Origin of the sequence: Meiothermus sp. Pnk-1 (assembly GCF_003226535.1) — a bacterium.
GTDB lineage: Bacteria > Deinococcota > Deinococci > Deinococcales > Thermaceae > Allomeiothermus.
On record NZ_QKOB01000002.1, the window covers coordinates 223147 to 278857 of the forward strand.

A 55711-nucleotide genomic window follows, 5' to 3' on the forward strand; every position below is an offset into this window, starting at 1 on the left:
TTTCCTGGGCGGCTTTGAGGAATCCGGCATCGTAGAGGTGGCGGCTGACCCCGCTGGCCTGGCCGGGGGGGGTGGCGAGGGGGAAGGCGGTCTGGCCCTCCGGCACCCCGCCCACGATCTCCGCATCGCGGGCAGCGGCGTAGACCTCGCCGTAGGCCCGGTTGTATCCGGCGGCATCGGCATCCTGCTGGATTTTAGCCACGAATGCCCCCTTGAGCCCGTCCAGGTAGCCTCCGTCCTGGCTCGAGGTGTTGTAGGTGAAGGCCGGGTACTGGTTGTACACGCTCTTATAGGCCCCCACCCCGCCCTGCTGGTAGACCGCCTGGGCGTAGGAAACGGCCAGCCCGGTGTAGTAGTTGGGGTCGGTGCTAGAGGCGTTGTAGGGCGGGGCTCCCTGCCCGACCAGGGCGTTGAGGAAGGTCTTGGACGCGGCTATCGAGCTGCTGTTGGCCACGCTCTGCACCATGGCCTGCCGGGTAGCGTCGGTGTCCCAGCCCGCCCCGGCCAGCACCCCCGCGGCGTCGAAACCGTAGGGGCTGGCCAGGGGGTAGATGGCCTCGGCAAAGGCCCTTCGGCCATCGCTCACCCCCTTGGGGTAGTCGTCCTTGATGGATGCGTCCTGGCTCGAGGCGTAGGTGGTGAGGGCGCTGATGGGGGAGTCCCCGCTATAGTCGCGGGCGTAGCGGGTCATCCCGGCCCGCACGATGACCCGGTAGGTGCCGCTCTGGCGGGGGAATTGCAGGGTGCGCGTCTTGGCGCTGCCCCCTGCCGCCCCGTCGGCGGCGGCGATGAGCCCGGCCTCAACCCCGCCCGTAAGGCGCTTGACGAAGAGGCTGATAGACCCCGGCTTGTCGAGGGTCACGGTAGCCACCGAGGTAGCGCTATCCACCGGGGATACGTCCAGGGAGAGCACGGTGGGCTCGAGGGCCTGCACCAGCCCCGCGCGGATGGACAGGGCTTTGTACAGCGCGGTCTGTTGGTAGAGGGTAGCCGATACCGGGATGGCCCCGAACCCCGAAGCCAGGGGGTTGGGCTGGTCGGTGCGCAGGTTGCGCCAGGCCAGGTGGAAGGGGCGCGGGGTGCTCTCGAGCAGCGTCCCCCCGCTGGCGTTCCAGAACATCCCCCGCAGGTAGGTGAAGCCGAGGTAGCCCCGGGTGGCGAGCAGGTCGCTTTCGCTCAGGTTGGGAGTCCACAACGGCATGGTTCCTCCTTAGGGGGTCAGGCGGAAGCACAGGCTGCGCTGATAGTTGGCTCGAGGATCGGAAAAATGCCGGGAAAAGACCAGATCCTCGGAGGTGTCGGGGTTGACGTAGGAACCCCCCGAGGGCACGCTGGCCTCCGAGCGCACCCTGAGGGTAGACAGCGGCAGCGGGCTGCGGTAGGGGCGATCAATCCAGGCCGCAAAGGGGCTGGTCACGTCCGAGGCGAACTCCACCACCGGGTTGATCTGGGACAGATAGTAGCTCCGCTGCCCCGCCATCCACCCCGGCAGGGGGGAGATTTGCCATATCGCCCCCGGCTCCACGCTCGATAGCGCCCGGCTCAACCCGAAGGGCAGCGCCGCTCCGTACAGGCCGTACCCCTGCGCCCCGGTGCTGTTGTTGTCCAGCGCCAGCAGGTCGTAATCGAGGTTATTGGCACCCCCATCGGAGGCGGGGGAGAACGAGACAAACGCCGTGCCCTCGGCAAACACCCCGGTGGAGGCGGTCGGGGTGTCCATGTTGAGGAAGTCCAGGCTCAGCCAGGTCGAGCCGTGCAAGGCGGCGTTGTTCCCCGCCAGGCTCAGGTTGCTGGCATCGAGGTTGAGGACCGTGGACCCGGGCGTCCACCCGCTGCTACCGGAGAGGTCGCGGCAGATCACCGGCCCCAGCAGGCGCACCCCGCTGCTGAGAGGATGCTGGGAGACCGGGAAGCGGTCGCCCATGCCGTGGGGTAACGCCGGGGGCACCAGCAGGTAATAGCCCGGGGCCAGGGAGAGGTTGAAGGACCCCGAAGCGCTGCCGTAGCCGTTGGCATTGTCGCCCACCAGGGGCAGATCGGCCACCTTGCTGCTATACACCAGGCTCGAGCCGGATTTCTGCACCGCGTACAGGGCGAGGGTGTAGGTCGCGGTACCGGGGTAGTACAGGCCGTCTATTCGCACCCCGCTCAGGGTGCGGGCCTGGCCTTCTACCCGCAGCAACCAGCCCACCCGCTCGAGCGCGGTTTCATCGCTAATGGGCGAGGGGTCGGTGAACGGGCGCACCCGCTCCATCCGTTCGGGGATGGTGAGCGGGTTGGTAGGGAAGAGGCTTTTGCTGACCCGATCCGAGGCCAGGGCGATGGTAGTTTTCCCGGACTGGGTAATGCGCAGGAAAAATCCCCGGTAGTCGGCATTGTTGGCCGCGAAGAGGTTGAGCGTCGAGCCATAGCTGTAGTTTTTCAGCACGGCAAAGGTGGGTAGGGTGTCGTTGCACAGCCCGGCGTCGCTCAGCGTATCGTCGCGGTAATAGTTGAAGAGGAAGCTGCTCAGGCGCACCAACCGACGGCTTTGTGGGTTGCTCAGGGAGTTGTCGTATAGCAGCAGCGGGGGCATCAGCAGCACCCGCGGCTGATAGCCGTTTTTGACCGGGATGGGGCGCATACAGGCGTAGGCCGCGCCCGAGCCGTCGAGAAAGAGGAACTCGTGTACCGGCCCGTCGAGGTTGGGGCTCTGCACCCCAAATACGTTCTCGTCCACCAGGTACTCCAGGGCGTCAATCCTGAGCACTACGTTCTGACAGAAGACCAGCGCGGCGGTGGCGATCTGAGCGCTATCGCTAAAGGCTCCCCCTGAGCCGTGGGACCACTTGGTCACGTACTGCTGCCCCACGGTGTAGGTGCTGCCCCAGGCGGAGTCGTTGAGGCTGGCCGCCCGGCCCTGGTTGCTGACGTTGGTGGGGTTGTTGTTGTAGGTAGCCTCCACCACCCTGAAATCGATATCCGAGAAGTTCCCGCTGCTGCCCCCAGCGGGTCGGTAGAGGGGGGTGAAGCGAATGCGAAAGGCTTTCAGGCCGGGCAACCAGAACAACAATGGCCAGCGGTAATAGGTGTTTTTGCTGGGGTAAACCAGGTTTTTGCCGCTGAAATTATCTACCCAGGTACAGCTGGTGAGGTTGGGGATCGAGGCTGGGGCTACCACCGTCCCATCCGGCTTGACCTGAATCGGGGCCGCCGCAGCATCGGCGGCCTGTTGAGCGGTGAAGCGGTAGCCGCCCTGGATGTTGACCTTGCCGGTGCCCCAGCCCAGGGCGTCAAAGGCGGTTTTGACCAGATCGGAGACCTGGCCGATGGTAAAGGGGGGGTTGAGCGCGGTGGAGTATTTCATGGGGACTCCTAGGGTTTGACCAAGAGCAGGTAGGTTTCGGCATATCCGCTGTACTGCGGGGACTTATGGGCCAGGTAGTAGCGGGTGCCGTCGGGGGCCAACCAGCTATCCCCAGGGTTGCCGGGGAAGGCGCCGTTGCGGGCCAGGTAAAGGTTTGCCATCTGGCCGCGGTTGGCCGCCGTCCCATCCGAGCGCACCGCCCACAGCGGAGACAGATTGGGTCGGCCCAGGAAGCGGGTGCCCAGGGCCACCTCGAAGAAGGGCACCGGGGGCTCGCCGGCAGAACCGGAGTTGTTCCAGCCGCAGGGGCCATGAAAGTGGTCCCCCCACCCCGGCCAGTAGGGGACGGCCAGGGGGCCGCTCGAGCAGATTTCATAGCCCACGTACTGGTTGGGCACCATCATCCCCCAGCGGGCAAACTTGCTGCCGTCGTCGGCGGTCGCCGGGGGGTTGAGGAAGTCCCCCACGACTACCGGGGTGGCGTACTGGTTGTTCTGGAAGAAATTGAGGCACAGCCCCTGGGCGTTCCCCACGGCGTCGATGAACAGGTCGGCGGTTTTGTCCAGGTTCAGGCTCGCCACCCCCTGTATCGCGCTGATCCCGAACCAGACGTTGGAAGAAACCGCGTCCTGGGTGTTGTCGTAGGTGGTGCCCGTCCCGGCCTGCCGGGCGTAGCGCAGGTCCACCGTCCCTTGGGGCAGAAACGCGGCATCCCCAGGCACGCTCGCCATCTTCAGGCGTACCTTGTTGGACCCGGTATCGGTCAGCCGCCAGGCCAACAGCTTGCGGTGGCCGGGGCCGGAGAGGCTTGAGGAGTCCGCCTCCAGCAGCCCCCCCACCGCCCCGTGACGCAGCCACACCCCCTGGATAGACCCCACCATCCGGTAGCTGTTGCCGTTGTTGTAGCGGAGCACCCCCCACGCCTCCTGACCGAGGTAGGGGAGATACAGGTGGCTCAGTTCCCATAGCGGGTGGCGCTGATACCAGTCGTTGTTGCGGTAGAGGCGGCGGGTGACGGTTTCGTCGCTGGCGGGGTCGGTGCCCCACATGCGCGTGAAGCGCGGCGCGGTGCCGCTGGTTAGGCTCCAATCGGGCCGCACGTCGATCCGCAAGACCAGCGCGCTGCCCGGCAGGGTCAGGCCGAATAGCGCGGCGTAGTTGCTGTCGTTGATGGTGTCGTCCAGGGCGATGGGCTGGGGCAGGGGATGGTATTTCCAGTAGCGCGGCGGGGCCCAGGGGGTGGCGGCGGAACCTTCCTCGAGTTGAGGGTAGGCCAGGCGCAGGGCGCAGCCGTTGGTCCAGGCGCTCCAGCCCCCCAGGTAGATCACGATGTAGCCGCTGGCGTCGGTGGTGAAGGTGTAGGCCAGGCGGGTCCATCCCCCCACGGGCAGGGCGATGTCGTCGAGGCTGACGTTGACGAGGTTGGACCCCTGAGTCTGGGTGGGATCGGAGAAGCCGTTGCCCGTCCCCACCCGTACCTGCACTGCCCCGCTGCTGAGTTTCTTGGCGTAGAAGCTATAGGTGTAGGTGGTGTTGGGCTTGAGTCGGAAGTAGATCGCATTCCACGAGTCGTTAGAGCCGTGGTTGCCGCTAAGGTCAATGCTGCCGCCCTGATACCAGGCGGGGCGGGTTACTCCGGTGGGGAGGTCGCTGGTCTGACCGACGTTGCGCACCAGCAGCGACCCGGCGGTAAACCGTACCGGCTTCCAGTTGTACATGTGGCCCTCGGTATACACGAACGAGCCGGTGTAGTTGCGGGTCTCTCCCCGGTAGCCCTCGGTGGCAAGCCAGAGATTGTGGTCGCCCCAATCGAGCAGGTTGGGACTGCCGTTATCCAGGTCTGCGCTGGCGGGGAAAAACGAGTTTTGTAGCCCCACCGCCGCGGCGGCTTCGTGCAGCCGGTCTACCAGCACCTCGGCGGGGTCGCCGTAGGTATCGGCGGCGTTCATTTTCCAGGGGGCGGGGACGTATTTGGAGTACTGCGCCATGGCTACCTCGCTACTGCAGGGCTCCGCTCAGGGTGCCTAATACCGCACGATAGCCCATCGGGATCATCTCGTCCCCGGCGGGATCGGTCAGATCCACTTCGCGTATGTCGGGATGGGCGATGGTAAGGGCAGTGATGAGGTTTTCCCGGGAGACTTTTTCTCCGATGCCCAGGTTTTTGATATAGCTTTGTGCGGCGCTCTTGGCGGCCTCGAGCGCGGCGGGGGTGCCCCGCAGGGAAAAGGTCACGTTGACCGCGATGGGCTGCGCGGCCAGCACCCGCAGGTCAATCCCCGCGGGCCGCCCGGCATCGAGGGTGTTGCGCAGATAGGTCAGCATAGCCGGGGTAACGCTCGCGGTGCCGTTGTCTACATACAGATAGACTGTGCCCGCGGGGATCGACGGGTCTACCACCGGATCGAGTACTAGCGCCTGGGTGATGCGCTCTCCGTCGGGGCTTTCTGCCAAGAGCGCGGCGGCCTCGAGCCCGGCCAGGGTTCCCCCCTGCAGCGTAGCGATGTAACGGGCGAAGCGCGCTTGCTGCTGCTCGAGGGTCTCCGCGTCCGATCCCCCGGTGGCGGGCTGGGGGTTGCTGACCCCTTCCAGGCCCGGTAGGGGGCTGCGCGGAACAATGATGGCTCCCGCCGGGCAATTGCCGTTTTCCCCCGGCTCAACCGCGATGGCCGGGATGTCCGCCAACACCTGTCCGGCGGCAATAGCCCCCTCTACCAGGGTTTCGTACTCCACCCCGTCAAACCGCGCTACCCGGAAGCCCTTGGGGATCCGCAGCGGGGCGGGCTGGGGCACCGGGCGCCGAAAGCGGAGCAGGGTCTGGGCCTGGGTGGCCTGGCGCGGCTGAAAGTTGAACGCGGTGAAGGCCGCCCGAGCGATAGCCGCTTCCGCCTGACGATCAAAGCGGTAGGTCAGGTCCTCAACCTGAAAGGCCACCGCTTCGAAGAGCGTGCGCAGCACGCTCCCCGGCTCGGTATCCGGCTCTATTCCGGTACGGCCCCACCACAGCGCCAGCATCTCCCACAGGGATTCATCCAAGCTTTTGAAGGTGTAGGCCTCAGCCATGCGCCCAGGATTACCCGCTCGAGGGGTCAATGGGGGTCACGCGGACATCCAGCCTCACGGCGTTCTCGGCCCCGGTAGCCGCAACGTCGGCCTGCTCCACCCGGCGGTCTTGCAAGAGGGTGGCCTCGGCCTCGAGCCGGATCAGCTCGGTTTCCTGGGCGCCGCCTAGGATCCCCAGGTACTCCCGAAAGCGCGTTCCGTAGGAATCGGGATGGGCAGGTAGCCCGCCTATGCCGGTATTCAGCCGCCGGATGAGGGCGGCTAGCAGATTCTCTTTGCCTACCACCAGGGCCAACGAGCCGCCCTGGGGCACTACGTACCCCCCCTCCAGGCGCAGATCCCGCCCGTAGGCCTCCGCGTCGGCCTCATAGGGGCTAACCGGCGGCGGTTCGGGCGTATCCCCGGGATAAGCGAGCAGATCTCCGGGGCCCATCACCCGCAGGCCGGAAGCCTGGAAGGGGGTGGGGTCATCGGCTATATAGGGGGGATCGAGACGGTTGAGTTCGGCCAATTCCCGCCATTGGCGCACGTCCCCCAACAGCCGGTAGGCCAGCAGCTCGAGCCGGTCGTGGCTTTTGATCTCGTAGTATCTCATAGCGCTATCCGGGCGGCCCAATCCAGGGTCAGCAGGGCCTGGGTTTCTTTGTGGCTATCGATGGACCGCAACCCGCGCAACGCGGCCACCGCCGCCACCCGGAGGGGCCAGTCGTTGGGGCTGCCGCCGCTACCCACCAAGCGCCGGGTGAGGCTAGCCAGGACCTCGAGGTGGGGGCGAACGCTCACCCAGCGGCCATCGGCATAACTGAGCAAGAGGCCCGCCTCGAGCCCCGCAACAACGTCCTGTAGCGGTCCTGGGGGGGCGAACTGCACGAGGGTTTTGAGCTTGGCCTGCAGGTTGGCGTGGGTTTTGAAGCGCGGGCCCTCCGGGGTGAGTTCAACGGATGCTGCCAGGGTTCCGGCGAGACCGTTGAGGATGCCAGCGTAGCCCCCCAGGCTCGCCTGGGTCGCGGCAGACAACTGGCTTTGCAAAGCGGCGCCAAATCCCGAGACGACCCCCGCGGATGCGCGCAAGTTCAGCGAGGCCCGTACGGCGAAGCTGGCCTCAGCGTCCGCGCGAATGGCCCGGGCCGATGCCACAAAAGCTTGGTTATCCCCGGCGGAAAGGGTGAGGTGGGCGGCGTGGTAAGCGTTCCAGTCCATAGCGCCTCCTATGCGCGGCCATCGAGTGGGCAGAGGTTAGCCAGCTCGAGGGCGGCGCTAGCCCCTCCCTGCGGCTTTAGCCGCTCGGCTACGGGGTTGGCGGGGCGGGCCGGGCGATTGATGGGCCGCACCCCGGTCAGCAGCAGCGAAAGCCTGGGGCGGGTGGGCTCCTGCGCGGTCATGCGCTTGGTAGCAGCGGAATCGGGTACTACGATCCAATGCCGGTTCTGGTAAAAATCGCTATAGGCCATCTCGATGAGCGGTTGGCGGTTGCGGGTGCGGCGGGAGCGCTCGTCGAAGTAGTAGGTCAGAAAGGCCCGCAGATCGTCGTGAATCTCCTGGGCGCTATAGGACACCCCGTTGATAGTTCGGCCCCGGTTGCCGAAGGTTACCTCCAGGCGAAAGCGGGGGGTGGAGAGCCCGGCGGTATCCACGATTACCCCGTACTTGCCGGTCTGGGGATGGGGGGGAACCTCGAGCGACTGCACCCGGCCCGGGACTTCCTCGGTGAAGCTCTGCACCCCGATGGGAAATACCCACATCCCCTTGGCCCCCAACCTCGAAGCGGGGCAGGGGTGGAGTCGGCCATCGGGCTCGAGCAGGCGCAGCAATATATCGCCCATGCGCGTAGTGTGAAGTGCGGCTGGGGTAAAAGAACCCCGCCCAAAGGGCGGGGGTGTGGTTGTGGTGGAGTCGGGGGGAGTTGCACCCCCGTCCAAGCTCCCTCCACGCGCGGCGCTATACAGGCTTTGTTTGGCACAGGAGGTTGGTTCGGTGTGGCCTGGCCCTCAGGGGCCCCCGAGTTTTGATCCCCCGGATACTACTCGGGCACTCTCCGGGCGATTCCTCCTAGGCGACCATGCGAAGCATGGGGGGCAAGGAGGGGTATGGGATTACCGAAGGCTTGGCGCTTATCGGTTTGCCCGTTGGTAACGCAGCCACGGGCGCTGCGGCCTGCTCCGCGCGGTTTTGGAAGCCTGTCGAACCTGGACCGACCCCATAGGCCGGGGAAACCCCGGCAAGCGCGTCCACCACCCAGGGCTTGAGCCACCCGAGGAGAGTCCCACAGGACAGGCGATGGTTGCGGGGCTGGGAGTCGAACCCAGCGTCTCGTGGTTATGAGCCACGCGGCTACCCGGTTGCCTTCCCCGCAACGGGCTCGAGCTTGACGCACTCGAGCAGAGGGCCGCTACCCAGGCCCAGCGGTAGACCCTGTTCGGGTGCGGGGATAGAACCCGCGGCGTCCCGTTTCCGAGATACCCCCTCGGCGGGGTAGTGCTAGACCGAACGCGGCGGCGCTAGTTCCACCGCGTGGGGTTATTATCACATAGTTATCAAAACCGTGCAAGCTATTTAGCCTTGACCTTGCTCGAGCCCGACTTGATGGTTCCGCTGAGCACCACCGGGACCGGGTTGGGGACGTTCTGGTTGACCCAAAAGGTCCCTGGGGGCACCGTCACCTCAACCGTATCCCCCAAGCGGGCTACCCCCTGCGAGGCCCCTTCCCCGAGTTCCACCTGGGCCGCCTCGATCACGATTTTGACCGGGTTTTCCTGCAGCTTGATGCGGGCTCCCCCCGCGGCCTCGAGCACGATTGCGCTGTCCGCTCCGGCGTTGCCCGGGGTGGTGATATGGCCGTCACGGTCGCGGCCTTTCTCGTCGTCGTCGAATAGGCGCAGGGTGTGCCCGCGCGGGCTGGAAAGAAAGAAGCTGCCATCCGCGCTGATCCTGACCTCAGCCCCGCTCGAGTGCTTGAGCACGATGTCTACCGGAGGTTCGGCCTGAAAGGGATAATCCACCCGCTGGCTCTCAAACCCGCTGCCCCCCGCCTTCTTGCGGCGCACCTTGCGGGGAGTCTTGGCGGCGCGCAGGCTGGGGTTTCCGGGGGCGCCGTCCTTGCGGGTGGTCACCTTGAGCAGCGTGCCATCGGGCCAAACCGTCTCCTGGGTGCCATCCCCGTGGGTGATCTGGTAGAAGTCGCTGATGTGCTGCCAGACCTCGGCGTAGGGATCCTTGCGCCAAAGCTCCTCGGGGGCGGCGTGGCGTAAGTCGTCGGGGATCGAGCCTAGCCAGAAACCCGACTCCCCGTCGTTTTCGGTGAAGGCCACCAGGCCCCAATCCCCCACCCGGGGGAGGCTATAGCGCCCCGCGCTAGGCCCCGCCCCTGGGGTGAGCATCCGCACCCGGAAGCGGGGGGCCTCATCGGTCCCCCCCATCATCATCAGGTTGGAGAGCAGCACGCTGAGGGTGGCCGCGTAGGGGGCGGTATCGGTGGGGGAGTCCTGGGCGGTGCCGGGGTGGATGGCGATGACCTGGGCTAGGTGGATACCTTTGAGCATAGCCGCAGTGTACTAGTCCCCAGCTAGCAAGAGGGGCTGCTCTGCGATAGGGGTGAGCCGCTCCCGGCTCAGCTCGAGGTAGCGGGGATTGAGTTCGATCCCCAGATAGCGCCTCCCATGCTTGAGCGCGGCCAGTCCGGTGGTTCCTGCCCCACTGAAGGGGTCGAGCACCACGCCCCCCGCTGGACAGCCAGCTAGCACCATCATCTCGGCCAAGCTCAGCGGCATCACCGCAAAATGGGTACCCGAAAAGGGTTGGGAGACCATACTCCACACTGAGCGCCGGTTGCGGAAGATCTTCCCCTCGGATGGCTCGAGGGTGCGCATCCGCTGGGCATAGTCCACCAGCCCGCCTTTGGTGCGATGGTGTTCCTGGCCATCCCGATAGGCCTCGGTGTAACGGTGGTGTCGGTTCCCCGGGGATTGCCCGCTGGCGGGCTCTTGTATAGCCCGCTGGTCAAAGTAATAGCGGGGCTCCTTGGCGAAGAGGAAAATGTACTCGTGCGCTTTGGTGCAGCGGTCGGTAACGCTCTCGGGTAGCGGATTGAGTTTGTGCCAGATGATATCCTGCCGTAGAATCCACCCCGCGTCTTGCAGAGCAAAAGCCACCCGCCAGGGAATGCCCAGCAGGTTTTTGGCTGGCAATGGCCGCGCCCGGGGGGCAATCTGGGGCAGGCTAAGCAAATAGCGGTTGTTACTGCCGATATGGCCGTTGCCCCGCAGGGTGCTTTTGGCGCTTTGGGGGCCAGCGCCGGTGCCGTAGGAATCTCCCAGGTTGAGCCATAGGGTTCCTTGCGGCTTCAGCACCCGCCGCACTTCCTCAAACACGGCGGTCAGCTTGCTCACGTATTCCTCGAGGGTGCCCTCGAGCCCGATCTGCTCATCCACGCGCACCGCCCCACAGCGCGGGCAAACCCCGGCAAACCCTTCTTGTTGATGGCCGGTGTGGGACTTGCCCCCGGCCAGGGTACTGCTGGCCAGGCCGCGCCGCCCGGGGGTGCTGTCTGGCCGATGATCGCACTCGGGGTCGCCCCCCTCCCAGCGGGCGGTACCGTAGTCGCGCAAGCCCCAATAGGGGGGGCTGGTAATGCAGCAGTCCACCGAGTTCGCGGCAAGGCGGGGCAATACCTCGAGCGCATTCCCGAGGATGAGGTGATAGGGTTGGGCCTCCATACGCTTACTATACTACATAGTAATAGATGTTATGGGCTGGGGTCGATGCGGCTGCGGTCGCGGGTTTCCTCGAGCTGCACGTTGGCTACCGGCAACAACAAGTCCTTGAGGGGCTTGATCTCGCTCAACCCCCAGGCGAAAAATGCAGGGGTCTGGTAGGTGGCAACCGGCAAGGCCCGGATTATCCGCAAGGCGGTTTTGCGCACCCCGCCGGGTACGAAGGTGTGCGCTACGGATTCCACATACCCTTCCATCTTGGATTGGTGGTCCCCCAACTGGTTGTAGTAGCGCACTCGGCTCCCCGGCTTGATCCACGGCGCTAAGCGAATGCTGAAATTGGCCCCGGCGTACTCATCCATGCGATTCCACTGCCCGGCGATGCGCCAATTGAGGGAGCGAAAAAACTCCGGCGCCGATTCTTTAGCGGTGTTTTGCCACAGCACGGTCTGCCAGGTCAGGGGGCGGTAGCCGTAGCGTTGATATTTGGGGATGCTCACCACCGGCGGGGAGTAGGTCTTGGCAAACGTTTCCGATACCGATAACGCCGCGGCGTTTACGAAAAAAGCGGTATAGACCTCTTTATCGGAATAATCAGCGGTGTGGTCCTCGCTGCTTTCGAGCAGTAAATACTCCTGGGTTAGGTCGTGCAGGGGCAACCGGGGCCAGTCCCCTAGCGTCCCCCCGCCTCCCGGTAGGGCGTAGGGGAAGGGGCTGGGCCGCAGCATCAGCAGCGGCACGGCTTTATCCTCTCCCCAGGTCACCGGGGTGTTCTTGTAGCCGTCGAGCTGCTTGAACTCCTCGAGGGGGAGGGTGGTGGCATAGAGTTCATGCAGCGGCTTGTCCGAGTAGGCATCGAGGATCCCCCAGGCCGTTCCCTGATAGTTGCCCCAGGTGGCGTAGAAGGCTCCCCGCCCGGCCAGGCTCTTGAGCCGGTAGCCCAGCAATTTGGAGATATCCCCCTGAGGGCGCTTAATCCCAATGACCTCGAAGGCGATCTGTTGTAGGAAGAGGTGGGCGGCCTCGTCGAGCCCCCCCGCCCGGAGCACCCCGGAAAGAAATTGCCGATACACCCCCTCCGCACCTAGCAACGTCTCGAGCCTCCCCCGCATCACCGCGGCCAGGTAGTAGTTGATCGTTTCGTTGCCTAGCCATCCCGCCAAATGCTGGCCGGAGATTACCGTCAATTGCTTGAGGCTGTTCTGGGTCATGGCTTGTTGCTGGCCCAACTCCCGGATAACCCCTACCATGGCCGTGTAATAGCGGGCCCCCCGGTTGGGGTCGGGTTGAGCCAGAAAAGCCACCTCTACGATATCGCCGGTGCGGATGGTTTCTACGAAAGGCGCCTTGCCGTAGCGTAAAGGTAGGGCCAGGCTAAAGATGGGGATACCGTTTACCGGGTGGTTGTCCGAGTACTGCACCAACAGGTCGCTCACGTCGAGGGTTGACCCGTCGGCGCGGTGGATTTTCACGAGGATTTCCGACTGCGTGGCCCGCATCAGAGCCATCGTGTGACGGTTGAGGGGTCGGTGGCCTATGACCATGCTATCTTTGTGGGCGATGACCGTACGCCTTGCGTTGCTCCTTCTCCTGGCTCTTGTGGGATGCAGGACGTCAGCGCGGGCCCCCGACTGGCAGCAGCTCCAGGCCGAGGTAGGGGCCCTGAACTTCTACGACTTCTCCAAGCCCGGGGACCTCGAGTCGGTGTGGGAAACCGCGTATCGGGATGCGCTTCCGCGCATCGCCCGCCATCTGGGCTATCGGACCGAGCCCCAACCGTTGTGGCAAGGGTGCTTGCAGGTGATCTACGAGAGCCCCACCCAGGCTGTTACCAGCGACCCCAAAGGCAAGCTCCAAGCGGCGCTCAAAGCGCGAGGGTTTAAGCAAGACCTGCAAACTGCCCCACTCGCCCCGTTCGATCCGCTCGAGGCAATGTTGATGAGATTAGGCGCGGCTGCTGAGTTTTGGGTCTCTCCCCGCGGTGATCCGGTGAGCCTCCTAATCATGGAACCGCTAGGGAGGGAAGTCACCTATCTGTGCTTGATCGCCTGGCCGGACGGCCAAGGTTGATGGATGGAGGCTCAAACCCCCTCTACCGCCCCCGCCGCTGCCCCTCGTTGAAGGGGCTTAGATGCTCGGCTTTGTATTTGCGTAAGGCATCATTCAACAGATCGGCCAGCGCTCGAGCCTGAGGATTGTCGTCCCCCGGCACGAAAATGGGGATCACCACCTGTTTCTCGGCTACGGTACCGCCGCTCATCCCGGCGTTGATGGCCTCGAGCTGAGGCCGGAACATGCGGGTCGCGGCCTCGTTGACCACGAACTCCCCCCGGTGTACGATCCCCGCCGGGTCGAGCGGATGACCGTCGCCGGTGTATCCGCCGCTGGCGTAGCCCCGGTTGCCCACCGCTTTGAAACCCAGCTTCTGGATGGCCTTGGAGAACTCCTGGGTATTGCGGCTATCTACCCCAACCGCCTCTAAATGCACGTGAACGCCATCCCCCTCATTGCCCTCGTATCCCAGCAAATATCCCTGGGGTAACAGCAGTCCCTCTTTGAGACCGCTGCGGGCCTCGGGGGTGAGGTGGCGCAGGATAAAGGCCTGTCCCTCGGGGGTTTCCAGTTCGAGGTCGATGGTGCCATGCTTTTGCCAGGGCTGATCGCGGATGATTCGCTTGACCTTGGTGCCCCGGGGGAACGGGCTATATACCGGGTCACTCACCCCCGGCTTACCGATGCGCAGGTCCACCCCGTTATGGGGAAGGGTGGCCCAGGAAGGCAGCTTTCCCCCGTGCTGGCGGCGGATTTCGGCCAGGGTACTCTCGGGGTAGGTGCCCCCGGGATCCATGGTGATCTGCGTGGCCCCCATGGCCTCCATGAGGGTTCCCCCGGTGGGCATCTGGTAGTTCTGCAGAGGGGCGTCTCCCATCACCGTGCCCGGTCCGGTGTCCGGGGAGAGTGCTTTGGTTGCCCCGGGGGCAGCAACAGCGGTTGCCACGCGGGCCTCTTCGGGGGTTTTGATCTGCCCCGAAGGCATTGCTGGCGTTTCGGCAATATCCCCCCGCAATATCGCCCGCACCCGTTCGGGGCTGAGCATTCCCAGGCCATCCGCCGCCGCGCGCGACATGTTGTAAAGCCGGTCAAACCCCTCGAGCAGGTGCTGGCGCACCACGAGATCCAGATCCTGCAGGGATGCGGTGAGGGCCTTGATCCGCTCGAGTTCCCCTTCCTGGTAGCGCTGTAACTCAGCGGCCAGCCCTAGCCGCTTGGCCTCGCCGCCTACCGCGCTGTCGGTGGGTGCCTGGGCGGTGAAACGCTTGATCTCGGCATCGCTAGCGCTGCTCAGGAAGGCCCCCACGCTGCCATACCGGCCCTCAATCTCCGCTATCGCCTCCCGCGATAGGCCCATTTGCGAGAAGATCTCGGCCTCGAGGGTGGGGTTGTTTCCCAGCGCGGCTTGCAAGCTGCGCCCCAAGGTACGCAGGATGGCCGGGTTCCCGGTCTGCACCCGCTCTTGCAGCATTCGGGCTGCCGCATAGGGATCGCTTTTGCGCAGGCGCTCGTATTGCCGGGCGGCGCCGCCCTCGAGCCCCACCGCCCCGGCGCTGAGGTTGCCCAGGTTCTGCATCAGGGCGTCCATCACCACCAGGTCCATCCCGCCCGCAGAGGTATTGGCCAGCCCCCCCAGTAACCCGGAGAGCTGCCGCGCTCCGGCCTCGCCCATCAGCCCGCGATTCCCGGTTTCGTTCAGCCGGTCCAGGTATAGGGCCATGGCTGCCGTCGAGGTCAAATCCCCGGTGATGCCGCGGGAGGTCAGGCCCTCGAGATAACGGTTCATCGCGGCAAAGGTCTCGGAGGCGGATACCCCCTCCTTGGTTCCCTCCCGCACCGCGCTAAACAGGATGCGGCTGAGGTATTCCGCCGATCCGGGGCCGGTCACGTCGGCCCGTACCCCGGCCTGCAACAGGCTAGCCACCTGGCCGGGGTCCATCCCGGTGTAACGGGCCAGGCGTAGCCCGGCCAGGGTGTCCCGGAATAACCCCGCCCCCGCCTGGGGAATGCCATACTCGGCGGCAAACTCCCCCGCTTCGCGGGCGTTGTATCCGAGTTGGGCTAGCTCGCGGCGGGTGGAGGCGTAGGCCAACCCCGGTACCCGCCCGGCGTTCAAGAACTCTTCATAGATCAGTCCGTCCTGCCCCATCCGGCGGTTCAGGTTGAGGAAGAACTCTCCCTCATCCCGCCCCGCTCTGGCTAGGTTGGAAGCGGCGCTAAAGGCCAGGTTGCCCAACCCCGCCACCGCGGCCCCTGCCGCCAGGGCGGTGCCAACCGGCCCCAAAAAGCGGGCCACGCTGGAGATGAATCCGCCTAGACCGCCCAGCCCCCCCAGCCCGGTGCCGATGCCGCGTTTGGTGAGCATGTCGATCATGCCTTCCAGGTCGATCCCGCCCGGCCCCGCGCCGGGGGTTTCGGTGGTTTGCTGGGCGTTCTTGAGGGCCTGCCGGTGCTCTTCCAGGGCCTTGGTGTTTTTCTCGATGGCCTCAGTGTTTTTTTCCTGACGGCGCATCTCCTCGAGCACCAGCTCGGCTTCCCTCAGATTCTGGCTGGCCTGCTGAATGCGCCCGGTGCCGATGTTGAGTCGGGTGCGCTCGAGCAGGGTTTCAAATCGCCCGGCCCGGCGGGCGTTGCGGGGGTCGGTGTAACGGGGCTCTTCCAGATCCTCTTCGGGGTCGGGCGATTGAGCGCGGCGGGCGTGGAGCAGCTTGGTCCCTACCCGGTTGATGAGGTGCAGCGGCTCGCCCTCGAGCCTGGCCTGGGCCAGGTAGCGCCCGGCGGCAGAGAAATCCCCGGCCTCCAGGGCTTGGCGGGCCAGGTCCACGCGCATCTGCTGTAGCGTCTGAGAGGACCGCGCGGCCTCCTGGGCAATGGCCTCAAAGCTGCCCCCTAGCCGCTCGCGGGTCGCGGCCTCCTGGGCCTCAGCCACGGCCAGATATTCCTGCACGGCATCCGATACCTCATGGATCTGCCGTGCAGCCTCGGTAGCCCCCTCCGCCTGGAGCAGAGCCTTGATGCGCAGCTCAACGTCCGCCATGGCGCTATGCTAGCCAGCGGCAGGGGTATCGCTATAGCTCCCAGTTGTTCCCGGCCTGGGTCAGCCGCCCGAGGACCCCACGGTAGAGTTCGTGGGCGCGCAAGAACTCGTGCTGGATCAAAGCCTGCTGTACGGAATCCTCCTCGAGGGCCTTGAGTACCAGCCGCTCGAGAGCCTGTAGCCACCACCCGGTGACGTGCTGCACCTCGTGCTCGAGGTAGGAAAGGGCTAGCTCAGGACTCGCTCGCTGGATGGCCGTACGGCTGAAGCGGAGCGTCGCGGTGCGATACTCTTCGCGCATGTCGCACTCCGCTGCTCGCTCGGGGTCGGAGAGTTTGGACGGCGGCACCACCTCAACCTCGAGCCACCACTCCGCAAGATGGTATTTGCGCACCAGATCCGGTAGGTGCTTCTGGGCCAGGGCGATAAAAGCCGCGGGATTCATCCATACCTCGCGGCGCGGAGACCCCTGCCTTCAGGCATGGGGTTGACGAAGTCCCTGCGATAGCAGGGGAGCGCCGCTCCTCCTTTCGCATGATATGTTATACTTTGCTTATGCAGACCCTTACCCTCCGCTGCACTCTCAAGCCCACCCCCGAACAGGCGGCGGCGCTGGAGGCCACGGTGCGGTTGTTTGCCGAGGGCTGCAACCACGCCCTGCGGGTGGCTAAGGAGCACGGGGAGTTCCGTAGGTTCAAGCTGCACCGCCTGGTCTACCGCGACCTCCGGGCGATGGGGCTCTCGGCTAACCTCGCGGTGCAGGCGATTGCCCGTGTGGGCAAAAAGAAAGGGAGCCGGGCCAAGTTCTACCAGCCCACCTCCTGCGCCTTCGACCAGCGCACCCTGTCCTTGCGGGGCGAGGCGGTCTCGCTGACCACCGTCGCGGGTCGGATGCTCATCCCGATGAAGCTGGGCAACTACCAGCGGGGGATGTTGAAGCGGGCCAAGAGTGTGCAGGGCGGGGTGCTGACCAAAGGGCCGAGGGGCAAGTGGTACATCCACCTCTCCCTCCGGGTGGAAACCCCCACCCTGCCCCCAGGTGGCGGGAGGGTGGTGGGTGTTGATTTGGGGCAGAAGGCCCTGGCCACCCTCTCCACCGGGGTGCAGTTTTCCGGAGGTTCCCTGAAGGGGAAACGTCTGCACTACCGGGCGAAGCGGGCCGAGGTCCGATCCAAGCTGGACCGCCCTTCCGAACGCACCAGAGGCGTACAGCGCCTCTGGGAACGGCTTACGGGAAGGGAAGCCCGTTTCGTGAACCACACCCTGCATACCCTGACCAAGCGGATTGTAGACAGCCTCGACCCCGGCGACACCCTCGCCGTCGAGGACCTGAACGGGTTGCGGGGGCGCACTACCCGGCGGGGCAAGGAAGCAAGACACCTGCACCACCTGTGGCCCTACGCCCGCTTCCGCTCCCTGCTGGAGTACAAGGCCGCGCTGAGGGGGGTGCGGGTGGTGGCGGTAGACCCCCGGCACACCAGCCAGGAGTGTCCCCGCTGCGGGCATACCGCCAGGGAGAACCGTAAAAGCCAGGCCCTTTTCCGCTGCACCGCTTGCGGTTTCCAGCACAACGCCGACTGGGTGGCCGCGCACAACATCGCCTTGCGTGCAGGGCCGCAGGGGATCGTCGCCCAAAGAGCAGGCTCGATGGGCATGGGCCGCTGTAAACCGGCCCGGATTCTGAGGGTGTCTTCTCTGCATCGTCTCCTCTCGGAAAGCCCCCGGCTTTAGCCGTGGGGTGGTTTACCCATACCTCGCCTGGCCGCGTGGCCCGTCGTAGCCCCGCCCTCCGGGCAGGGCGTTGTCCCAGGCATCCAGACCCGCAAAGCGCTCGGCCATGGCCCGCTGTTCCTCATCCGCTGCTACCGGGTCCCCCTCGCCGCGGCTGAGGCTTTCCAGGCGCAACACGGCTAACGCCTCAGGCGGACTCAGGCGGCTCTTGCCCAAAAAGGGCACCCCCGCTAGCTTGCTGGCCCGGTAGGTTGGCAGCAGCGCCTTGAGGGTCTTGGGGTCGTGCCAGTGCTGCGCGAAATCGCCCGGCCCACTCCAAATAGCCCACGAATACCGTGAGCACTACATCGGTATCGCCCGCACCGATGCGGCCCGGCTCGAGCACCGGGCGCCCCCCCACGTCGGAGTACCAGCCCTTAGGGGCGGTTTCGATCACGTACTCGAGGGTGGCGATGGCCCGCAGGAAATTGCGCGCCCGGGTGGGGAGCTGGTCGGGATTGATAGGGGTGGCCCGTCCCGCGGCGGCCAGTTCAGCCATGCGGGCCCCGATCATCACCTCTTCAAAGGCGTCGGGATAGCGGAAGGTAAACGGCCCGTTGAGTTCGGGGTTGAGCGCTTCGCTCAACACGAAATGCGGCCCGGCGGCCTGGGGATTGCTGGGCAGATCGGGCTTGGGAGCAAGGGTGCGTTCAGCAGACATGCAAAACCTCCACCCCTAGGGTGGAGGCCTCGAGGGGTAAGCGCGGCTAAGAGTCTACCCCTAGCGCCATCATCCTCACGTTCTCGGCGGTGCGCTGGTTCATGTTGATGGAGAGCGAACGGTTGACCGGTTCGGCCCCGCGCACCACGAAGCGGGTGCCGTAGTCGCGGTCGATGGCCTCGATGTCTACCGGGGGGAACTGGCCCAATTTGCTCATGGCGAACTGGAACTTGGGCGCGTTTTGCCGCAGGGTCAGCTTGCCGATGGTGACGCTATAGCTGTAACGGTTGTGGTTGATCTCGATGGGCTCGCCGGTGCCCACCTGGTACACCGCATCCGCCCCCGAGTCGTCCTGTACCTGCAAGTTCTGCACGAATCCCACGTCTTCCCCGTCGAAGCGGATGATCGCGGTGTTGGCGTGCCAAACCTGAGAGCCTTTCTCGGTTGCCATTCTCGTCCTCCTTAGCTAGCAACAATTTTGGTCGGCTCGAGCGACGCGCTGGCCAGAATGTAGCCGATCTCGCCCCGAGTAAACGCCTCAAAGGTGATGCCCACGAGGTTGGATGCGGTGTCGAAAACGGCCTGCACATTGCGGAATCCGGCGTGGGGTACCCCGTTGGCGTCTACCCCAGGGGTGAGTACCCCCTCGCGGTTATTGGGGTCCGCCTCGCGCTGCAAGAAGCCCTTGACCGCGTTCAGGATGCTCTCCACGGTGGTGGCATCGCCGGAGGTGCCCACGAACTTCTTGGTGGCCTGGCGGATCCCCCGGTTCAGGTAGGCCCGGATGCCCACGCCCGAGAGCAGGCGGCGCATACTGTTGTTGCGCTCGCGGGTGGTGGTGACCCCCTGGGCGATGCGGTACGCGGCGTCCTCGAGGTCGTAAAACAGGGGGGTGGTCCCGCCCTTGAGCAAAGCCTCAATGTGCTCATCCTTGTACTCGAAGCCCAGCCCCAGCACCGGCGCTACGGCATAGGTGAGGCTCTGGTTGGGCTTGAGGCCGCACCACATCCCCGCTACCAGCGCGGCGGTAAAGTTGGGTCCTAGCGTCTCGAGAATTCCGCTGCGGGGGTTGCGGCGCAGGGAAGGGGTGGGCACCACCACGGCGTTCTCGCTCGAGAGCGCGGTGGACAGGGAAAGAGCATCGGTGATGCTTTGGGAGAGCGTAGAAGCCAGGGCTGGGCCGCAGAAAAACACCCGCTCCTTGCGCGCTTTGGGATGGCTCATGGCGTCGGCGTGGGCAGCCCCCATGGCGTGTACGGCGGGATCGGTGGTGCCTACCACCACGGCCTGCACGTCCTGGTTCTCGAGCGCGGAAAAACCCGCCTGGTAGTCGGTCGTGGTCACCGCCGGACCTTCGCTCCCCCCTGAGAGGTAGACCCAGCCCGCATCGGTATTGCTTTCGCTGCCGGTGCCCGCGGTACCGCTCACGTAACGGCTCGCGGCCAGCCAGGCCGCCTGGGCTTTTACCCCCAGGTTGAGAACCGTTTTGTTGGCGGTAAGGGTGAGCGGCCCATCCGGCAGGTCGCCGGGGTTGTAGCGATCATGCTCGTACAGCACCTTAGCGGTCCAACCGGAGAAACCGTTGATCAGGGCGGCCAGCTCGGCAAAGGTTTTGGCCCCCACCCCCCCCAGGGGAAGGCTGTGGTTCTCGGCGGGGGTGTCGCCGGTAAGGGAGAGGGTTTTCTGCCCGGCGGTGGTAGAAACCGAAACCGAAGGGGAAGCGCCGATGCCGGTATAGGTGATCTCGAGTGCGGGGCCAAGCGGGGGGCTGACCTCCGCCCCCAGGCCGTCGCCGGGATACTCCACGGTCAGCAGGCGCGCGTTGGAGTCGCTGGGGGTATCGCGCCGGATGCGGATATTGTTGCCAAACAGCCCCGCAAACTCGGGCCGGGCGGTGACGGTGAGGTCCCCAAAGCTCGCCGTCGCTGCCACCGCGGCGTTGATCCGGTAGAAGAGGATCTCGCCTACCCCTCCTTTGAACGCCAGATCAGCCAGATCCAGCCCCGGCCCGTCCTTGAGCAGTTGCGCGGCCTGAGCGGGGCTGGAAAGCGCGGTAAAGGCCTGGGGTTTACCGCCAAAGGCGGGAGCGAGGATCGCCAAACGGCGCAATATCGGGTTGCGCCGCCGGGTGAAGGCGTCCACCGTGTTGCGCGCGTAGGCCCCGGGGATCACCACCTCTTTCCCGTCCAGGTCAAAACCAAAATCAGAAGCCATTAGCACCTCCTACCCTAAACCTGCGCCCCCTGGGGGGTCAGAATTGCCAAAGCGCGGCCCCTGGGGTTTTCGCCCCAGGGGTTGTGGTCGGGTCTGCCAGCCGACACCTCAAGCCTAGAGGGGTCCATCCCTCAGAATCAGACCCGTACCTCGCTACGCAGCATCCGCTCGAGGCGGACCGCCCACTCCTCGTGGGTAAAGCGCAGGGTGGGATCTCCATAGAGCGCCTTCATCCCGGCATAGGCCAAGCGGTCGAACCCGGCGCGGCTGGCCGCGATCCAGTACTCGTCCAGGCATACCCGGCGCGGGCTAGCCGCGGGGGTGGGTTCAGGCTGCGGGTCGGGGAGGGCGGACGGGGTTTTTTCCTCTTTTTTTGCCATGGTAACCTCACACGCATTCTCATTGCCGCGGGGGTCAGCTTTCCCCGTTGACGGTTAGTGGATCTGCGATGCGGTAAGGATGGGGGATGCTCACGTATCCCAGGACCATCCCCTCGAGCGTGAACGCCGAGCCGTAGAGCACCGCATCCTCTTTATCGGCTATCTGATCGGCGTCGCTCATGGTGAGCCCGGTCCAGCCCAATTCCTCGAGCAGCCACAGGTCCCCCAATAGCCGCTCGCGGTAGTTTGTCACCAGGGCGTTGCGCTCGCGGGGGTCATCGGCCAGTATCAACACATCCGCGGTAACCCGGTAGGTGACGGCCCGCACGCTGCGCTCGCGGTCGCGCTCCTCGGATGCGTGCCGCTCCTGCAGGGCATGGCGCACCTTGAGCAGCACCTGGGGGAGCGGTTGGCCCTCGATGAGATGCTCTTGCTGGGCTACCGTACCCCCTACCGCCTTGGCGTGGTAGCGCAGCCGCTGGTAGAGCAGATTCTTCACGTTCACGCTCAGCCCGGCGGTGAGGGAACGGGCGATGCTAGCGGTGATCCTGGCCCCCTCACCGTAGCTATCCCCGCGGGGAAAGACCCAGTAATCCCAGGTAGCGCCCTCGATGCGGTTGGGCTCGTCGTCGTGTCCATCCACAAAGGCTTCCAGATCCCACACCTGCCCCCGCTGGAGCGGTGCCTCTGCGGCATTGCGGATAAATCGGTAGGGCGGGCCGGGCTCGGGTTGGCCGGCAAACACCTCCCGCGCCTGGGGTGGGGGGCTCTGCGGATCGGGAGCGGGGGACCCGGCGGGTAGGCGCAACACCAATATCTCGGGGAAACCTGAAGGCAAGCTGAAGGCCAGCCTCACCGCGCCCCCTTCGGGGCGCACCTCAGCGGTCAGATAGGAAACCGTGGGCATAGCCTAATCCTCGGTGAGGGCCTGGGTAAGGCCACGGGCATCTTGCTCGCGGGCCAAGGCCGCAAGCTGTGGCCAGGCTTCCTCGAGCCAGGAAAGGACCCGCTCGGCTACCCGAGCCCCGGGCCGTTCGGGGTAGATCCAGCTATCCGGCGGGCTCGCTTCGCTCATGGTGCGGAAGGTCAACACCGATGCGCCGCTGCCCACCCCGCCCCATTCCGTGCTCGAGGCCGGGGTCACCAGACTCAAGCTGCGCCGCCGCAAGGGGATGACCAGATAGCGACCCCGGCGACCAAAGCGCACCTTATTTGAGGTACGCAGCACCTTTTTCATATCCCAAGCGGGGTTGCCCTGCTCGATGTAGGCAGCGCGGGGATAGCGCTCTGGATCGGCAAATATGCGCCACTCCAACCCTTCCAGGCGCTCGAGGCGGATGGACTCACCGTATCCCCGGCTGGCTTCGCTGGCCCACTGGGCAAAGCGGGCGTGGGCTTCTTCGGCTAGCCGCTCGAGGGCCGCGATCTGCTGGGGAAACAGCCGTGCGACGTCCTCGGTGCGCAGCGTCAAGCGCTCGAGGTTTTCGAGCACCTTGGGGTTGCCGCTGATTTGCACGACAAACTCGCTCATCGCTCAGCCCCCAAAGTCGCAAGTGCGGTAGCCGCAACGATGGCCCGCTCGGTGCGTTGGGGCTCGCTCAACCGCCCGTAATCTCCCTGGGCAAAGCATTGCTCGTAGGCGGTCTCCAGGGGGGCCTGGGGGTGCTGCGCCCAAAAGCGCACCTCCGCGTAGATCTGCTTTTTTTGCCCAATCGGGGCATCTTCCCAAGGCGGGGGAGGGGGCTCCCCCAGCACCCGGCGATAAGCCCGCACGGCTTGGTAGGCCCGGCGGGCGGCGTACTCGAGCAAGACGGGATCTAGCAGGGTAGCGGCGGGCATGGGGACCTCTAATTACATAATATACAGAACTCTCCGGCCCTAGCGCCGCTCGGCCCCCGGCTGCGGATAGAGTTCCCAGGACCGCAAGGTGAGGCGCTTGGGCAGGTTCTGCCCCCCCTGGCGGCGGGTGAGGTCGGCGGATCGAAACACGTACCACTCCGGGGCGGCCAGGTAGCTCACGGAGTAGGGTAGGCCGTCCTCGGGGCCGCGTCCGGGTTGCCAGCGCACTAATCCCCCCTCGAGGGTGAAGTCGCTCCCGTATTGCCAGTCCTGGCGGGCGTAGGTTTTACGGGCCAAGCTATGGCAGGAAAGCACCGTGTAAATGTAGCCGTACAGCAGCCGCTCGTTTTCGCCCCGCCATAGCACCTGCTGCACCCGGGTGGTGGCATCCACCACCACAAAGCGGTCGTTTTCCTCGGCGTTATAGGCGGGGTTATCCCGCCAGGAACCGTCGGGAGCTTGCATCCGGTCGGAGAGGGTGAGGGTGAGGGTCTTGTGCTCCCAGATCCCCTCTTCCCCTACTTCCCGCTGGCTGGAGAGCCCGGAAATGTGCCCCAACACCGTCAGCGGTGCGCGGTAGCGCACCGTAAAAGCCGCTCCCACGGGGGGAGACAGGGTGGGAAACACGATGCGCCCGGCCTCGAGCTGGAAGGGGTAGACGGTTCCCTGCTCGTCCCGCACCTCGAGGATGTCTTCGGCCTTGACGTGCTTGTAGCGCAGCACCGGGGGGCGCCGGATCGAGCCCATGTAAAACCGTTCGCTCCATTCCTCGAGCGGGGGAGACTGCCAGGTGAAGCCATATCCCGCGCACACCGGACAGTTTTTGCTCGGTGAGCCGGTTTGCCGGTCGCGGCAGGGACAGATGGCGGCGGGCAGGTAGAGCAGGGTCCAGGCTTGCTGGCCCGAAAGCAGTTCACGAAAACGCCGGTTGTCAAATCCTAGTGTGTTCACCGTGAACCCCTACACGCTCAACAGCCTCGAGCCCTTGCGCGATTGGAAGAAGCTCCCCAAGAAGTCCTCTTCCTGGGCCTTGAGTTCATCGGCCAGCGCGCTATATAGATGCTTCCCGGCGGATACCGGGTAGCCCCGGCTCTGGCTGAGCCCGTCCACCGATACCGATTCCGAGGAAATGTAGCCCTGAGCCATCATGGTCAGCATAGGCAGGGCTTTTTGCGCCGCCCGCAAGGCGATGGCGTGGGCCAGGTCGGGCTGCTCGGTGAGGATATCGGTGTACCCCGCGATATAGGCGATGCGCCAACCCTGCACCACGCTGCGGCTTCCGGCCAGCAACCCCGCCGCGTAGCTCGCTAAATTAGCCTGGGCGAGCAAGGTGCTGCCGGGAAACAACCGCAGGTTGAAGCGGTGGGGGGTGGGCTGGTACCACTGCGGGCTGAACTCGAGGATCTGTGCCCCGTTGGCCCCGTAGCCTATCCCCACGTAGAGGATCTCCCGGGTCGGGCCATACGGTAGCCGCAAGATGCTCCAGCGGTCGCCTTGCCAGGCCCGCGCCTCGTAGTCCGGGCCGGGCCGGTCGATGCGCTCCGGGGGGGTGCTGGGGATGCGCCCCTCCGGCACCCGCCCCAGCACCACCCGGGTGGGCCGGTAGAGCACCCCGAACTTGCGGGTGTAGTCCGCTTCGGCCTGGGCGATATACCCCGCCAGGACCGCGGGGTCGAGCGGCCTACCCGCGCTGTCCTCGAGGGGGATACCCTGCAGAATGTAGTTCTGCAGATAGGCCGGGGTGAGGGTGCTCCGTGGGGTCATGGCCTACGCCGTGGCTTGTTGGTATAGCTCAAACAGTTCGGCCTTGGGGGCGGAGGGGTTATAGACCACCCGCAGTAAGGTCAGGGCCTTCTTGAGTTCGTCGTAGGGGATCTTCTTGAGGTCGCCGCTAGCCCCCTGGACTTTCTGGGCGAACTCCGCCAAAAAAGCCGCTTCCGGCTGTTGGGCGCTTTCGGTTTCGCTGGGGGTCCCGGCAGCTTTCTCGTAGGCGGCTAATAGCTCTTCCCGGGTGGCATCGGGGCGGGCGGGCTGGCCTAGCTCATACAGGGCCCGCTTGAGTTCGTCAGCGGGGATGCTGGCCTTGTCGCTAGCCGCCTCATAGCGCTTGCGGAACTCGAGCAAGTAGGCCTGGGAGGGGTCGGTGGGGGGCTTGGCCTCGGCGGCCAGGCGGGCTTTTTCTTTGGCTACGATCTCGTCGAGCGAAGGGGGGGGTGGGGTAGGCTGCCAGTCGATCCAGCGCCGTTCTGCGATGTCCCACACCCGCCAATCCTCCGGGGAGGCATCCACAAACATCTGCACGCGGGCGCGGTCAATCGGCTCCGACAGCAGCGCACCGGCCTTGTCCGAGTAGCCAAAGCGCACCCCATTCACTTTCGCCGGCAGCCCGCGCCGGTGGGCGTCCTCAAGGTGTAATTGTTTTCCTGGAACCGGGGAAACCTGATAATCCATGAGCTTTCTCCTTTCGGAGAGGCAGACCGGCCTCATCCACAACTCAATGTCGGGGATGGAGGGGGTCAGAAATAAAAGCGCCCCCGGAAGGCTCCGGGGGCGAAACCTCTAGGGGCTAGAACGGCTTCCAGGCCGCGGTCTTGGGCAGGTAGCCCTTCACCACGAAGTGGCTGCGGGGGATGCCCACCAGCGGGGCGCCGAACATCAGCACCGCCCAGGGGTAGATGGCCTGATCGGTGGGGTAGAGGGGGAAGGTGGTGAGGTCCATCAGTTGGCGCCAGGCCAGGGTAGCCTCATCCTCGAGGTTGAGCAAATAGACGTCGGTGGTGCCGGGGATGTCCTCGTTGGCGTCGTAGAAGGTTACGGGACTGGCCCCGTCGGCGGGGATGCGCTTGACTTTGCGCAGGTCGGAAGGCTGGGGGAAGAAAACGGGGTTGCGCTTAGAGCGGTAGACCACGTAGCCGGTGATGCTCCCCTGTGCGGGCGGGGTAATCGTTAGCTGGGCGATGCCGCCCTGAGGGATGGTCACCGCCTCGATGCCGCTGATGGGGCCCTCCCCGCCCTCGCCAATGCAGGCCACGGCGTAGTAGTAGGTCCCGGCCCGGTCGGCGGTGTTGAACCGCGAAACAATCCCGCTGGGCAAGGGCGTAGGGCCTACCGCAGTGACGGCCAGGGTGGGATAGGTGGGGGCCGAGGCGGGGATGCTGAGGTCCTGCAACGCCAGCCGCACGCCGATGGGGGTGGTCAGGTAATCGGCGTCGCCAAACTCGATGAACTGGTCCTGGTTGAGGGCCACTACCCCGTCCCCGAATCCGGTTTTGATCGCCTCTACCGGCGCCCCGTAGCTGATGGCGACGGGGTTGTTGCGGTCGAGGGAGACACGCCATTGCGGGGCCAGGTGGTTGTTGAGGTCGAGTTGGAGCGCGTTGGAAACGAAGGCGTCGGTGATGCGGTTGAACCCGCCCGCGAAGCCCACCGCCTTGGAAGAAGCCTCCATGATCTTCTGGAACAGCTCCTCGGTGTCGGAGGAACCGTTGAGGTCAAAAATGTTCTGCGGGCGCTGCTTCTCTAGGGTGGCCTTGATCCCGTCGTACTCGTAGGGGTTTACGCTCTCATCGCCGTTGAACAGGCCCCACTCAACGGTAGACAGCAGGGAGAGGGTAGCCGCCTCGTTGTGCTGCGCCTTGAGATCGTTGACGATGGTTTCCTGCTGGGCGGCCACCATGCTGATGCCGGTGCGCTCCATGAGGTACTTGATGCGCAGCACGCCGCGGTTGTACTGGGGAATCCCGCCGCGGATGGTGCTCATCTCCCCGTGGAAGCTCGAGCCGATATCGCGGCCCAGGCCGGAGAGGGTGGCCCATTCGGTGATGGAGCTGCCGGTGTTCTTGCTCTTCAGGCGGTTGAACAGCTTGAACTCTTTCTTGCGCACCACAATCGAGCGCAAGAGGGTTTCGAGCGATTCGGGGCGGATCGCCGGTACGCCGGTGAGGCCCGCCTTGAAGTCCAGCGCGTGGGGGTCTCCGGCGGTCTGCACCGCCTTCATGAACTGCTGCCACTGATCAACGGTTGCCAGTTGGCCGGGGAACATCCCTGCGAGCGGGCCCTGATAGCCGCCGAAGGATGCGAGGGGGGTGAGTGGATTCATGCTTACGCTCCTTTCATGGCAGACAGTCCAAGGGCTTCAAGTTGCCGGGGGCTGAACTTGGTGAGCACTTCCTGAATGCTCCCCGCGTTGGCGTAGTGGTTGAGCCGGGCCATATCGGAAACCGAAAACAGCGCGGTATTTCCTTCGGCCTTGGCGATGATCTCGGTCCAATTGATCGCGGGCGCGGCTTTGGCGATGGGCTGGCCCTGGGTGAAGCTGGCCTTGGGCTTGCGGGGCTGTTTGAGGAAGCGTTCGAGAGTGCTTACCCGCTGTTCCAGGCCCTCTATGCCGCCGAGCTTTTTGCCGATCTCCTCGAGCATCCCTCCGAGTTCCACCACGGCTTTGGCGAGCAGGGTGCTTTGCTCCTTGAGCGAGGCTAGATCGCGGGAGCTATCCTCGAGGGCTTCGGAGATGGCCTTGACGATGGGGGTAGCATCCACGTCCTCGTCCTGGTCCTCATCGTCCCGGTCCTTATCGGCCTCTTCCTTATCCTTGTCCTCGTCCTCGAGGTCGTCGTAGTCGGAAAAGTCCATCTCGAGGTCGTCGTCCTCGACCTTTTGGGCTTTGGCGAAGGTTTCGCCGCCCGCGGGCTCGAGGAGTTCACGAAGTGCGGCCAAGCCGCGCTTGGGGGTGTTCATGCTCTCCTCCTCATGCTATTAGCCTTGGCGGGGGCGGGGGTCAGAAAAACCCCCGAGGGTAATCCTCGGGGGTTTTTCCTTTCTGCCACCCCTACGGGTGCAGCGCGTTCAGCGCGCGGGCGATGCCTGCTATCTCCCAAACTCGCCAATTGATCCGAACCGTATTCCCGTGCGCATCGTAGCCAGCGTCGGGGAGGCCTTCCTCCACCCGCCAGAACAATGCCTCACCGGTGCGCGGGTTCACGGCGACCAGAATGTCGTGTGGGGAGATGTCGTCTCCATCGGGGTGGTAGTCGATCAAAACAAAATCTGCGTGGCAACCACGCAGCCCCTCGGAGACCACCGTACCAGCGTCCGACAGCGAAATATGGAAGTTCTCATTTGTCATAGTTCTCCGTAGGTTATCAGCCCACATACACCTCCGTAGGTTATCAGCCTACATATTCAGCCTAACTACGTTATAGGCGAATTGTCTATAAACACGTGTTTACAATTGCTAACGCAACAGCCGGTGCAACTCTTCCCCTAACCACTTAGCGCATTGGGCGGCTTCGGCCTTGCTCATCCCACATTTGGCAAACGCATCGGTCACGTCGCCCAGATCTCCGGGAATCTCCCGACGCAGGATCCGCCCAAGCACCCGTTTTTTATGCCGCCGGTAGAGGTTGCGCAAGGGGGCTCCCTCGAGGCTTTCCCGCCGCAGCGCGCTAAGGCCCTGGAGCTTGGCTTTGCCCTCCAGCCCGCTGACCGCCGCCGTGCTGGCAACAGCCTTGGCGAAGGTGGCTAGCGACATTGCGGCTACCTTGCCCACTACCCTCACCCCCGATGCGGGCATCACGGCCTTAGCCACCACCTCCTGAAAGGGCCCGATGGGGGTGGTGCTGATCGCGGGAAGTCCGGGGTTTTGCACCCGGGGCGCAAACCCCACGCTGTACCACTCCACCGGCCCCTTGAACACCTTCACCCGCTGGCCCTTGCGGATCTCCACCTCAGCCCCCTTGGCGCTTCCTAACACCGAGGGGAACCAGCGCATGGGGGGGCGCAGCGCGGTGAGGGAATGCCAGAATAGATTGGCCCACCAGCCTGAGGTATAAGGTGTCTGCGCTTCGGCTGAGGTGGGGTTGAATATCTCCCCTAGCACGTAGATGGCTGACCCGTCCCGCTTCACGTCAATGGGGTTGCCGATGATATATGAGGGGTCCTGCTTGAGAAAGCTGAAATGCCAGATATCCAGCGACCCCTGTTCCTTGAGCAGATTGCGGCTGTCCCATAGGGCATCAGTGGAGACCACCTCCCCCTCGCGGTCCACATAGGCATCGTTGGCGGCCTCAAAATATACCGCCCGCTGCCCCGCGCTGGTCGGGGCGGCCTGTACGTCCTGGGGTAGGGCGATGCTGAGGTGTTCAACCTCAGGGGGAAGGACCAGTAAGCTCATGGCTTCAGGCTAGGGTCGCCGTGGGGTCAAGGTACTTGACATGATGTGATCACTAAGTAATACTGTAAGCGTGAAATACATGAGCAGAAATCATACCCGTGGTGAACGTGAAATATCCGATTACATTGGTAATTCAATACAGATTCAATGTGATAACAAAAGGAATACGCAACAGGGCACTACGGGCGGCTACCGCCTCCCGATAAAAGCCTCCCCCCGCGGCAACGGGGGGAAAGGAGGATCTATGTCCCAAAAAAGTATACACCAGACTCGAGCCCTCGCCGCCTGGCGCCGGGCCCACCCTGAAGGCCTCGTGGGCCGGTTGCTGGACCTGCACCTGCACGATCCGGCAAAAGCGCGCACCCTGGCCTACTACGCCGATAAGTACGCCCTGCAGTTCGGCCAGGGCTATGGGCTTTTAGAAGACGTGGCGGCTTGGCCCAAGGAGGGCTCGATGTCCGCGCTAGAGGATACCCTGCGCCAAATGCTCGCCCCCGGGGTCTCCCTGGAGATCCGGCGTTATCCCGCGCTCTACCTGGTCAAGATTGTCAGCAACGGGGTCGCGCATCATTCCTACGAGGGAGACACGAGAATCGCGGCCCTGATCCACGCCGCCTATGGTGAACTGGAGCAGTACCTGCGGTTTGCGCTATTCAACGCGATCAACAATCAACCCGTCCGGTTGCTGGCCGACCGCGAACACCTCGTGCGCCTGGTAAACCTGCTGGAAAACCTCGAGGTCATGGGCCGGGGCTTAGCCGCTAGCATGGTGTTTGCGAAAAAGCTCGAGCCCCTGCTGCGTACCTACCTCGAGCGCTGCGGTGACAAGCTCGAGGTGCGCCGCCGCGAGGGGGCTTGGTGGGTCTCGAGCAAAGACCAGGGCAAAACCTTTTCAGCGGCCCTCGCCCGCATGGCCATCCGGCTGCTGTACTCCAAGCAGCAAGACCCCTGCCCGGTCTGCGGGGGACTCGGGCGGATCGATGATATCCCCTGCTGGAAATGCGACGGGGAGGATTGGTTGATATGACCAAAGAGGACTTCAAAAATCTTCCCGAGAAAGAGTTCTCCCTGGGCGAGCAGATCCGCGAAGTTGTCTATGAACTCGCCCTGCGGGAAAACGCCTACCCCCGCTTCATTGAGCGGGGGCAGCTCAAGCCTGCGGATGCCCAGCGCCACTATCAGGCGCTCAAGGCGGTTTTGAAGACGCTGCAAGGATTGGCTAATGGGCCTATGGCCCACCGGGAGTAGGGTCTATATGATGGCAATGTTTATCGCTTTGTGGCTTCTCACGGGCCTAGTGGTAGCTCGCCTGGCCCACCTCGAGGCTCGGCAGATAGGCGTGCGGATCGCCCCGCTGTGGTATGCGGGGCTGGTCTGCCTGGGTCCGGTGGTGGCTTTCGCCGCCTTACTGGCCGGGGAAGTCGAGTCGGTACTGAGGGAGATGGCATGAGCCCATTCGCCATCCTCACCGCCCCCCTCACCTGCGAGGAAATCGAGTGGAAGATCATCGCGGCTAAGAACGGGAGCACCACCATCGCCCCCTACATCGATGCCCGGGCGGTGATGGCCCGCTTCGACAAGGCCTTCGGGCCTATGGGCTGGCAGGTGGACTACACCCCGGCCCTGATCGGCAACGAGCAGGGGGTCATCGCGGCTATCGCGGTGCGAAACCCCGAGACCGGGGAATGGATAGTGAAAAAAGACGGCTCCGGGCCTACCGACATGGAGTCCTACAAAGGCAGCATCTCGGGGGCCTTGAAGCGGGCCGCTACGGTGTGGGGGATCGGGCGCGAACTGTACAGCTACCCCCGGGTAATCGTCGAAGGCGAGCACAAATACATCCCCTTCAAGGTGCTCGACCGCCTCAAGGGGCTACCCAAGGCCATCGCGGAGGGCAAGCCCCTGCCGGAGGTGATCCGCCTCACCCCCGAGGGGGAATCCGCTAAAGGCCGCTAGGGTTAGGCGGGCCAACACCCCCCTGAAGGGGGGTGTTTTTTTAGTCCTTGCCCAGCCTCGCCGCCGCCCCCTTCTCCCGCAGGGAGTCCAGGTACGCCGCCTCGAGGCCGGGGTCTACCCCTGCGGGTTTGAGGAAACCCTGCATATCCCGGCTGCGGCGGGTGTGGTGGTCGTAGAGTTGTTGCGCCGCCCGATCCAGCCGGCGCTCACTCTCAAGGCAGCCCTGGTAGAGCGCGGCCAGCCGGGCCAGGCGTTTTTTGGCTTTGTCGATCATGCTACCTCCTGCAAATCTTCCGGGCCGAGGGCCCGCCGGGCTCGAGCCCGGGCGATATACCCCGCTATCCCGCTGTCGTCGAGGTTGTCCCAATTGCTCTCAAACACCTGCTGGATGGCGCCCTTGCGGCTCAGGCGATCCACCGCCTCGCGGTCAAAGGCGGTATCGGTGACCAGGTTGTGTACCTCAACCGGGTGGGTCTGCCCCAAGCGGTCGATGCGGGCGTTGCGCTGGGCGTGGGTGGCATAGGTCAGGGGGAGATCGTAGTTGACCAGCCAGCGGCCCCGCTGGGCGTTGAGCCCTACCGCCCCTGCATCGGACATGACCAGGATATCCGCCCGCGGTTCGGCCTGGCCGCTGAAAAGCGCTTTTTTGCGGGCCTTCTCGTTGGACGAATCCGCCCCGGTGATGACCGCTACCCGGTGCCCGGCCTGCTCGAGGGCTTGGCGAATGTGCTCGACCGCCTCCAAGCTCCGCGCAAACACCACCCCCGGATGGCCCTGGGCGCGCTTTTCCTCAGCCAGGCGCAAGAGGTGCTGAATCTTAGCGTTGTGCTCCGGGGGGGCCGTATCTATGGCCCTGGCCTGGGCGCTGAAGTAGAGGGTGCCCAGGCTGCGGCCTAGCTGCCGGGCGATTTCCTCGTGTTCCTCTTTCGGTTTACCGGCAAAGCTGTTCGGGGAGAGGGTCTGCATGGCCTCGAGGTCCACCTTGCCCTCGCGCAACGCCGTGCGGGCCCGCTCGTAGGCAACCTTTACCCGCTCGAGGGCCTTTTTCTGCTCGGGGTGCAGCTCGATGGGCCGGTCTCCCCGTTCCCCCCGCACCCCCCACACGTCGGTGCGGTTGGTGCCGGATTTGACGGTTTGGGAGTAGATATAGCGGCCCATCTGGCGCTTGAAGGCCTCCGCTGCGGCGGGGAAGTCCACCCCGAAATTGCGCTTGAACTCCTCCCGGCGGCCTTCCCAGCGGTCCGGGTCGAGTTTGTAGGCGATATCGTAGGCCTCCGACCAGTCGTTTTTGACTGGCGTTCCCGAGGCCAGCAGGGCGTACTTGGACTCGTGCAGGGTGGCATCGGCTACGGCCTGCTGTACCGCGTCGGGCTTGCCCTCCCGGCCCGAGAGGTTGTGCCCCTCATCCACCGGCACGTAGTCGAGCAACGCTTCCGCCCCGTGGTGGGCCAAGGCTTCGCGCAGCATCCGGCGGCGCTCTCGAGGGGTAGCAGCCATGAAGGCCGCTTCGGCTTCGGCGGGCTCGAGGCCCCGGTGGGCGGCGATCATCCGCATCACGTCATCCCGCCAGGTCTGGTGGGTGACCACCACGAAGTGGGTTTGGGGGTCTTGATAGGCCTTGAGGCGTTCCGGCCAGGGAGCATCCTTGGCGTGAAAGCCAAACCGCCCCGGCTCGGTAAAGCGGGCCATCTCCTCGCCAAACTGATTGCGCACAATCGAGGGGGTGAGGAATAGCCCCTTGCGGGCCTTTCCGCTGCTGATAAGTTCGGTTCCGGTGCCGATCTGGATGGGGGTCTTGCCGGATCCCATGCCCAGGGCCTGATAGGACTTTTTGGCGGCCAGGGCAAACTTGATCGCCCGCTGCTGAGGGGCGTATTTGGTCCCCGCCCCCATGGTCACCTTGGGATAGACATTTGTCCCCGGGGCGGTGGGATCCAGGTTCTGGGCGACGTAGGGCAGCACCGCAGCGATTTCTCCTTCGGCCCGCTCCCCCAGGGTCAGGCGCTCGGAGAAGGGGTCCCGCACCTTCACCCCCTGCTCGGTCTGGTAACCTGCGCTTACCCACCCCCCAAATAGCGCCTTTTGCGCTTGGCGCAGCTTTTCCTTCAATTCCAGGCTGCGGTTGAGCTTTTCCTTGACCGCCCCCTCGCCCTCGGCGGCAAACTTTCCTGCGCGGCGGTCGCGCAAAGCCGCCATCTGTCTTTGCTCCTGCTCCAAGAGCTTGCGCCGCTCCTCGGGATCCACGGCGGCCTTGAAGCGTTGGGAGAGGGGGATAGCCCCCTTCCCCAGGCGCAAGGGCCGCCCGGTGAGGTTGGTGTAGTACTTGGCAAAGCGCGGGGCATAGACTCCCTTCATGTGCTCCTGCACCGCCCGATAGGCGTTCTCCAGCCCGCGCATCCCGCTGACGAATTCGGCCCAGGCGGTCGGCCCGGCAAACTGCTCGTAGATTTCCTGGCGGCGGCGGTTCCAGTTTGACCACTCCGGGGATATGGCCTCATCGCCAAACATGGAAACGGCCATCTTCTCGGGCTCCGGCCCCAACTCCTTGAGGGCCTCCTCGAGCGCGGCCTGATCCTTGCCGGTCTTGGGGTCGAGCTTGACGATCTCGGTGTAGAAGTAGTTGCGCAATGCCCGCTGATCGGCATCGCTGAGGTCCCCTAGGGGCTTGAAGGCGGCCTGGGTGCGGGGGTCTTGCAGCAGGGCCAGGTAGGCCGCGCGGCGACTCTCCGGGCTATCCCCTACGCTCTGGGCGTGTAGCGGGGCCTGGTCGGGGTGCAGCTTGGCTACGTACTCCTCGGCCATGCGCTGGAACTTGGCCCGCAGCTCGGGGTCGGTATCCACGTTTCTGGGCTTTCCCTCAGCGTCCTGGCTTGGAAAGATCTCCTCGAGCGTGTCGGCGTAGGCCTCGTGCTGCGATTCGGGAACGTACTGCAGGGCGAAGTCTACGCTCCCCACCTCCCGCAGGATATCGCTAGGTTTCCAGCCATCGGCCAGCCGTGAGGCCACATACTCCTGCAGGGCCTCGGCTACGGGTCGCCCCTCGCTGAAGCCGGGCGGAACCGCGAAGGGCTTGGGCTGGTCGGGGTCATTGTGAACATTCTTGGGGTAGCTGACGAATCCCTCTGGCAGCCAGTCGGGCTCATCCATCTCCCCTTTGCGAATGGCCTCCAGATGGGCTTGCAGCATCGCCTCGGAAGCGCTGGGGCGGCTCACCAGGCGGTCCAGGGCGGGCGCTTTCAGGCCAACGGTAATCCGCCCCTCCTCGTCGATCTGGAGGCGGTAGTCCTCTCCCTCGGATAGCCCCAAGGCCCCCAACCCCCACAGCAGTTGCTCCTTGTCTACATCGCCTAACTCGAGCGCCAACTCCCCCGGCTTGACCCGCTGCAGGGCAAGGTTCAGCGCCGCCCCGGCTTCCACCTGGCCCAGGGCCGATCCCAGGGCGTGCATGGCCTCTTCCAAATACTCCTTGCGCTGGGCGTTGAGTTCCCGCGCGGCGGCAAGGCTGGCCGCGTCGGTCACGGGGGGGAGTTCAATCTCGGCGGCGGCGGCTTCGGCTCGTTCCGCCGTGGCCAGGGCCGCGCGCATCCGCTGCACACTTTCCTGATCGTGATACTGGGCCAGGCCCGCCCGGATCGCGGCTAGCTCCTCCCCCTCCTTGTCTTTGAGCAACACCGCGGCGGCAATCTGGGCCGCGCCATTGACCCCAAAGACCTCGCTTACCAGCCGGTCCATCCCCAACCCCGACGCGCTCAGCAAGGCCGATTGCAGGTGGGTGTGGGCGCCAAACCCGTATGAGCCGCGCAAGCGCTCACGGGCCTGGGCTATCGAACCCTCGCCCGCCTGTTCCACCTTCTCCAAAAAGCTCCGGGTGAGGTCGGACTTCTCGAGTTCGGCTACATCCTGGGCCAGCCGCTGGACAAACTCAGCATCCTCCAGCGGGTGTACCTCCACCTCCATGGGGGCTAGTTCTGCTTCCCGCAGGGCCTTGGCCAGCTTTTCCGGGTCTTTAGCGCGTTGGGGATCTAAGGCCGCGGCCTTGCGCTCGAGTTCTTTGATCTCCTGGGCGGTTTTGAGAAACGCTTTGACTCGCTCCGCGCGCTCGCGTATTTCCTTTGGGTCAATCTCGGTTTCCGGGGTCGCCAGGCCGTCCTCGCCGCGGATGATCTGGGCCGCCTGGTGCATCCCCCGCATAAACGCCCGGGCCTCGATTACCCGCGCGGCCTTTTCGGGGTCGGTCTGCTCGAGGGCTTCGATCCGCTCGGCAAACAACCGCTCACGGCGTTCCCGGATGGCATCCGCGTCTATGCCGTGGGACTGTGCCGTAGCCCGCAGGTTTTTGCGAAAGCCCAGGGGATTGCTCGGCTCTTCTTCGGGGTAGGGGGCGGCATCCCCCAAGACGGCCTGGCGTAGCTCGTGGTTTTCCACCAGCTCTTGCATCAGGTTGCGCTCGAGGCGCTTCAACCCCCCCAGCACCTTGCGGGATTCCTGCGCCGCTACCATTTTTGCCCCGGCTTTGAGTACCCCCTGGTCCCCGAAGCTCTCTATCAGTTGCTCGGCCCGCTTCCCGGTAAGGGCGGCTTCCGCGGTGGGGTCATCCCAGCCCGGCAATCCCAACTCGCGGGCGAGTTTGAGCTGTTCCAGGCGTTTCTTATGGGTCTGCTCTTGCAAGGCCTCGAGCATTTTTTTGGCCTCGGCCGGGGGTGGCCCCTGGCTGGCCGCCTTTTGTTTGCGGGCCTCAGCGCGGGCCTTGGCGTTTTGCTTCCACTCCTCGGGGCTTTTGAGCTTGGAAAGCTTCAGCCCGCGCAAGCCCGCCCCCCCGGAGAGGACGTGGGCGGTGCCGTCGCGGTTGACGCGGATCTTGACCCGGACGTAGTGATCTGATCCGGGGTTAGGGTGCAGGGTGATCCAGCGCTCCTCACCCCCCTCGGCTTTGGCAAAAGCGGGGAGGTGGCGGTGTACGAAGAGCTGATACACCCCAGGGGCGAGCCTGCGGGCGTAGTTCAGGGCGGCTCGCTCGTAACGGTTGTGAAAAACCAAGCGCATACCCCCAAGCTAGCCGCGCTTGGGGGTAGGGCTGGCCGCTCTGGGGTCAGCGGGTCTCGAGGCCCAAGGCTTCCTTGGCGTACCCGCTCAGGGTGTCTTCCAGGCTAGCCCGCTGGGAAGGGGTGAGTGCGGTGGCCTCACGAACCCGGCGGGCAAATGCCACTGCCCACTTCCGATCACCGGGTTTAGCGCGATTCAGTTCGCGCATCAGTTCATCGAAAGTAACTCCACGGGTCGTAGGGCGGTTGAGTACCGAAGGCATGTTGCACCTCCCCCAGCCATTCTTCATCCGATAGGCCACCAAGTGGCCTCTTGTGGTCCTTACCCAGGTTGACACTCCCACGGCTAAAGCACGTGGGATTCTTGGTTCGTCGTCTCTTGCCTACCATGAGCAGGTCTTACAGAGACTCCCCAAGCGTTTTGCGTCTCCGTGTGCCCCACGGCGACGGGGATAGCTCGTATCCCTTCGGCCCGGATGTTCAGGGCCGCGTTCAGGTCTCGGTCATGCACCGCCCCACACCCGCAGGTCCAAACCCTGTCCGAGAGGGTCAGGGCGGTGTGGATTGTCCCACACTCCCGACAAAGCTTGCTGCTGGGGAAGTAGCGGTCAATCACCACCAGGTGCTTGCGATACCAGACCGCCTTGTACTCCAACTGCCGCCGAAACTCACCCGGGGCCGCATCTAGAACCGACTTGGACAGCTTGGTTTTCGCCATCCCTTTCAGGTTCAAGTTTTCAATGCACAGCCCGTCGTACTTCTGGACGAGTCCGGTGGTCAGCTTGTGCAGCCAGTCCTGCCGCTGGTTGCGGACCTTGGCGTGGACCCTGTTCAGCCGATGCCTCGCCTTTTCCCGGTTCTTGCTACCCTTCTGCTTGCGGGAAAGCTCCCTTTGCGCCCTGCGAAGCTTGCGCTCTGCTTTGCGGTAGAACTTGGGTGGAGCTATTCTTGTACCGTCGGAAAGCACCGCGAAGTCTTTCAAGCCGAGGTCAATCCCTACCACCCGCTCAGGGTTTGCAGGGGGCAAGGGTATGTCAGGCATGGTGAATTCGGCGGTCAGGGTGACGTACCAATGCCCTTGCGTATCCCGCTTGAACGTAGCGCCCTTGATGGCGCAATCAATCGGCTGGCTCTGGCGAATCTTGACCCAACCGACCTTGGGGAGGTAAACCTTGCCTTCCTCCACCCGGACGCGCTGGGGGATTCTGAAGCTCGGCCTATCCCGCTTCTTCGACTTGAACTGGGGGAACCCGGCCCGTCGCTCGAAGAATGCCTTGAACGCGTTGTCGAGGTCTTTCAGGGCTTGTTGGAGCATCTGGCTATCGGCTTCTTTCAGCCATGCCATTTCGGGCCGCTTCTTCAGGGCGGTCAACTCGGCGGCCTGTTGGTTGTAGGTCAACCCCTTCCCGGTGGCGGCATACGCCTCCTTGCGCCGTGCAAGGCCCCAGTTCCACACGAACCGCCGAGCTCCGGCCATACGCAGCAAAGCCTCAGCTTGGGCTTGGGTGGGTTCCATGCGGAAGCGGTAGACCTTGCGATGGACAGCCATTCAGTCCCTCGTTTTTTGGGCGGCGATGTACTGCTCGATGGTTTTGCTGCTAACCATGCCCGCCGTGCTCACGAAGTACGAGCGCGTCCACAGCGCAGGAAGGCGGATGAGGTGGGGGAACTCCCGGCGCAGCACGTGCGAGGTGTAGCCCTTCAAGCGGTGAGCGACCTGATTGGGGGCCACGTCGGGGTCTACCGAGATGAACAGGTGTACGTGGTCGGGCATGATTTCCAGGGCGATGATTGCCCACTCAAGCTCAGCGGCTTTCGCTCTGAGCAAAACCTCCAAGCGCTCGGCCAACGGTCCTACCAGAATCTTGCGGCGGCGCTTGGGCACGAAAACGAAGTGGTAACGCAGCAGCGAGACGGAGGTGTTCTTGTGTTTGTAGGCCGTAGGCACTATCACAGTATAGCACACCTGCCGCCCACCATGCTATGTCCGCCAGGGGCGGACGTGGGGGAGTCCATGTATCCCATCCCTGAAGGGATGGGTTTTATAGCTCCCCCACACCCCCTCTTTTTTATAACTGGGAGGTAGATTTCATCCGTAAGGCAGTGCAGCTCAATCGTATAAGGTTCGATCCTCACGTCTTCGAAAGACTGCTTTGTAGAAGATTTAGCGTCACCGACGCCAGACGTGTAATCCTAGAAGGAACTCCTGTACTTAAAGATCTCTCTCCCAAAAAACCGATTTACTCTGACCGAAAACCAGGGATTAACTTTGAGGGTAAGGTAGCCGACGGTAGGATGATGCGTGTCAAGGTATCCTGGTTGGAAGGGTATGTAGTGGTCACAGCACACGAGGTGCGAAAATGAGCGAGACCTTGATCGAAAAACGGGTCACGCACACCCACAAGTCACCTGAGGGAGTGATCGTGGTCGTGAGTGGGATTCCAGCCCAGTGTGCTCAAAATTCAGATGGTGAGCCGTACTTCTACGATTTCGACGTAGCCCTTCGACTTGAAGAACTCATTAACGCGGCGTTGGCCAGGAAGCCATCACCTGGGGCGGTCGTGCATGTTGCCTGGGATGAAAAGGTTGAAGCCATAAAACCCCCAGCAGACGTGGAAATCCGGGTCAGGGGAGAGGGCATTATCTTCGGCTCCACTTCGATATCTGTCTGGAGAAAGATACTCGACCGTGCACACGGCGCCTATCAGGCCGTAGCCAGGGTCTTGGCGGAAAAAGAAGGTCGACCTGTACCCCCACCCCCCGTTCTGGCATTTACCCTTCCAGGAAGCCTTGTTATTGGGCTTCGCTCTCAAGAAACGCCACTTTTCGCTGAACATGATTTAAGCTCAGAAGCCTTAAGGCTCATCGTGGAAGGTGTTCGCTGGGCGGAAGACGGGGTGCCCAAAAACGACCCTGTGCTCGAGGAGACTGTCCTGCGCGCTGTGGAGGAGTTGTCACCGAGCGGGCGTGAGGAGATTCGGGAGATAGAGATTACTTACCAGGCTCCCCACCGCTTGAGAACCCAGGCGGTTTTAACTCCTGAAACCCACAAAAAAGCAGTGGAACGTAGGGTTGAGTTAGCGCGCCAAGAAGAACAGGCAAAACCAGTGGTTTTAGCTGGCTTACTGGATGAGATAAAACTGGACGATGTCTTCCATCTGGCTCAGCTCGAGGAGTTTCCAGATCACCATCGAACCACCACGGCGCGGGTTTTTTACCCGAGAATTCTCCTCCCCATCCTTCTACAGTTGTTTGGCCAAAGGGTCCGGGTGGTAGCAGAGGGGGTAAAGAATTCGACCGGTAAATTCGAGTATCGGGCCCTCAGCATAGAGCCCTTAGAGCCTCTGGAAAAGTAGCGGCTACAAGGGGGGATGGTATGGAAGAGGTTTACCCCTCGAGCCCCCCACAATGGCCCCATGCTCAGCGGAATCTACAAGGCCCAGGTGACCGCCGTCCACCCCGGTGGGGAGTCTACCGACCGCGAGACACTGCCGTATGCCGGGACACTCTCGGTGATTTTGCACAACATGATGCAGCTCGGCGGCGTGGACGCCGCTCCCCGCTTCCGCGTCAGGATGCTGCGCGAGCGCGCCCACCCCAGCGCCGGTATCTACCGGCTGCCCGAGGTGGGCGATTGGGGGCTGGTGTGCTTCTGGGAGAACGACGCCGAAGCCGGCGTCTGGCTGGGCAGCCTCGACGACGACCTCAGAAACCTGGTCCCCGAGGAGCTGTGGGCCAAGGACCCCTACGCCGAGGTGCACCACTGGCCCTCCGACCGCTACGCCATCTTCCACGGCGACGGCGCTGAGGAGCACGTCTGGCCCGACGGGTCGTTCTTGAAGGTCACCACCCGCAAAGACGGGCAGCCAGGGAACCCCAGCGAGCGCTCGAGGCTCACCCCCCGCAGGATGCGGCGCAAGAAGCAGGGCGGGGAGGGCTTCGAGAGCGAGCGCCAGTCCTACCCCGGCCACGCCGAGCCCCAGGTCGACGTGGTGTTTCACCACGCCTCGGGCGCCGAGGTGCGCATCAGCGCCGACGGCTCCTTCTGGCTCACAACCGCCCTGGGAATCAGCCTGCGGCTATTCGACGACGCTGAGCAGGCTCGGCAGAACGGCCAGCCCGAGCCCCCCCAGGCCATGAGCGGCCCGAACTCGGGGCTCTACCTCGAGCTCCCCGGCTCCCGGGCCCGCATCGCCATCATCGACGAGGTGCAGCCGCGAATAGTCATCGAGGGCGCCCACGTGGAGGTGCGCTCGAGCAGGATACAGCTCGGCGGAGACGCCGGAGCCCCGGTAGCCTGTATAGGGGATGCAATCGTGGGAGAGATCCCCCCAAACACCGTGATGACTGCCGCCGGGACACCCAACGCCGCCCCTATCCCCGTGACCGGCAGGATTGCTGGTGGCAGCAATAAGGTCACGGCGGAGTAAACCACCCCACGCCCCGCCACGGCGTGGCGGGAAGCCGGGGGCTTCCGGGGGTGGTTCTGGTGAACAGGATGGCCTCGAACTAGTTATGATTGACTCTACATCATGGTACCCGACAAGCTTCTCCTCACCACGCCGAACCCGATCGAGGAGCGCCTCGAGGCCCTCCGCGAACTCTTCCCTGAGGCCTTCAAGGAGGGGAGGCTCGACCTCGAGACCTTCAAGTTCCTGTTAGGCGAGAAGGTGGAAACGGGGCGGGAGCGGTATGGGTTGTCATGGGCTGGGAAGGCCGAGGCCATCCGTGCGGTGCAAATCCCGAGCGGTGGGACCCTGCGACCCCGACGGGATCAATCGGTGGATTTCGACACTACCGAGAACGTGATCATCGAGGGGGACAACCTCGAGGTGCTCAAGCTGCTGCAACAGGCCTACCACGGCAAGGTCAAGCTGATCTACATTGACCCGCCGTACAATACGGGCAACGACTTCGTGTACCCTGACGACTTCCGGGAAGGAGTCAGGCAGTATCTCCGCTTCACCGGCCAGCTATCCGAGGATGGGGTACGCCTGACCACCGCCACCGAGCAGGGGGGGCGGGTGCACAGCAGGTGGCTCTCCATGATGTACCCCCGGCTGCAACTCGCCCGAAGCCTCCTGCGGGACGACGGGGTGATTTTCGTCAGCATTGATGACCACGAGCTGCACAACCTCCGGGCGATCATGGACGAGATTTTCGGGGAGGAGAACTTCCTCGCCACCGTTCTTTGGCAGAAAAAGTATGCCCCCTCGAATGACACCACCGATTTTTCCTACACCCATGAATACCTGCTCTCCTATGTGAAGTCTCGTCGGTTCAACGAGCAGGGGAAGGCTGTGGCGACGCTCAAACGAATGGGGCGCACTGAGGAGCAGAACCGGCTTTATAAAACCCGTTGTACTCAGCGGCTAGCTCCCGCATGGCTCCCTTCAGGCCCTGCACGTCCTTAGCCCCCCGCAACGCTTCGCCGAGGCGATGGAGACCGAGAGCAAAGGCCCGTCGGGCCTGTGGGGTGTCGGCGGGGCTGGACTCCACCCGGCTCAGGATCTTCGTAGCCATGAACCCCACCCCCGCTGAGGAATTGGCCCGCAACTCGGCGGCGAACTCGAGCGGCTTTCCCACGAGGTTGTCCCGGGTTAGCAATCGCCGCGCGATGGCGGGATCCTGTTCTAGGGTCTCGAGGTCGGTTAGGCTGAGGCGGAATCCCTCTTCCTTGGCCCGGGCCTGCAGGGCGGCCAGGTCCTTGCGGGCCCCACCGATCTTTTCCCCCACGTCCCGATACTCCCCACCGTTGGCCGGGGGAGCGGGCTCGGGAGCGGGTGGGGTAGCCGGGGCCGGGGGCGCGAACATCCCGGCATCGGCCAGCGCTTGGTGATCCTTGGGAAAATCTTTAGCCAGCACCGGCTCGAGCTTGCCGACCAGCAGCTTGGGATTCTCCAGCAGGCGCTCGGCTTTGCCCAGCGCATCCTTGCGGGGGAGCGCGGCGCTGACCGTTAGCTCCTGGCCTGAGGGGAACACACACACCACCCGCCAGGCCAGATCGGAAGCCTTGGGGGGGGATTTCTTGCCGTTCTCAAACTTTGGCTCCCCCTCCACCCGCAGCTTTATCGCGGGGCTGAAGGAATCCGGGGCCCCAGAAGGGTAAACCGATCCCACCTCAATTCTTTTGCGGTGGTTGTAGGTAACCTCCCGTCCGTCCTTCAGCACGATAAACCCGTCCTGGCGGGTAGCCCCCAGCCGTTCCCAGGGGCTTTCCGCCGGGCCAGGGCTCGGTGCAGCGGCCTGCTGCACAAACTCGTCCAGACTGAGCGGGCTTTGGTCGGCCATTACCCGCTGGCGGTTGTTCTCCTCGTAGGCTGCCAGGGCGGCTTCCTGGTCGCCCCCGAAGCGCTTATCCACGAAATCCCGCCAGCGCTTATCGGCCTGCGCCTCAGCCTGCCGCTGGCGTTCCGCCTCGATGGCGGGATCAGGCCCCTCATCGCGCTTGGGGCGGGAAACCCCTACCTGCCCGGCGAGATCGTCCAGGGTCAATCCGGCGATAGCCACGGCCTGGCCGCGGTCGATCAGGTATAGCTGGCCGTTGCGGAAGGCCAATTGCTCGGGCCGGTCGAGCGGCCAGTAGCGCAGGTGGGTGCGCACCCCCAACTTCTTACCGGCCTCCAGGGCCCGCTGCGCCGCTTGGAAAACCTGCTGGCGGTAAGCGGCTTCGGGGTCGAGCGGGGCCTCCTCATCCACCCGCTCCCAGCGGTGATTCTCGTTGAGGCGGTAGGTCACCCCGAATACCGTTTTGGTATCGCCCACCCGTAGCCGCCCGCTCTCGATCAGCCGCGCCTCCTCGGGGGAAAGCTCGCGGGTATCCGGCCCCTGGCCGTAGGGAATGGCCTGATCGGCGGGGATCACGCGCTTGTCCCCGCTAGCGGTGGTGACCTCGTAAGCCGGGGCCCCGCCCAGGGTTCCCTGGCCGGTGATGGTGCCGGCCACCCCCGCCGTGTCGCTATACACCTTGCTCCCCAGGGGAAGATCAGGGGGGCTGGGGGGGGGTGTCGGCCTCAGGGGCGGCGCCTCCTTGCTGGGTCAAGCCGCTTTGCTCAGCCCAATCCACAAAGGTGGGGGCATTTTCGTTAGCGGCATGGAAGGGGCCGGTAGCGAGCTTAAACCACTCGCTTTTGGGCAGGGTTACGCTCAGGCCACTGGAGTTGCGCACGGTGATGAGCGTGTCCGAGGGAAAGCGGTTGATCCCGGCATCGCCGATTGCTGAGACGGCGTTTTTGCGGCGCAGCTTCTCCCCGTTGGGGTAGACCACGAATAACCCCTCGTCGGAAGGCATCTCGTAGCGGCCTGTAGACGGGTTGTAGCGCAGGCGCTCGAGTTCGTCGGGATGCACCACCGCCCCGTTGGGCAGGGTGACATAGTAGCGTAGGGGCTTGCCGGTGGCATCGGAGGGAATGAAGTGCTCGGGGGAGTAGGGATACCCCCAGATCTCCTCACCTCGGCTGGTGAACCCCTTGTGCTCCTTTTTCAGCCCCACGTCCCGGTACCGGTCGCCAATTTTGAGTTTTCCCTGCCGCAAGAGTTTGCGAGCCTCCTCCAGGTGTTCCGGCTGCACCTTCGGGCGGGGGGCGGGCGGTTGCCCTTGCTCTGCTTTGGGCTCCGGGGGCTCCTCACCGGGCAACCCGGCCAGAATCTCCTGGGCCGCCTGCCGGGCGGCGTTGGTCAATTGGCGCTGCCACGCGCCGTTAGAAGGGCTCCAGCGGAAGCCCCTGGCCTTGAGCTTGGCGATGACCTCGGGGGCGGGCTTGCCGGGGAAGATCAGGCGCAGGCGGTCTTGCCCGGCATCTTCCACTACCTGCACCCCTTTGACCGTGCGGGGTTGAGGACCGCCGCTTTGAGACTGCTGCGCGGCCATAGCCTCCTTGGCCCGGGCGGCCTCGGCCAGGGCCCGCACCCGGCGTATCTCCGCGCTGTTGTTCTTCAACTCGTAGTCGTGAAAGCCGATGCGCCCGGCAAAGTCGGGCGTCAGGCGCTTGTGCATATCCGCAGATGATAGCCCGTATCGGGCAAACTCGGCCTCGAGTTCGGGGGTAGCTTTGCCGCCCGCCCGGCGGATAGCGGCATTCAGGTTTTTCATCATCTCCTGTAGCCGCTCGAGGTGGGCCAGCTTGCGCTCATAGCGCTGTACCTCGCTAAGCGGGGGCTCCCCCATCTCCGTAAGCCGCTTGCGCATGGCCTTCTCGGCCCGCTCATCGAACTCGGAGAGTTCGTTTAGTTTGCGCATCTCCGCCTCAATGCGCTTTTGGTTGCTTTCAAAGGGAAAGTTGGCGGGTCCGGCGATCATCGGGCTGGCTACCCGGGACTTAGCCGCAAGATAGTCCAGCACTTTTTCCTTGCGGCGCCGGGCGTGCTCAGTAAGCATCTGCTCCAGGGCGGCTCGCTGCTCCTCGGTCTTGGCTAGCGGTGCCAGGCGATCAATCAAGCCACTGAAGTGGTCTACCCACTCCCGCTGGTGCAGGTGGGCGCGATGTTCGGGGGACCAGCTCGTTCCGTTATGCGCCGCAAGGGCGGCATCGTAGGGGATATCTGAGCCCTGAACGGAAAAGTTGCCAAATTGTACCCGGGCGGCCTCGGCCAGGGCCCGCTTCTTTTCCGCAGACATGTAGCCCGGCTCCTCTCCCCGTTGCGGCGCGGGGCTGGGGGGGGCTGAGGGGGCCGGGGCGGGCTGGGGCGGCTCAGCCACGGGGGTGGGCTCGAGGGGTAGCCCCATCTGCTCCCCGCGTACCTCTTTGGCCGGGAGCAAAGCCCGCGCATCCTGCTTTTTGGCCTTGGGGGCGTGTTTTGCCGGGTTGACAAAGTAGGTTTGTAGGTGGGTTTTGCCCTTTCGGTTCACCACCTTTTGGGTGGGGACCAGATGGGAGAGGGGGTGGTCAAAGATGGTGCCCTGGATGGCCTTTAGAAACAGCCGTAACCGCATTCTCATGAGGGCAGGCTAGGGCTGCCCAGGGGTCAACCCGCCCCCGGCTGCGGGGCGCGCAACGCCTAGTAGTCCCCTTTGGTGGGGGGGATAGGGGGGGTGGCCTCGATTACCTCGAGCCCCAACCCCCTGGCCGCGATGAGGTTGTCCTCAAAGGTTTTCAGGGGTGGGAGCTGGTCGCTCCACTTGTTTACACCCGGAAACAATTCCTTCCCGCCTGGGTCGGCAATCCCATTGAGCAGGGCTAGCGTGGCCAGGGCTAGCGGGTCATCCCCATCGCTGATCCAGGTCCCACCGGAAAAGACATACCTATGCCCACCGGGGCCTTTAGCCACAATCCTCATGATGCCTCCCCACGCAACAAGCTTATCACCAGATCGAAATGATCGGGATCTTTGCGCGCAAACGCTACCGGATTTTCGTATAGCGCCTCGATACCCATGGACAGCACCTCTCGTCCCAGGAATTCGTGTATCACGCCGTTGACCCGGCGGGTGTAAATGCGGCCCACATAAGGGTGAAAAAAGTGGTCGGGATTGGCCTGGTACCCCGGCCAGCTTTCGGTGGTTATCCAGGTCGGGGAGCTGTCGGCGGTGCGGCGGTGGTACCACTCCAGGATCCGTTCGTTGGCGCCGGGGATCAGGTCGTGCAGGACGTGACCGAGTTCGTGGGCTACGGTGGAAGGGAAGTCCTCGGGGGTTACGTAAATAGCGCCCTCGCGCTGGTGGGGAGACTCCTCCGGGGTGCGGGGGCGAATGGAAACGCTGAAGTACTCGAGCGCCTTGGGGCTTACCAGATCGCATACGAACTCAAACCCCTTGAGGGTGCGGTTGCGCTGGTCCTCGGGGAAGGGGGGGATTTCCGTTTCCCCCAGGTTGCGCTTATCAAAAAAGGGATGCCCCAATACCGGACCGTCCTCCGCCGCCAGAGCGTCCATCAACTGTTCCGAGTAATAAGCTTTTAGCGCTTGCAAGCGGTACTCTGCCCTCCCCAACTGCTCTATGACTTTGCCAGAGGGATCGGAGTCCACCCTTTGCCTCAAGCCCTCGATCTCCTCGAAGAGGGCAGTAAACTTGTGCTCAAACGATTTGGCGATTTCATCCAGTTTTTGCCGCGTCCGCCCGCCTGCGGTGGCCGGATAGGTGGGGGGTGGGGGCAGTTTGAACTCCGAGATCCCCAGCCCGGAAACCAATTTTTCTTCGGGCGGGCGCACGTGATAGGTCTGGACATGGGTCTTGCCTTTCCGGTGGACCACCTTCTTCACCGGAATCAGCGCAGATGCCTTGATGATCAGTCGCACGGTTCCTCCTCCGGGTCGAGATCGGGGTCGGTGTCGGGATGGGGATTTTTCTCCTCTTCCTGGTCTTCCTTTTGCTCGAGGTGGGGGTTGATCCCGCAGATATAGCCTTTATGATTCACCATGCTCCCTCCCGGTGGGGTTGGATTGCTGAGGCGCGTTTTCGGGCGGTTGCTCCGGCTCGAGCCCGGCCCGGATGGCCGCGAGGCCCTTGGGTACCTGCCCTTCCTGCTGCGCTTCCTGCTGCGCTTCTTCCGGCGCATCCTGCTCTTTATCCGCCCCAGCTGCCTGCCCAACCGCCTGTAGGTACACGCTTTGCATGGCCGGATTGATGGGGGCCTCATCGAGGATCTTGAGGCCGGTCGCGGGCAGACCCTGCCGCTCGCGGGCCTCACGGAAGGTGAGGGTGAGCTTATCCCACTCCTGGGCCTCCTTGGGATCCTTGTCGCCGGTGAAGACGAACTCGGCCTCCTCGTCCACGGCCTGGACCAAAATGTTCATCACCCCCTGAATGTGCTGCTTGAGGGGTACGTAGCCCTTGTCCATCCCTGAGGTGATCTGGGCCTCCTTGGACCCATCGGAAAGGGTGGAGCTTTTGGTAGAGAACGACTCAAACCCGATTTCCTCGGGGTTGATGCCGTACAGGGCGCAATGGATGGCTACTAAAAAAGTGATCCACTTGGCAAACATCATCTCGTTGACTTCAATCCCGGTGCGGGTGAACTGGGCGCCCGACTCCTTGTCTTTGGAAACCATGATGGGCAGGTTCCAGGCGTTGTTCACCCCGCTGAGGTAGGCCCTGACCTCGGCTTTTAGGTCCTCGAGGTCCTGGTCGGCAAAGTCGCCAAAAATGTTCAGGATGCCGCGCGGGATATGGTTTTCCTCGTAGGCTTTGGCGTTGTACTCGGTGGCGTTGAGGAAGTTGGTCACGAAGCGCAGCATGAGTTCGGATTCCGCGATGCCGTAACCGAGCCCGTAGGTATCCGTGCGGGGGTTGCGCACTTCGTAGAGGATCTCCCCGTAGGCGTACCAGTCATACACCACGTCATCGATCACCCGCACCGCCTTTACGTCTTCCAGTTCGGGCAGCTCGTAATTGGGGTTGGTGGGCTCGTCGAGCTGGTCGAATCCCCCCGGGGGGGCGATGTACACCGTGGCCCCGTCCACATGCACAAAACCGTGTGGACGGCCTTCGCCGGTGGGGATAACCTCTACTGGCATGGCGTCCATAGCCAGGGTATCCATGGTCACCTTTTTCAGGAAGGTGGCAAAACTGTCGCGCTTCAGGCGCTCCCGCTCGAGGGGGTTGAACACCGCCCCGCAGTTCATTACAAAGCGCTCGAGCCAGCGTACCCGCTCCCGGTCCGCATCTCCCATCTCGTGGCCGGGTCGGCCCCGCAAGCGAATGCGAAAGCCGGGCTCGTGGTCAAACCGGGAGGGCTGGGCCAGGCGGGATATCTGCCGCTGACGAGTAAACACGATAGAGGACAGGATGGGATCGTGGGCGACTAGTTGCCGCAACTGCTGAAACCCGAGGGGGGCCGGACGCCCCCCGGCGGCATTGAGGGGGCGAAAGATCCCATAAGGGTCGTTCCACCCGCTCTTGGGCTGAGCCCGCATCCGTATCATCTCCAGGCGGGTGATGGCCTTGATGATGTCTACGGCCTCGAGCCGGGGCACCGCGGGGGCTACCGCCTTGGCGAGGCTTACCGTAGCGTCGTGACGCTCATCGGGTGGGGCTTGGGGGTGCTTAGCCACCGCGGCGGTTTCATGGATCAGCTTTTCCAGCGGTCTGAGGTCATCCACGCGCTTAATATCGGGGGCAAGAGGGGTCACAACAACCCCGCTATTGCTATTCGATAAGGAGAAAAAGCAAGAAACCCTCCAGCCAAAAGGTACCCTTCCTTCAGAAGCCTCTGGATAAGGCTTGAGTTTCCAAGAGGAAATACAACAAAACTTAGATTAGGATATCCCCATGGCTAAAGACCCTACCCCGGTTGTAGAGGAAAAAGGCGAGGGGGAAGCAGCTATCACCCTTGCTCAGGAAGGCAGAATCGAGTGTTTCATCACTGGTGTGCTGCGTAAGGATACCCCCGAAGAGCGCGTTCGGCAGGAGTGGGCCCGCAAGCTAGTAGAGGAGTATGGCTACCCTAAAGATAGCATTGGGGTTGAGGTAATTATCCCTATGGGCCGGGCCCGCAAATGGGCAGACCTAGTGATCTACGAGCCCGGCGAGCCGCACGCGATTGAGCATATTCGGATCATCGTCGAAGCTAAGTCAGAAAAAGCAAAGCCCTCTGACAAGAAAGAGGGCATAGCCCAGCTCAAAAGCTACCTGGCCGCTTGTCCAAACTCTGAATGGGGTCTTTGGGTGGGCTTGGAGCGCCAAGCTTTTCAGCGGATTACCAAAGATGGAAAACACGGGTTTCTGCCCACCACCGATATCCCTCGCTTTGGTGAGAAGGCCCCCAGGCGGCTTACCTATAAGGATCTTAAGCCTGCCGAAGGGCTCAAGCGCGAGCTTCGGCGCATCCACAATTACATTTATGCCAATCAAGGTCTGCCCAAGGACCAGGCGTTTCACGAGCTTTTGAAGCTGGTCTTTTGCAAGGTCTACGAGGAACGCACCAAGAAAGCCCACGATCCTCTCGACTTTGACATCACTCCCGAGGAGCGGTTCAGCACCGAGGGCAAAAAAGCGCTGAGGAAGAGGCTGGCGCGTCTTTTTGAGGGAGTTAAGGCCCAGTATCCTTACATCTTTGAAAAGGATGACCACCTCCGACTAAACGATGACGTCTTGGCCTACGCGGTAAGCGAGCTTAGGCAGTACTCGTTCCTGCGCACCCGGACCGACATCAAAGGGGCGGCCTACCAGGAGGTGGTACGGGACAACCTGAGGGGGGACCGGGGTGAGTTCTTTACTCCCGACAACGTGTGTCAGATGGCCGTGCGCATGGGGGTGGAAATACTCATTGCGGCCAGCCGGGGGAAGAAAGGCTGGACTAACATCCGGGTTCTGGACCCTGCCGCGGGGGCCGGTGGCTTCCTGAGGGCCTTCATGAACGAGCTGAGGGCCTATCTCCTAGCCCGCGAGGAAGGGAAGTACACCCTAGAGGCTTTGGAGCAAGTTGTGATGAGCGAGCTTAGGGACGTTTGCAATCGCTACATCTTTGGCTTGGACATCAACCCCCTTCTGGTTAGGGCGGCTCAGATGAATCTGGTGATGCACGGAGATGGAAGCACCAACATATACCATGTGGAGGGCGGTAGCCTCATCCCATTCAGCCAGATGCCTGGTGAGGTTCAGGAAAAAATCCCCCCAAGCAGTGTTGACCTAATCGTTACCAATCCCCCCTTTGGGAATGGTCCTGGCCTCAAGGTGGATAACCCCGACATTCTCGAGGCGTATGAGTTGACAAAGTACGGGCTCGAGGAAGGGCGCTCACGGAGCAGCCTTCCTCCGGAGCAGCTTTTCATTGAACGGGCTTACCAATGGCTTGCCCCAGGCGGGGTGTTGGCCATTGTGTTGCCTGACAGCATTCTTTCTAATCCGGGGCTGAAGTTCATCCGGGAGTGGATTCTGGAGAAGTTTGTTGTGGTGGCCAGTGTAGACTTGCCTATTGAGACCTTTGTAGCCTTCGGGGGTACGGGCACCCAGACCAGTGTTTTGGTGCTTCGCAAAAAGACCGAGGAAGAGATTGAACGAGAAAAGCTTTCCGGCAAGCCCCTGGAGTACGAGGTCTTCATGGCCGTACCTCGCACGATGGGCTATGACCGACGCGGGAACGACTTGTGGAAGCGAGATGAGGAAGGCCAGCTTTTGGTAGGCCAACGTGACGATGAGGTGAGTGAGGTGAGCGAGATCTTCGTGCGGTGGCTTAGGGGAGAACTCAAGGCTCGAGTGGAGGAAGCATGAGCCTGGATTTCCTACGTATAGGTAGCGTCTACCTGCGGAAGGGCGAGAAACGCCTAGATTCTAGTTACTACACCCTTGCCGTGCGGGCCCGCTGGGAGCTTGGAAGGACCCGGTGGCCGCTCCGGCCTCTGAGTGAGGTGGCCCAAATCTTTTACCCTGGCCGTTTCAAACGCCCCTATGCTCCTAAAGGCAAGGGGGTGCCCTTCGTGGGCTCGCGGGAAATGTTCTTTTGGCCCCTCCAGCCCCGAGACTCTCTCTATGGTACTTTAGACGACTGGCGCGACCTAATGGTAGAGCGCGGCTGGGTTTTGGTGAGCCGTTCGGGCACGGTAGGGCAGGTTCTTTTAGTCAGCCGGGATTTTGCCAATACCGCCGTTACTGAAGACGCTATACGCTTAGAAGGCCAAAAAGGCGGTTACCTATATGCTTTTCTAAGGAGCAGATACGGTCGCGACCTTCTTCAAGGTGTTCAATTTGGGGCTGTGATCAAACATCTGGAGCCCGATCAAATAGGTTCTTTCCCCGTTCCATTCTTGCCTGAAATCGTTCAGGAGCGCATTCACGCCAACATGCTCCACGCCCTCAGCTTGCTGGAACGGGGAAGCCGCCTTTTGAAAAAAGCGGAGCGGCTTTTATACGAACTTCTTGGGCTTCCCGATCCGGGCACCTTAACGCCCCACTATCTTCCCAATGTTTCAGGGACTACAGTGCCCACCTTCGCCGTAAGACGGAGTGAGTTGGACGGTCGTTTGGACGGCTCCTACCACTTGCCCGAGGTGGAAAGCCTTTTGCGTGCCCTAAAAAAGGGTAAATATCCCCTGGTTAGCTTGGAGAACCTGACTGCTTATATCCGCATCCCCCCCAGGTTCAAACGCCACTACGTGGATCCAAGTAAGGGCGTGCCTTTCGTACGCCCCTCTGACCTGGCTACAGTACGGGTTCTAGAAAAGCGATATATCGGCAAGTGGACTCCGGGGCTTCCTCAAGCCCTTCTAAGGCATCACGAAGTCCTCGTTAGCCGTAGTGGTAGCATAGGCGACATAGGGTTTGTCACGCGGGCTTGGGACGGTTGGGCTGGGAGTGATGACTTAGCCCGCATAGCCGCTAAAAAGTCCTTGTCCCGCCCTGGTTACCTTTACGCCTTTTTGTCTTCCGCATACGGCCAAGCCCAAATCAAAAGGGAAATTTATGGGGGGGTGATTGACCACCTGGAGGTGGAGCACCTAGCCGGGATTCGCATCCCTAGTCCACCCCTCAAGATACAGGAAGAGATTGGCAGGCGAGTCTATCAGGCTTTTTCACTTAGAGACCAGGCAAATGCGCTCGAGGAAAAGGCTATTGCCGACCTGGAAGATTTGTTGCAGACTCCGCGCCCTCCTCGACAAGGGACATCCGCATAATGCTCAGTGATAATTCCTCAGACTCGATTTTGCTGCTCGAATACTGTGGAAATTAGCCCATACAATGCAGTTAGTTATCTTGTGTGGAAGCCACCTCTACAGCTCGTCCCGCTGACCCCTTTGACCCCTATTTTGACCCCTACCGTGAGCAATCGAACCGCTTTGAACCAGAAGGGGGTTTTGGAGAAAGCCTGTCTAGCAGCGAAACCAGACAGAACGAAACGGAATGAAACAGTAGGTGAAGCGACCTCGAAAACCGGTATATCCCTTGCGGGGTATCGCGGGTTCGAATCCCGCCCCCTCCGCCAGCGGCGCAAGACCCGCCCTTATATAGGGCGGACTTTTCTTTTGACCCCCCCGGGTCGGACGCGTTGCCAGCGCCTCAAGCGGCGGTTTTGCGGTAACGTAAAGAGGATGTATACCGACGCTAGCCCTCTTACTGCAGCCGAACTACGGGTCGTGCTGGATCAGCTTCCCTACCGGGTCGAGCGCATCGAAGAAGACCGTTTTGCCATCGTCTACACCACCGGCCTCAAGGCCAGCCTGGTGACCTACGGAGAGCCCGGTCGGTTGCGCAGTTTGCAACTGCGGGCGGGCTTTACCGGATTCAGCCGCGTCGAGCTGCGCCACATCAACACCTGGAACCGCCGCTACCGCTTTTCCAAGGCTTATCTCGACGGCGACAACGACCCCGTGCTGGAGTTTGATCTTTGGCTCGAGGGGGCCAGCCCTGAGCTGGTGATGGCCTTCGTGCGCGAGTTCGAGGACTCCTGTAACCTATTTTTCTCCTACATTCGCATGATCGACGCCGAGGTGGTGGAGTAAGAAGACGTCAGGTTGCCGTATGTGGACCCGCGAAGAGCTAGACCGTTACGCCCGGCAGATCATCCTGCCGGGGGTTGGCGCGGCGGGCCAGGCCCGACTCAAGCGGAGTGCGGTGCTGGTGGTGGGGGCCGGGGGTTTGGGGGTCCCGGTGCTGCAATACCTGGCCGCAGCGGGGGTAGGGCGGATCGGCATCGTGGAGATGGACCGAGTGGACCTCTCTAACCTTCAGCGGCAGGTCCTCTACGGGGTGCGGGACCTCGGACGACCCAAGGCTGAAGTCGCCAAAGAGCGGCTCGAAGCCCTTAACCCCCACATCCAGCTCGATCTGTACCCGCTCCGCCTGGACTCGACCAACGCGCTCGAGGTGCTAGGTCCTTACGACTTGGTGCTAGACTGCAGCGACAACTTTCCTACCCGCTACCTGGTGAACGATGCTTGCGTACTGCTGGATAAGCCGCTGGTCTACGGGGCTATCCACCGCTTCGAGGGGCAGATCTCGGTGTTCCATTATCGGGGTGGCCCTTGCTACCGCTGCCTCTATCCCACCCCCCCCAGGCCGGGAGCCGTCCCTAACTGCGCCGAAGCGGGGGTATTCGGGGTGCTGCCGGGGGTGATAGGGAGCCTGATGGCTTCCGAGGCCCTCAAGGCCTTGCTCGAGCTGGGCGAGGTGCTCTCCGGCCGGCTGCTTCTCTACGATGGCCTGGAGCCGGCCTTTCGCACCCTGCACCTGACCCGTAACCCGGCTTGCCCGGTTTGCGGAGATGAGCCCACCGTGCTCGAGCTGCAAGATTATGAGGTGTTCTGCGGTGTTGAGGGTTGAAGGATGTTAGAATGCGCAGGCTTAAGCCGGTATAGCCAAGACCGGCCATAACCGAAGGAGAGAGACTGATGAGCACTGCAACCATCGCCCGCGGACTGGAGGGAGTCCTTTTCACCGAAAGCGCCCTATGCTTTATTGATGGGCAGGCCGGCAAGCTGTACTACGGCGGTTATCCCATCCAGGAACTGGCCGAAAAGAGCACCTTCGAGGAAGTCTCCTTCCTACTGCTGCATAACCGCTTACCCAAGGCTGATGAACTCAAAGCCTTCAGCGATGCGTTGGTCGCCTTGCGGGCCTTGCCCGAGGAACTCATCCAGCGGATCCGGCAGTTTCCCAAAGGCGCCCACCCCATGTCCATGCTCCGCACTGCGGTGAGCGAGCTAGGGATGCTCGATGCCCGCGAGGACGACCTCACCCCCGAGGGCCTCTACCAGAAAAGCCTCTCGCTCATCGCCAAGTTTGCCGGCATCGTAGCCGCGATCAAGCGGGTGCGCGAGGGTAAGGAGCCCCTGGCCCCTCGCCCCGACCTCTCCCACGCCGCTAATTTCCTCTACATGGCGAGCGGTACCGAGCCGGCCCCCGAGCAGGCTCGGCTGATGGACGTGGCCCTGATCCTCCACGCCGAACACGGCTTCAACGCCTCCACCTTCACCGCCATCGCCGCGTACTCCACCCAGACCGATATCTACTCGGCCATCACCGCGGCGGTGGCCTCCCTCAAGGGACCGCGCCACGGCGGGGCCAACGAAGCGGTGATGAAGATGATCGAGGAGATCGGCCCGGTAGAAAACGCCCTGCCCTGGGTGCAGAAGGTCCTAGCCAACAAGGGCCGCATCATGGGCATGGGGCACCGGGTTTACAAGGTCTTCGACCCCCGCGCCGGAGTGCTGGAGAAATACGCCCGCCTGGTCGCCGAGAAACACGGCAAATCCAAGGAGTACCGCATCCTCAAGACCATCGAGGAGGAGGCCGGGAAGGTGTTGGGGCCGCGCGGTATCTACCCTAACGTAGACTTCTACTCCGGGGTGGTCTACAGCGACCTGGGCTTTAGCCTCGAGTTCTTCACCCCCATCTTCGCCGTGGCCCGCATCTCCGGCTGGGCCGGGCATATCCTCGAGTACACCCGCTTGGATAATCGCTTGCTGCGCCCGGACGCTCAGTATACGGGGGCGCTCGACCTGCCCTACGTGCCTATCGAACAGCGGTAGTCGGCTGATCAGAGGGGGCGGCGCTCGGCCGCCCCAAGCCACGGTTGCCTATGCTCCTGGAAGACTACGATTACCTGCTCCCTCCAGCGCTGATCGCCCAGTCTGGGGCCGAGCCGCGGGATTCTTCCCGCTTGATGGTAGTTCACCGCGGCACGGGTCAACTCGAGCACCGCATCTTTCGGGATATACCTGAGTACTTGCGGCCTGGCGATCTGCTGGTGCTGAACCAGAGCAAGGTCATCCCGGCCCGTACTTTTGCCGCCAATGCCCACGGCACGCCCATCGAGGTGTTGCTGGTACGGGAGCTCGAGCCGGATCTTTGGGAAGCCCTGCTCAAACCGGCCAAGCGGGCCAAGGGGTTGTTGCGCTTTGCGGGCGGGCTTACGGCGGAAGTGGTGAAGGTCGAGGAGGACGGAACCCGGGTCTTGCGCTTTACCGGGGGTCTATGGGAGCACTTGGAGCGCATCGGCCAAACCCCGCTGCCACCCTACATTCATGCTTCCGTAGACCCAGAGCGCTACCAGACCGTTTACGCCAAGACCCCCGGCTCGGTAGCGGCCCCCACCGCGGGGCTTCACTTCACGCCGGAACTCCTCGAGCGGATTCGCGGGATGGGCGTGGAGGTGCGCTTTGTCACCCTCCACGTGGGCCCCGGAACCTTCAAGCCGGTAAAAGAAGATCCGGAACGGCACGTAATGCACCTCGAGCCCTACGAGATTTCCCCCGAGACCGCTCAAGCCGTCAACCGAGCCAAGGCGGAAGGGCGGCGGGTCATCGCGGTGGGGACGACGGTGGTGCGGACGCTCGAGAGCGCTTGGGAGGATTCTTCTGCCGGTGGCGGGGTGAAGGCGGGGGTGGGGGAGACCCGGCTTTTCATCCGCCCCGGCTTCGAGTTCAAGGCGACCGACGCGCTCATCACCAACTTTCACCTGCCCAGATCCACCCTGCTCATGCTGGTCTCGGCCTTCGCCGGCCACGACCTGACCATGAGGGCTTACCGCACGGCTGTCGAGGAGCGCTACCGCTTCTACAGCCTGGGGGATGCCATGCTGATATTGTAGAATTTCTGTGG

54 protein-coding genes, 1 tRNA gene, 1 other RNA gene and 1 pseudogene (1 of these 57 cut by a window edge) are annotated in these 55711 nt (G+C 63.4%); 16 read left to right on the top strand and 41 right to left on the bottom strand.

The features are described from left to right. The 12 genes from DNA98_RS03895 to DNA98_RS03950 all read right to left on the bottom strand — a co-directional run. On the bottom strand, window positions 1-1201 hold the 5' portion of the coding sequence (locus tag DNA98_RS03895) for a hypothetical protein (RefSeq protein WP_110526013.1). 974 nt of this gene lie to the left of the window's left edge; the window shows 1201 of its 2175 coding nt (coding positions 1-1201); its start codon is at window positions 1199-1201; the stop codon falls past the left edge of the window. A gap of 9 nt (window positions 1202-1210) precedes the next feature. Further along, complete coding sequence (locus tag DNA98_RS03900) at window positions 1211-3346, bottom strand: hypothetical protein (protein WP_110526016.1); 2136 nt, start codon at window positions 3344-3346, stop codon at window positions 1211-1213. Window positions 3347-3354: 8 nt separating this feature from the next. Continuing rightward, window positions 3355-5334 (bottom strand): hypothetical protein, encoded by a 1980-nt coding sequence (locus DNA98_RS03905; RefSeq protein ID WP_110526019.1) that lies wholly within the window; start codon window positions 5332-5334, stop codon window positions 3355-3357. A 10-nt stretch (window positions 5335-5344) separates the two neighbouring features. Then, entirely contained in the window at window positions 5345-6409 is a 1065-nt protein-coding gene (locus DNA98_RS03910) for a baseplate J/gp47 family protein (RefSeq protein WP_110526022.1), read from the bottom strand. 10 nt (window positions 6410-6419) lie between these two features. Continuing rightward, window positions 6420-7004 (bottom strand): hypothetical protein, encoded by a 585-nt coding sequence (locus DNA98_RS03915; protein ID WP_110526025.1) that lies wholly within the window; start codon window positions 7002-7004, stop codon window positions 6420-6422. Beyond that, on the bottom strand, window positions 7001-7609 hold the full coding sequence (locus tag DNA98_RS03920; RefSeq protein ID WP_110526028.1) for a hypothetical protein: 609 nt from the start codon (window positions 7607-7609) through the stop codon (window positions 7001-7003). The genes DNA98_RS03915 and DNA98_RS03920 overlap by 4 nt, the downstream gene beginning before the upstream one ends. An 8-nt stretch (window positions 7610-7617) precedes the next feature. Beyond that, on the bottom strand, window positions 7618-8232 hold the full coding sequence (locus DNA98_RS03925) for a hypothetical protein (RefSeq protein ID WP_110526031.1): 615 nt from the start codon (window positions 8230-8232) through the stop codon (window positions 7618-7620). Window positions 8233-8294: 62 nt separating this feature from the next. Next, window positions 8295-8608: a transfer-messenger RNA gene (gene ssrA, locus DNA98_RS03930) on the bottom strand. 79 nt (window positions 8609-8687) lie between these two features. Continuing rightward, window positions 8688-8762, bottom strand: a tRNA-Ile gene (locus DNA98_RS03935). Window positions 8763-8958: 196 nt separating this feature from the next. Then, the gene (locus tag DNA98_RS03940) at window positions 8959-9948 is read right to left on the bottom strand and encodes a phage baseplate assembly protein V (RefSeq protein WP_110526034.1); all 990 of its coding nucleotides are present in this window, start codon (window positions 9946-9948) and stop codon (window positions 8959-8961) included. Between the two features lie 12 nt (window positions 9949-9960). Next, window positions 9961-11121 carry a site-specific DNA-methyltransferase gene (locus DNA98_RS03945; RefSeq protein ID WP_110526037.1) on the bottom strand — a complete coding sequence of 387 codons (1161 nt, stop codon included), beginning with the start codon at window positions 11119-11121 and terminating at the stop codon, window positions 9961-9963. Between the two features lie 29 nt (window positions 11122-11150). Further along, entirely contained in the window at window positions 11151-12617 is a 1467-nt protein-coding gene (locus DNA98_RS03950) for a hypothetical protein (RefSeq protein ID WP_146237976.1), read from the bottom strand. 61 nt (window positions 12618-12678) lie between these two features. Here DNA98_RS03950 and DNA98_RS03955 point away from each other — a divergent pair, with 61 nt between their 5' ends. Next, window positions 12679-13188, top strand: a complete 510-nt coding sequence (locus DNA98_RS03955) for a hypothetical protein (protein ID WP_110526044.1) — start codon at window positions 12679-12681, stop codon at window positions 13186-13188. Window positions 13189-13210: 22 nt separating this feature from the next. Here DNA98_RS03955 and DNA98_RS03960 read toward each other — a convergent pair whose 3' ends face one another. Then, window positions 13211-16207 (bottom strand): hypothetical protein, encoded by a 2997-nt coding sequence (locus tag DNA98_RS03960; protein ID WP_110526047.1) that lies wholly within the window; start codon window positions 16205-16207, stop codon window positions 13211-13213. Between the two features lie 31 nt (window positions 16208-16238). Continuing rightward, window positions 16239-16652 carry a hypothetical protein gene (locus tag DNA98_RS03965; protein WP_110526050.1) on the bottom strand — a complete coding sequence of 138 codons (414 nt, stop codon included), beginning with the start codon at window positions 16650-16652 and terminating at the stop codon, window positions 16239-16241. Window positions 16653-16741: 89 nt separating this feature from the next. Here DNA98_RS03965 and DNA98_RS03970 point away from each other — a divergent pair, with 89 nt between their 5' ends. After that, the gene (locus DNA98_RS03970; RefSeq protein WP_199489354.1) at window positions 16742-17938 is read left to right on the top strand and encodes an RNA-guided endonuclease TnpB family protein; all 1197 of its coding nucleotides are present in this window, start codon (window positions 16742-16744) and stop codon (window positions 17936-17938) included. A gap of 12 nt (window positions 17939-17950) precedes the next feature. Here the strand turns inward: DNA98_RS03970 and DNA98_RS17745 are convergent, their stop codons facing one another. The 15 genes from DNA98_RS17745 to DNA98_RS04040 all read right to left on the bottom strand — a co-directional run bounded on the left by DNA98_RS17745 (window position 17951) and on the right by DNA98_RS04040 (window position 29243). Beyond that, complete coding sequence (locus tag DNA98_RS17745; protein ID WP_158531598.1) at window positions 17951-18115, bottom strand: hypothetical protein; 165 nt, start codon at window positions 18113-18115, stop codon at window positions 17951-17953. Window positions 18116-18125: 10 nt separating this feature from the next. Further along, window positions 18126-18638, bottom strand: coding sequence for a hypothetical protein (locus DNA98_RS03975; protein WP_110526055.1), 513 nt, complete (start codon window positions 18636-18638; stop codon window positions 18126-18128). Window positions 18639-18684: 46 nt separating this feature from the next. Beyond that, complete coding sequence (locus tag DNA98_RS03980; protein ID WP_110526058.1) at window positions 18685-19089, bottom strand: hypothetical protein; 405 nt, start codon at window positions 19087-19089, stop codon at window positions 18685-18687. An 11-nt stretch (window positions 19090-19100) separates the two neighbouring features. Further along, the gene (locus tag DNA98_RS03985) at window positions 19101-20852 is read right to left on the bottom strand and encodes a phage tail sheath subtilisin-like domain-containing protein (protein ID WP_110526061.1); all 1752 of its coding nucleotides are present in this window, start codon (window positions 20850-20852) and stop codon (window positions 19101-19103) included. Window positions 20853-20989: 137 nt separating this feature from the next. Continuing rightward, a complete protein-coding gene (locus DNA98_RS03990; RefSeq protein WP_110526063.1) occupies window positions 20990-21232 on the bottom strand; it encodes a hypothetical protein in 243 nt (80 codons plus the stop codon). A 34-nt stretch (window positions 21233-21266) separates the two neighbouring features. After that, a complete protein-coding gene (locus DNA98_RS03995) occupies window positions 21267-22139 on the bottom strand; it encodes a hypothetical protein (protein ID WP_110526066.1) in 873 nt (290 codons plus the stop codon). A gap of 3 nt (window positions 22140-22142) precedes the next feature. Then, the gene (locus tag DNA98_RS04000) at window positions 22143-22763 is read right to left on the bottom strand and encodes a hypothetical protein (protein WP_110526069.1); all 621 of its coding nucleotides are present in this window, start codon (window positions 22761-22763) and stop codon (window positions 22143-22145) included. After that, window positions 22760-23071, bottom strand: coding sequence for a hypothetical protein (locus DNA98_RS04005; RefSeq protein ID WP_110526072.1), 312 nt, complete (start codon window positions 23069-23071; stop codon window positions 22760-22762). Before DNA98_RS04005 ends, DNA98_RS04000 begins: the two co-directional genes overlap by 4 nt. Before the next feature lie 39 nt (window positions 23072-23110). After that, window positions 23111-24022 carry a hypothetical protein gene (locus DNA98_RS04010; RefSeq protein ID WP_110526075.1) on the bottom strand — a complete coding sequence of 304 codons (912 nt, stop codon included), beginning with the start codon at window positions 24020-24022 and terminating at the stop codon, window positions 23111-23113. A gap of 9 nt (window positions 24023-24031) precedes the next feature. Next, window positions 24032-24835, bottom strand: coding sequence for a hypothetical protein (locus DNA98_RS04015; protein ID WP_110526078.1), 804 nt, complete (start codon window positions 24833-24835; stop codon window positions 24032-24034). A 3-nt stretch (window positions 24836-24838) separates the two neighbouring features. Continuing rightward, window positions 24839-25522, bottom strand: coding sequence for a hypothetical protein (locus DNA98_RS04020; RefSeq protein WP_110526081.1), 684 nt, complete (start codon window positions 25520-25522; stop codon window positions 24839-24841). Between the two features lie 115 nt (window positions 25523-25637). Further along, on the bottom strand, window positions 25638-27170 hold the full coding sequence (locus DNA98_RS04025; protein ID WP_110526084.1) for a hypothetical protein: 1533 nt from the start codon (window positions 27168-27170) through the stop codon (window positions 25638-25640). A gap of 2 nt (window positions 27171-27172) precedes the next feature. Continuing rightward, the gene (locus DNA98_RS04030) at window positions 27173-27808 is read right to left on the bottom strand and encodes a hypothetical protein (protein ID WP_110526087.1); all 636 of its coding nucleotides are present in this window, start codon (window positions 27806-27808) and stop codon (window positions 27173-27175) included. Window positions 27809-27899: 91 nt separating this feature from the next. After that, on the bottom strand, window positions 27900-28196 hold the full coding sequence (locus DNA98_RS04035) for a hypothetical protein (protein WP_110526092.1): 297 nt from the start codon (window positions 28194-28196) through the stop codon (window positions 27900-27902). 108 nt (window positions 28197-28304) lie between these two features. Beyond that, window positions 28305-29243, bottom strand: coding sequence for a hypothetical protein (locus DNA98_RS04040; RefSeq protein ID WP_110526095.1), 939 nt, complete (start codon window positions 29241-29243; stop codon window positions 28305-28307). A 244-nt stretch (window positions 29244-29487) separates the two neighbouring features. On the opposite strand from DNA98_RS04040, the gene DNA98_RS04045 reads away from it, so the two are divergent. From DNA98_RS04045 to DNA98_RS04060, 4 genes are read left to right on the top strand one after another with little or no spacing between them, the layout of a single operon-like run. Further along, window positions 29488-30270 carry a zinc finger-like domain-containing protein gene (locus DNA98_RS04045; RefSeq protein ID WP_110526098.1) on the top strand — a complete coding sequence of 261 codons (783 nt, stop codon included), beginning with the start codon at window positions 29488-29490 and terminating at the stop codon, window positions 30268-30270. Then, window positions 30267-30491 (top strand): hypothetical protein, encoded by a 225-nt coding sequence (locus DNA98_RS04050; protein ID WP_110526101.1) that lies wholly within the window; start codon window positions 30267-30269, stop codon window positions 30489-30491. Before DNA98_RS04045 ends, DNA98_RS04050 begins: the two co-directional genes overlap by 4 nt. 7 nt (window positions 30492-30498) lie before the next feature. Next, the gene (locus tag DNA98_RS04055; RefSeq protein ID WP_146237977.1) at window positions 30499-30693 is read left to right on the top strand and encodes a hypothetical protein; all 195 of its coding nucleotides are present in this window, start codon (window positions 30499-30501) and stop codon (window positions 30691-30693) included. Then, window positions 30690-31199: a Rad52/Rad22 family DNA repair protein gene (locus DNA98_RS04060; protein ID WP_110526109.1), complete on the top strand. Its 510-nt coding sequence runs from the start codon at window positions 30690-30692 to the stop codon at window positions 31197-31199. The genes DNA98_RS04055 and DNA98_RS04060 overlap by 4 nt, the downstream gene beginning before the upstream one ends. A 40-nt stretch (window positions 31200-31239) precedes the next feature. On the opposite strand, the gene DNA98_RS04065 is transcribed toward DNA98_RS04060, so the two are convergent. From DNA98_RS04065 to tnpA, 5 genes are all read right to left on the bottom strand, one after another. Next, a complete protein-coding gene (locus tag DNA98_RS04065; protein WP_110526112.1) occupies window positions 31240-31473 on the bottom strand; it encodes a hypothetical protein in 234 nt (77 codons plus the stop codon). After that, on the bottom strand, window positions 31470-36242 hold the full coding sequence (locus DNA98_RS04070; protein WP_110526115.1) for a helicase-related protein: 4773 nt from the start codon (window positions 36240-36242) through the stop codon (window positions 31470-31472). Before DNA98_RS04070 ends, DNA98_RS04065 begins: the two co-directional genes overlap by 4 nt. A gap of 46 nt (window positions 36243-36288) precedes the next feature. Next, the gene (locus DNA98_RS17750; RefSeq protein ID WP_158531599.1) at window positions 36289-36450 is read right to left on the bottom strand and encodes a hypothetical protein; all 162 of its coding nucleotides are present in this window, start codon (window positions 36448-36450) and stop codon (window positions 36289-36291) included. A gap of 137 nt (window positions 36451-36587) precedes the next feature. Then, window positions 36588-37790, bottom strand: coding sequence for an RNA-guided endonuclease TnpB family protein (locus DNA98_RS04075; RefSeq protein ID WP_110526117.1), 1203 nt, complete (start codon window positions 37788-37790; stop codon window positions 36588-36590). Beyond that, window positions 37791-38189 (bottom strand): IS200/IS605 family transposase, encoded by a 399-nt coding sequence (gene tnpA, locus DNA98_RS04080; protein ID WP_110526120.1) that lies wholly within the window; start codon window positions 38187-38189, stop codon window positions 37791-37793. 412 nt (window positions 38190-38601) lie between these two features. On the opposite strand from tnpA, the gene DNA98_RS17615 reads away from it, so the two are divergent. The 3 genes from DNA98_RS17615 to DNA98_RS04100 all read left to right on the top strand — a co-directional run bounded on the left by DNA98_RS17615 (window position 38602) and on the right by DNA98_RS04100 (window position 41655). Next, window positions 38602-39597, top strand: coding sequence for a hypothetical protein (locus DNA98_RS17615; protein WP_146237978.1), 996 nt, complete (start codon window positions 38602-38604; stop codon window positions 39595-39597). 60 nt (window positions 39598-39657) lie between these two features. Further along, on the top strand, window positions 39658-40671 hold the full coding sequence (locus tag DNA98_RS04095) for a phage baseplate assembly protein V (protein WP_110526130.1): 1014 nt from the start codon (window positions 39658-39660) through the stop codon (window positions 40669-40671). Between the two features lie 102 nt (window positions 40672-40773). Further along, window positions 40774-41655, top strand: coding sequence for a site-specific DNA-methyltransferase (locus tag DNA98_RS04100; protein WP_233493067.1), 882 nt, complete (start codon window positions 40774-40776; stop codon window positions 41653-41655). On the opposite strand, the gene DNA98_RS17620 is transcribed toward DNA98_RS04100, so the two are convergent. From DNA98_RS17620 to DNA98_RS04130, 6 genes are read right to left on the bottom strand one after another with little or no spacing between them, the layout of a single operon-like run. Then, window positions 41552-43207 (bottom strand): hypothetical protein, encoded by a 1656-nt coding sequence (locus tag DNA98_RS17620; RefSeq protein WP_146237979.1) that lies wholly within the window; start codon window positions 43205-43207, stop codon window positions 41552-41554. The genes DNA98_RS04100 and DNA98_RS17620 overlap by 104 nt on opposite strands. Before the next feature lie 19 nt (window positions 43208-43226). Then, complete coding sequence (locus DNA98_RS04115; RefSeq protein ID WP_146237980.1) at window positions 43227-45179, bottom strand: hypothetical protein; 1953 nt, start codon at window positions 45177-45179, stop codon at window positions 43227-43229. A 59-nt stretch (window positions 45180-45238) separates the two neighbouring features. Continuing rightward, window positions 45239-45517 (bottom strand): hypothetical protein, encoded by a 279-nt coding sequence (locus tag DNA98_RS04120; protein WP_110526142.1) that lies wholly within the window; start codon window positions 45515-45517, stop codon window positions 45239-45241. Continuing rightward, on the bottom strand, window positions 45514-46473 hold the full coding sequence (locus tag DNA98_RS04125) for a hypothetical protein (protein ID WP_110526147.1): 960 nt from the start codon (window positions 46471-46473) through the stop codon (window positions 45514-45516). Before DNA98_RS04125 ends, DNA98_RS04120 begins: the two co-directional genes overlap by 4 nt. Further along, window positions 46464-46595: a hypothetical protein gene (locus DNA98_RS18330; RefSeq protein ID WP_255418277.1), complete on the bottom strand. Its 132-nt coding sequence runs from the start codon at window positions 46593-46595 to the stop codon at window positions 46464-46466. The genes DNA98_RS04125 and DNA98_RS18330 overlap by 10 nt, the downstream gene beginning before the upstream one ends. Beyond that, entirely contained in the window at window positions 46582-48276 is a 1695-nt protein-coding gene (locus DNA98_RS04130) for a phage portal protein (RefSeq protein ID WP_110526150.1), read from the bottom strand. Before DNA98_RS04130 ends, DNA98_RS18330 begins: the two co-directional genes overlap by 14 nt. Window positions 48277-48445: 169 nt before the next feature. Here DNA98_RS04130 and DNA98_RS18475 point away from each other — a divergent pair. Then, window positions 48446-48859 (top strand): annotated as a pseudogene (locus DNA98_RS18475) (type I restriction enzyme HsdR N-terminal domain-containing protein); the annotation flags it as partial. Here DNA98_RS18475 and DNA98_RS18015 read toward each other — a convergent pair. Next, window positions 48749-49054 (bottom strand): hypothetical protein, encoded by a 306-nt coding sequence (locus DNA98_RS18015; protein WP_233493068.1) that lies wholly within the window; start codon window positions 49052-49054, stop codon window positions 48749-48751. The pseudogene DNA98_RS18475 and the gene DNA98_RS18015 sit on opposite strands and share 111 nt — an antisense overlap. 6 nt (window positions 49055-49060) lie before the next feature. On the opposite strand from DNA98_RS18015, the gene DNA98_RS04135 reads away from it, so the two are divergent. From DNA98_RS04135 to queA, 6 genes are all read left to right on the top strand, one after another. Beyond that, window positions 49061-50386, top strand: a complete 1326-nt coding sequence (locus DNA98_RS04135; protein ID WP_233493070.1) for a class I SAM-dependent DNA methyltransferase — start codon at window positions 49061-49063, stop codon at window positions 50384-50386. Continuing rightward, window positions 50383-51786 carry a restriction endonuclease subunit S gene (locus DNA98_RS04140; protein ID WP_110526156.1) on the top strand — a complete coding sequence of 468 codons (1404 nt, stop codon included), beginning with the start codon at window positions 50383-50385 and terminating at the stop codon, window positions 51784-51786. Before DNA98_RS04135 ends, DNA98_RS04140 begins: the two co-directional genes overlap by 4 nt. A 414-nt stretch (window positions 51787-52200) precedes the next feature. Next, on the top strand, window positions 52201-52611 hold the full coding sequence (locus tag DNA98_RS04145) for a YbjN domain-containing protein (RefSeq protein ID WP_110526160.1): 411 nt from the start codon (window positions 52201-52203) through the stop codon (window positions 52609-52611). A gap of 19 nt (window positions 52612-52630) precedes the next feature. Next, window positions 52631-53431, top strand: coding sequence for a molybdopterin-synthase adenylyltransferase MoeB (locus tag DNA98_RS04150; protein WP_110526163.1), 801 nt, complete (start codon window positions 52631-52633; stop codon window positions 53429-53431). 68 nt (window positions 53432-53499) lie between these two features. Continuing rightward, window positions 53500-54639 (top strand): citrate synthase/methylcitrate synthase, encoded by a 1140-nt coding sequence (locus DNA98_RS04155; RefSeq protein ID WP_110526166.1) that lies wholly within the window; start codon window positions 53500-53502, stop codon window positions 54637-54639. A gap of 50 nt (window positions 54640-54689) precedes the next feature. Further along, entirely contained in the window at window positions 54690-55700 is a 1011-nt protein-coding gene (gene queA / locus DNA98_RS04160; RefSeq protein WP_110526169.1) for a tRNA preQ1(34) S-adenosylmethionine ribosyltransferase-isomerase QueA, read from the top strand. The last annotated feature ends 11 nt before the right edge of the window (window positions 55701-55711 follow it).

Excerpts from the sequence above, each read along its gene's own strand:
- DNA98_RS03900 (WP_110526016.1), bottom strand. The coding sequence starts at position 3,346 with ATGAAATACTCCACCGCGCTCAACCCCCCCTTTACCATCGGCCAGGTC.
- DNA98_RS03905 (WP_110526019.1), bottom strand. The coding sequence starts at position 5,334 with ATGGCGCAGTACTCCAAATACGTCCCCGCCCCCTGGAAAATGAACGCC.
- DNA98_RS03910 (WP_110526022.1), bottom strand. The coding sequence starts at position 6,409 with ATGGCTGAGGCCTACACCTTCAAAAGCTTGGATGAATCCCTGTGGGAG.
- DNA98_RS03915 (WP_110526025.1), bottom strand. The coding sequence starts at position 7,004 with ATGAGATACTACGAGATCAAAAGCCACGACCGGCTCGAGCTGCTGGCC.
- DNA98_RS03920 (WP_110526028.1), bottom strand. The coding sequence starts at position 7,609 with ATGGACTGGAACGCTTACCACGCCGCCCACCTCACCCTTTCCGCCGGG.
- DNA98_RS03925 (WP_110526031.1), bottom strand. The coding sequence starts at position 8,232 with ATGGGCGATATATTGCTGCGCCTGCTCGAGCCCGATGGCCGACTCCAC.
- DNA98_RS03940 (WP_110526034.1), bottom strand. The coding sequence starts at position 9,948 with ATGCTCAAAGGTATCCACCTAGCCCAGGTCATCGCCATCCACCCCGGC.
- DNA98_RS03945 (WP_110526037.1), bottom strand. The coding sequence starts at position 11,121 with ATGGAGGCCCAACCCTATCACCTCATCCTCGGGAATGCGCTCGAGGTA.
- DNA98_RS03950 (WP_146237976.1), bottom strand. The coding sequence starts at position 12,617 with ATGCGGGCCACGCAGTCGGAAATCCTCGTGAAAATCCACCGCGCCGAC.
- DNA98_RS03955 (WP_110526044.1), top strand. The coding sequence starts at position 12,679 with ATGACCGTACGCCTTGCGTTGCTCCTTCTCCTGGCTCTTGTGGGATGC.
- DNA98_RS03960 (WP_110526047.1), bottom strand. The coding sequence starts at position 16,207 with ATGGCGGACGTTGAGCTGCGCATCAAGGCTCTGCTCCAGGCGGAGGGG.
- DNA98_RS03965 (WP_110526050.1), bottom strand. The coding sequence starts at position 16,652 with ATGAATCCCGCGGCTTTTATCGCCCTGGCCCAGAAGCACCTACCGGAT.
- DNA98_RS03970 (WP_199489354.1), top strand. The coding sequence starts at position 16,742 with ATGATATGTTATACTTTGCTTATGCAGACCCTTACCCTCCGCTGCACT.
- DNA98_RS03975 (WP_110526055.1), bottom strand. The coding sequence starts at position 18,638 with ATGTCTGCTGAACGCACCCTTGCTCCCAAGCCCGATCTGCCCAGCAAT.
- DNA98_RS03980 (WP_110526058.1), bottom strand. The coding sequence starts at position 19,089 with ATGGCAACCGAGAAAGGCTCTCAGGTTTGGCACGCCAACACCGCGATC.
- DNA98_RS03985 (WP_110526061.1), bottom strand. The coding sequence starts at position 20,852 with ATGGCTTCTGATTTTGGTTTTGACCTGGACGGGAAAGAGGTGGTGATC.
- DNA98_RS03990 (WP_110526063.1), bottom strand. The coding sequence starts at position 21,232 with ATGGCAAAAAAAGAGGAAAAAACCCCGTCCGCCCTCCCCGACCCGCAG.
- DNA98_RS03995 (WP_110526066.1), bottom strand. The coding sequence starts at position 22,139 with ATGCCCACGGTTTCCTATCTGACCGCTGAGGTGCGCCCCGAAGGGGGC.
- DNA98_RS04000 (WP_110526069.1), bottom strand. The coding sequence starts at position 22,763 with ATGAGCGAGTTTGTCGTGCAAATCAGCGGCAACCCCAAGGTGCTCGAA.
- DNA98_RS04005 (WP_110526072.1), bottom strand. The coding sequence starts at position 23,071 with ATGCCCGCCGCTACCCTGCTAGATCCCGTCTTGCTCGAGTACGCCGCC.
- DNA98_RS04015 (WP_110526078.1), bottom strand. The coding sequence starts at position 24,835 with ATGACCCCACGGAGCACCCTCACCCCGGCCTATCTGCAGAACTACATT.
- DNA98_RS04020 (WP_110526081.1), bottom strand. The coding sequence starts at position 25,522 with ATGGATTATCAGGTTTCCCCGGTTCCAGGAAAACAATTACACCTTGAG.
- DNA98_RS04025 (WP_110526084.1), bottom strand. The coding sequence starts at position 27,170 with ATGAATCCACTCACCCCCCTCGCATCCTTCGGCGGCTATCAGGGCCCG.
- DNA98_RS04030 (WP_110526087.1), bottom strand. The coding sequence starts at position 27,808 with ATGAACACCCCCAAGCGCGGCTTGGCCGCACTTCGTGAACTCCTCGAG.
- DNA98_RS04035 (WP_110526092.1), bottom strand. The coding sequence starts at position 28,196 with ATGACAAATGAGAACTTCCATATTTCGCTGTCGGACGCTGGTACGGTG.
- DNA98_RS04040 (WP_110526095.1), bottom strand. The coding sequence starts at position 29,243 with ATGAGCTTACTGGTCCTTCCCCCTGAGGTTGAACACCTCAGCATCGCC.
- DNA98_RS04045 (WP_110526098.1), top strand. The coding sequence starts at position 29,488 with ATGTCCCAAAAAAGTATACACCAGACTCGAGCCCTCGCCGCCTGGCGC.
- DNA98_RS04050 (WP_110526101.1), top strand. The coding sequence starts at position 30,267 with ATGACCAAAGAGGACTTCAAAAATCTTCCCGAGAAAGAGTTCTCCCTG.
- DNA98_RS04055 (WP_146237977.1), top strand. The coding sequence starts at position 30,499 with ATGATGGCAATGTTTATCGCTTTGTGGCTTCTCACGGGCCTAGTGGTA.
- DNA98_RS04060 (WP_110526109.1), top strand. The coding sequence starts at position 30,690 with ATGAGCCCATTCGCCATCCTCACCGCCCCCCTCACCTGCGAGGAAATC.
- DNA98_RS04065 (WP_110526112.1), bottom strand. The coding sequence starts at position 31,473 with ATGATCGACAAAGCCAAAAAACGCCTGGCCCGGCTGGCCGCGCTCTAC.
- DNA98_RS04070 (WP_110526115.1), bottom strand. The coding sequence starts at position 36,242 with ATGCGCTTGGTTTTTCACAACCGTTACGAGCGAGCCGCCCTGAACTAC.
- DNA98_RS17750 (WP_158531599.1), bottom strand. The coding sequence starts at position 36,450 with ATGCGCGAACTGAATCGCGCTAAACCCGGTGATCGGAAGTGGGCAGTG.
- DNA98_RS04075 (WP_110526117.1), bottom strand. The coding sequence starts at position 37,790 with ATGGCTGTCCATCGCAAGGTCTACCGCTTCCGCATGGAACCCACCCAA.
- DNA98_RS17615 (WP_146237978.1), top strand. The coding sequence starts at position 38,602 with ATGAGCGAGACCTTGATCGAAAAACGGGTCACGCACACCCACAAGTCA.
- DNA98_RS04095 (WP_110526130.1), top strand. The coding sequence starts at position 39,658 with ATGCTCAGCGGAATCTACAAGGCCCAGGTGACCGCCGTCCACCCCGGT.
- DNA98_RS04100 (WP_233493067.1), top strand. The coding sequence starts at position 40,774 with ATGGTACCCGACAAGCTTCTCCTCACCACGCCGAACCCGATCGAGGAG.
- DNA98_RS04115 (WP_146237980.1), bottom strand. The coding sequence starts at position 45,179 with ATGAGAATGCGGTTACGGCTGTTTCTAAAGGCCATCCAGGGCACCATC.
- DNA98_RS04120 (WP_110526142.1), bottom strand. The coding sequence starts at position 45,517 with ATGAGGATTGTGGCTAAAGGCCCCGGTGGGCATAGGTATGTCTTTTCC.
- DNA98_RS18330 (WP_255418277.1), bottom strand. The coding sequence starts at position 46,595 with ATGGTGAATCATAAAGGCTATATCTGCGGGATCAACCCCCACCTCGAG.
- DNA98_RS04140 (WP_110526156.1), top strand. The coding sequence starts at position 50,383 with ATGAGCCTGGATTTCCTACGTATAGGTAGCGTCTACCTGCGGAAGGGC.
- DNA98_RS04145 (WP_110526160.1), top strand. The coding sequence starts at position 52,201 with ATGTATACCGACGCTAGCCCTCTTACTGCAGCCGAACTACGGGTCGTG.
- DNA98_RS04150 (WP_110526163.1), top strand. The coding sequence starts at position 52,631 with ATGTGGACCCGCGAAGAGCTAGACCGTTACGCCCGGCAGATCATCCTG.
- DNA98_RS04155 (WP_110526166.1), top strand. The coding sequence starts at position 53,500 with ATGAGCACTGCAACCATCGCCCGCGGACTGGAGGGAGTCCTTTTCACC.
- queA (WP_110526169.1), top strand. The coding sequence starts at position 54,690 with ATGCTCCTGGAAGACTACGATTACCTGCTCCCTCCAGCGCTGATCGCC.